Origin of the sequence: Acidiphilium sp. AL (genome assembly GCF_025499445.1) — a bacterium.
GTDB lineage: Bacteria > Pseudomonadota > Alphaproteobacteria > Acetobacterales > Acetobacteraceae > Acidiphilium > Acidiphilium iwatense.
This window is the reverse complement of sequence record NZ_JAIMBZ010000009.1, coordinates 56308-100046: the sequence shown is the minus strand read 5'-3', so window position 1 is coordinate 100046 and position 43739 is coordinate 56308. Positions and strand designations below refer to the sequence as shown.

44 protein-coding genes and 2 pseudogenes (1 of these 46 running past the window's edge) are annotated in these 43739 nt (G+C 64.7%); 15 read left to right on the top strand and 31 right to left on the bottom strand.

Annotated features, from left to right (window positions below; all coding sequences use genetic code 11):
* Positions 1-208, bottom strand: a pseudogene (locus tag AiwAL_RS08390) (hypothetical protein); the annotation flags it as partial.
* Positions 124-297 (bottom strand): annotated as a pseudogene (locus AiwAL_RS08385) (IS3 family transposase); the annotation flags it as partial. The pseudogenes AiwAL_RS08390 and AiwAL_RS08385, both read right to left, overlap by 85 nt.
* Before the next feature lie 124 nt (positions 298-421).
* Between AiwAL_RS08385 and AiwAL_RS08380 the strand changes: the two are divergent.
* Positions 422-883, top strand: a complete 462-nt coding sequence (locus AiwAL_RS08380) for an alpha/beta fold hydrolase (RefSeq protein WP_235706042.1) — start codon at positions 422-424, stop codon at positions 881-883.
* 70 nt (positions 884-953) lie between these two features.
* Here the strand turns inward: AiwAL_RS08380 and AiwAL_RS08375 are convergent, their stop codons facing one another.
* Positions 954-2015, bottom strand: a complete 1062-nt coding sequence (locus tag AiwAL_RS08375; RefSeq protein WP_235706041.1) for a phosphotransferase — start codon at positions 2013-2015, stop codon at positions 954-956.
* A gap of 149 nt (positions 2016-2164) precedes the next feature.
* Between AiwAL_RS08375 and AiwAL_RS08370 the strand changes: the two genes are divergently transcribed.
* The 3 genes from AiwAL_RS08370 to AiwAL_RS08360 are packed head-to-tail and all read left to right on the top strand — an operon-like array spanning position 2165 to position 5294.
* Positions 2165-3448 (top strand): acyl-CoA dehydrogenase family protein, encoded by a 1284-nt coding sequence (locus AiwAL_RS08370; protein WP_235706040.1) that lies wholly within the window; start codon positions 2165-2167, stop codon positions 3446-3448.
* On the top strand, positions 3448-4422 hold the full coding sequence (locus tag AiwAL_RS08365; protein WP_235706039.1) for an NADPH:quinone oxidoreductase family protein: 975 nt from the start codon (positions 3448-3450) through the stop codon (positions 4420-4422). Before AiwAL_RS08370 ends, AiwAL_RS08365 begins: the two co-directional genes overlap by 1 nt.
* Entirely contained in the window at positions 4419-5294 is an 876-nt protein-coding gene (locus AiwAL_RS08360) for an SDR family oxidoreductase (protein WP_235706038.1), read from the top strand. Before AiwAL_RS08365 ends, AiwAL_RS08360 begins: the two co-directional genes overlap by 4 nt.
* A 6-nt stretch (positions 5295-5300) precedes the next feature.
* Here the strand turns inward: AiwAL_RS08360 and thiL are convergent, their stop codons facing one another.
* From thiL to rpiB, 9 genes are read right to left on the bottom strand one after another with little or no spacing between them, the layout of a single operon-like run.
* Positions 5301-6242, bottom strand: coding sequence for a thiamine-phosphate kinase (gene thiL / locus AiwAL_RS08355; RefSeq protein ID WP_235706037.1), 942 nt, complete (start codon positions 6240-6242; stop codon positions 5301-5303).
* Positions 6239-6766 (bottom strand): transcription antitermination factor NusB, encoded by a 528-nt coding sequence (gene nusB / locus AiwAL_RS08350; protein ID WP_235706036.1) that lies wholly within the window; start codon positions 6764-6766, stop codon positions 6239-6241. The genes thiL and nusB overlap by 4 nt, the downstream gene beginning before the upstream one ends.
* Complete coding sequence (ribH, locus tag AiwAL_RS08345; RefSeq protein WP_235706035.1) at positions 6721-7203, bottom strand: 6,7-dimethyl-8-ribityllumazine synthase; 483 nt, start codon at positions 7201-7203, stop codon at positions 6721-6723. Before ribH ends, nusB begins: the two co-directional genes overlap by 46 nt.
* Positions 7200-8327 carry a 3,4-dihydroxy-2-butanone-4-phosphate synthase gene (gene ribB / locus AiwAL_RS08340; RefSeq protein ID WP_235706034.1) on the bottom strand — a complete coding sequence of 376 codons (1128 nt, stop codon included), beginning with the start codon at positions 8325-8327 and terminating at the stop codon, positions 7200-7202. Before ribB ends, ribH begins: the two co-directional genes overlap by 4 nt.
* Positions 8327-8941 (bottom strand): riboflavin synthase, encoded by a 615-nt coding sequence (locus tag AiwAL_RS08335; protein ID WP_235706033.1) that lies wholly within the window; start codon positions 8939-8941, stop codon positions 8327-8329. The genes ribB and AiwAL_RS08335 overlap by 1 nt, the downstream gene beginning before the upstream one ends.
* The gene (ribD, locus tag AiwAL_RS08330; protein ID WP_235706032.1) at positions 8941-10035 is read right to left on the bottom strand and encodes a bifunctional diaminohydroxyphosphoribosylaminopyrimidine deaminase/5-amino-6-(5-phosphoribosylamino)uracil reductase RibD; all 1095 of its coding nucleotides are present in this window, start codon (positions 10033-10035) and stop codon (positions 8941-8943) included. Before ribD ends, AiwAL_RS08335 begins: the two co-directional genes overlap by 1 nt.
* Position 10036: 1 nt before the next feature.
* Entirely contained in the window at positions 10037-10492 is a 456-nt protein-coding gene (gene nrdR, locus AiwAL_RS08325) for a transcriptional regulator NrdR (RefSeq protein ID WP_235706031.1), read from the bottom strand.
* Positions 10493-10501: 9 nt separating this feature from the next.
* Positions 10502-11800 (bottom strand): serine hydroxymethyltransferase, encoded by a 1299-nt coding sequence (gene glyA, locus AiwAL_RS08320; protein ID WP_316044774.1) that lies wholly within the window; start codon positions 11798-11800, stop codon positions 10502-10504.
* Positions 11797-12249: a ribose 5-phosphate isomerase B gene (rpiB, locus tag AiwAL_RS08315; protein WP_235705021.1), complete on the bottom strand. Its 453-nt coding sequence runs from the start codon at positions 12247-12249 to the stop codon at positions 11797-11799. The genes glyA and rpiB overlap by 4 nt, the downstream gene beginning before the upstream one ends.
* Before the next feature lie 107 nt (positions 12250-12356).
* Between rpiB and hemB the strand changes: the two genes are divergently transcribed.
* The gene (gene hemB, locus AiwAL_RS08310) at positions 12357-13352 is read left to right on the top strand and encodes a porphobilinogen synthase (RefSeq protein ID WP_235705020.1); all 996 of its coding nucleotides are present in this window, start codon (positions 12357-12359) and stop codon (positions 13350-13352) included.
* A gap of 24 nt (positions 13353-13376) precedes the next feature.
* On the opposite strand, the gene AiwAL_RS08305 is transcribed toward hemB, so the two are convergent.
* The 4 genes from AiwAL_RS08305 to AiwAL_RS08290 all read right to left on the bottom strand — a co-directional run bounded on the left by AiwAL_RS08305 (position 13377) and on the right by AiwAL_RS08290 (position 14615).
* Positions 13377-13619, bottom strand: a complete 243-nt coding sequence (locus tag AiwAL_RS08305) for a GlsB/YeaQ/YmgE family stress response membrane protein (RefSeq protein ID WP_235705019.1) — start codon at positions 13617-13619, stop codon at positions 13377-13379.
* A gap of 35 nt (positions 13620-13654) precedes the next feature.
* Entirely contained in the window at positions 13655-13840 is a 186-nt protein-coding gene (locus AiwAL_RS08300) for a CsbD family protein (RefSeq protein ID WP_235705018.1), read from the bottom strand.
* A 136-nt stretch (positions 13841-13976) separates the two neighbouring features.
* Positions 13977-14243 (bottom strand): DUF2312 domain-containing protein, encoded by a 267-nt coding sequence (locus AiwAL_RS08295; protein ID WP_235705017.1) that lies wholly within the window; start codon positions 14241-14243, stop codon positions 13977-13979.
* Between the two features lie 57 nt (positions 14244-14300).
* Positions 14301-14615: a DUF1244 domain-containing protein gene (locus tag AiwAL_RS08290; protein ID WP_235705016.1), complete on the bottom strand. Its 315-nt coding sequence runs from the start codon at positions 14613-14615 to the stop codon at positions 14301-14303.
* 104 nt (positions 14616-14719) lie between these two features.
* Between AiwAL_RS08290 and pyk the strand changes: the two genes are divergently transcribed.
* From pyk to AiwAL_RS08270, 4 genes are all read left to right on the top strand, one after another.
* On the top strand, positions 14720-16144 hold the full coding sequence (gene pyk, locus AiwAL_RS08285; protein ID WP_235705015.1) for a pyruvate kinase: 1425 nt from the start codon (positions 14720-14722) through the stop codon (positions 16142-16144).
* 65 nt (positions 16145-16209) lie between these two features.
* Entirely contained in the window at positions 16210-16521 is a 312-nt protein-coding gene (locus AiwAL_RS08280) for an EthD family reductase (protein WP_235705014.1), read from the top strand.
* 105 nt (positions 16522-16626) lie between these two features.
* The gene (locus tag AiwAL_RS08275) at positions 16627-17121 is read left to right on the top strand and encodes a hypothetical protein (RefSeq protein WP_235705013.1); all 495 of its coding nucleotides are present in this window, start codon (positions 16627-16629) and stop codon (positions 17119-17121) included.
* Between the two features lie 7 nt (positions 17122-17128).
* On the top strand, positions 17129-17920 hold the full coding sequence (locus tag AiwAL_RS08270; RefSeq protein ID WP_235705012.1) for a tyrosine-protein phosphatase: 792 nt from the start codon (positions 17129-17131) through the stop codon (positions 17918-17920).
* A 48-nt stretch (positions 17921-17968) separates the two neighbouring features.
* On the opposite strand, the gene AiwAL_RS08265 is transcribed toward AiwAL_RS08270, so the two are convergent.
* The 5 genes from AiwAL_RS08265 to AiwAL_RS08245 form a co-directional block, all read right to left on the bottom strand.
* Positions 17969-19048, bottom strand: a complete 1080-nt coding sequence (locus AiwAL_RS08265; RefSeq protein WP_235705011.1) for an OmpA family protein — start codon at positions 19046-19048, stop codon at positions 17969-17971.
* Between the two features lie 310 nt (positions 19049-19358).
* On the bottom strand, positions 19359-20441 hold the full coding sequence (locus tag AiwAL_RS08260; RefSeq protein ID WP_235705010.1) for an OmpA family protein: 1083 nt from the start codon (positions 20439-20441) through the stop codon (positions 19359-19361).
* 136 nt (positions 20442-20577) lie between these two features.
* The gene (locus tag AiwAL_RS08255; RefSeq protein ID WP_235705009.1) at positions 20578-21222 is read right to left on the bottom strand and encodes a DUF2155 domain-containing protein; all 645 of its coding nucleotides are present in this window, start codon (positions 21220-21222) and stop codon (positions 20578-20580) included.
* A gap of 1 nt (position 21223) precedes the next feature.
* Positions 21224-21781, bottom strand: a complete 558-nt coding sequence (mlaD, locus tag AiwAL_RS08250) for an outer membrane lipid asymmetry maintenance protein MlaD (protein ID WP_235705008.1) — start codon at positions 21779-21781, stop codon at positions 21224-21226.
* 48 nt (positions 21782-21829) lie between these two features.
* A complete protein-coding gene (locus AiwAL_RS08245; protein ID WP_316044773.1) occupies positions 21830-22285 on the bottom strand; it encodes an NADH:ubiquinone oxidoreductase subunit NDUFA12 in 456 nt (151 codons plus the stop codon).
* 160 nt (positions 22286-22445) lie between these two features.
* On the opposite strand from AiwAL_RS08245, the gene AiwAL_RS08240 reads away from it, so the two are divergent.
* The 3 genes from AiwAL_RS08240 to eno all read left to right on the top strand — a co-directional run bounded on the left by AiwAL_RS08240 (position 22446) and on the right by eno (position 25955).
* Positions 22446-23978: a TSCPD domain-containing protein gene (locus AiwAL_RS08240; RefSeq protein WP_235705007.1), complete on the top strand. Its 1533-nt coding sequence runs from the start codon at positions 22446-22448 to the stop codon at positions 23976-23978.
* A 161-nt stretch (positions 23979-24139) separates the two neighbouring features.
* Positions 24140-24601, top strand: a complete 462-nt coding sequence (locus AiwAL_RS08235; protein WP_235705006.1) for a RidA family protein — start codon at positions 24140-24142, stop codon at positions 24599-24601.
* Between the two features lie 70 nt (positions 24602-24671).
* Positions 24672-25955 carry a phosphopyruvate hydratase gene (gene eno / locus AiwAL_RS08230; RefSeq protein WP_235705005.1) on the top strand — a complete coding sequence of 428 codons (1284 nt, stop codon included), beginning with the start codon at positions 24672-24674 and terminating at the stop codon, positions 25953-25955.
* Positions 25956-26039: 84 nt separating this feature from the next.
* Here the strand turns inward: eno and AiwAL_RS08225 are convergent, their stop codons facing one another.
* From AiwAL_RS08225 to gcl, 6 genes are all read right to left on the bottom strand, one after another.
* Positions 26040-28397 (bottom strand): phosphoketolase, encoded by a 2358-nt coding sequence (locus AiwAL_RS08225; protein WP_235705003.1) that lies wholly within the window; start codon positions 28395-28397, stop codon positions 26040-26042.
* Between the two features lie 25 nt (positions 28398-28422).
* Entirely contained in the window at positions 28423-29505 is a 1083-nt protein-coding gene (locus AiwAL_RS08220) for an acetate/propionate family kinase (RefSeq protein ID WP_235705001.1), read from the bottom strand.
* Positions 29506-29510: 5 nt separating this feature from the next.
* Positions 29511-30512: an SDR family oxidoreductase gene (locus tag AiwAL_RS08215; RefSeq protein ID WP_235705000.1), complete on the bottom strand. Its 1002-nt coding sequence runs from the start codon at positions 30510-30512 to the stop codon at positions 29511-29513.
* Between the two features lie 185 nt (positions 30513-30697).
* Positions 30698-31588, bottom strand: a complete 891-nt coding sequence (locus AiwAL_RS08210) for a 2-hydroxy-3-oxopropionate reductase (RefSeq protein WP_235704998.1) — start codon at positions 31586-31588, stop codon at positions 30698-30700.
* Positions 31585-32403, bottom strand: coding sequence for a 2-oxo-tetronate isomerase (otnI, locus tag AiwAL_RS08205; protein WP_262312500.1), 819 nt, complete (start codon positions 32401-32403; stop codon positions 31585-31587). Before otnI ends, AiwAL_RS08210 begins: the two co-directional genes overlap by 4 nt.
* A gap of 55 nt (positions 32404-32458) precedes the next feature.
* Positions 32459-34291 carry a glyoxylate carboligase gene (gcl, locus tag AiwAL_RS08200; protein ID WP_262312499.1) on the bottom strand — a complete coding sequence of 611 codons (1833 nt, stop codon included), beginning with the start codon at positions 34289-34291 and terminating at the stop codon, positions 32459-32461.
* 151 nt (positions 34292-34442) lie between these two features.
* Between gcl and AiwAL_RS08195 the strand changes: the two genes are divergently transcribed.
* Positions 34443-35243, top strand: coding sequence for an IclR family transcriptional regulator C-terminal domain-containing protein (locus tag AiwAL_RS08195; RefSeq protein WP_235704994.1), 801 nt, complete (start codon positions 34443-34445; stop codon positions 35241-35243).
* Between the two features lie 101 nt (positions 35244-35344).
* A complete protein-coding gene (locus tag AiwAL_RS08190) occupies positions 35345-36967 on the top strand; it encodes an L-lactate permease (RefSeq protein WP_262312498.1) in 1623 nt (540 codons plus the stop codon).
* 3 nt (positions 36968-36970) lie between these two features.
* Here AiwAL_RS08190 and AiwAL_RS08185 read toward each other — a convergent pair whose 3' ends face one another.
* From AiwAL_RS08185 to AiwAL_RS08170, 4 genes are read right to left on the bottom strand one after another with little or no spacing between them, the layout of a single operon-like run.
* Positions 36971-37930, bottom strand: a complete 960-nt coding sequence (locus AiwAL_RS08185) for an ABC transporter permease (RefSeq protein WP_262312497.1) — start codon at positions 37928-37930, stop codon at positions 36971-36973.
* A gap of 8 nt (positions 37931-37938) precedes the next feature.
* A complete protein-coding gene (locus AiwAL_RS08180) occupies positions 37939-38937 on the bottom strand; it encodes an ABC transporter permease (RefSeq protein WP_262312496.1) in 999 nt (332 codons plus the stop codon).
* Positions 38927-40393, bottom strand: a complete 1467-nt coding sequence (locus AiwAL_RS08175; protein WP_262312495.1) for a sugar ABC transporter ATP-binding protein — start codon at positions 40391-40393, stop codon at positions 38927-38929. Before AiwAL_RS08175 ends, AiwAL_RS08180 begins: the two co-directional genes overlap by 11 nt.
* Positions 40390-41475 (bottom strand): sugar ABC transporter substrate-binding protein, encoded by a 1086-nt coding sequence (locus AiwAL_RS08170; protein ID WP_262312494.1) that lies wholly within the window; start codon positions 41473-41475, stop codon positions 40390-40392. Before AiwAL_RS08170 ends, AiwAL_RS08175 begins: the two co-directional genes overlap by 4 nt.
* Before the next feature lie 517 nt (positions 41476-41992).
* Between AiwAL_RS08170 and AiwAL_RS08165 the strand changes: the two genes are divergently transcribed.
* Positions 41993-43739: the 5' portion of an AsmA family protein gene (locus tag AiwAL_RS08165; RefSeq protein WP_262312493.1), read on the top strand. The gene runs 383 nt beyond the window's last position; the window shows 1747 of its 2130 coding nt (coding positions 1-1747); it begins with the start codon at positions 41993-41995; its stop codon lies beyond the right edge, outside the window.

Genomic DNA, 43739 nt, shown 5'->3' with positions numbered 1-43739 from the left:
GCGCATCGACGCTGTAGCGGTTGTGATCCGCCATGATCAGACAGGTCGTGCTCGCGCGGATCACCTTCTCGACAAACCCGTCGAACGGACCGCGCAGCGCCATCAGACTGGCCTGTTCGTCCTGGAACGCCGCCCAGACTTTACCCACTCCATCAGGCTGTGGGTCGAACAGCCGATCTTGCCGGCAATCGACGTCGCCGCCGCCCACCGCGAGGTGTGCTCGCTCTCATGATCCAAAACCATCCCCACCGCGCGGGCACGAACCTCAGGGCTGAATTTGGTCGTCGTCTTGTTCATCGTGGCTCCATCCTACTCAAGAGTTGGAGCCTCCGGAATTTCCGGGACGGTTCAAACAGATTGACACCAACAACCCCAATCAGAGAAGACTCTTAGGCCATGGGGCTCGCCCTTTGTTCGGCACGTGCGGCTGTTCGAAGAAGCCTTTGCGGGCGCACCCGATTACATTCACCGTGCAATTCTCAAAGCATACGTGCGCGGCGCATCTCACAAGCCGCTGAGCGACGACTCCTTGGAACCCTATATCGAACCGTGGGTAGGAACCATCGGGCAGGCAGCCTTCTACCGCCAGATCGCACAAATGGACCAGCGATATACCGATGAAGTCCAGGATTCGTATGGTGAGCTTCGATGTCCTTGCCTGGTCTTGTGGGGTATTAACGACCAATGGATTCCCGTCGAAAAGGGTCGTGAGTTGGCGCGGCTCATTCCGGGATGTGAGTTGATCGAGATCCCCGACTGCGGACACCTGATGCAGGAGGACGCGCCGGAGGCCATCACCTCAGCGGCCTTGCGGTTTTTCATTGGCGTTGACGGGGATGCAACTGATCGACACGGATCGCGCTCTTCCTCTCGTGGACGCTGAAACCCAGACGCTCGGCTGGAGCGAGATCATCAACAAGAAGACGAGTGACCCTTGTGGTGAGGCAGGCCGATCAATCCCCGCGCACCAGATCCCACCCGGTCTTCGCCACCTGAATGCAAACCGCGTGCATCCGGTGCGCGCGCTGGTCCGCCGCATTGCCGGCCAGCGCCCGCGCATAGACGCCTTCGACGATCGCCGCCGAGCGAAACAGCGAAAACCCCATGAAGAACCGCCAGTTCTCGATGCCGCTCCGCCCGGTCCGCGCGCAATACAAATCGAGCGCCTTTTGCTCGGTCATTAACCCAAGTTCCGCGACATCGATCCCCTGATACCCCGCCATCGCCGGGCCGGAACCCGGCGGCAGATGATAGGACATGCAGCAATAGGCCAGATCCGCCAGCGGGTGCCCCAGCGTCGATAACTCCCAGTCGAGCACGGCGAGAATCCGCGGCGCGCTCGGGTCGATCACCATATTGCCGAGCCGGAAATCGCCATGCACGATGGCGCTTTCGTCGCGTTCCGGGATGTTGCCGCGCAGCCAGGCGATGAGGTTCGTCATCGCTGGCAAGTCCTCGGTCCTCGACGCCTCGTACTGCTTCGTCCAGCGCTCGATCTGCCGTGCCACGTAATGATCCGGCCGTCCATAATCCCCCAGCCCGACCGCCGCATAATCGACCCGGTGCAGCCCCGCGATGGTCTCGATCAGATCGCGCTGGATCGCCCCCCGATCCGCGGGCGTCACTCCCGGCATCATCACGTCATGAAACACTAGCCCCTCGACATGCGCCATCATGTAGAATTCGGTGCCGATGATCGCGGGATCGGCGCAGAAATGCAGCATCGGCGCCACCGGAACATCGGTCCCCGCCAGCGCACTCTGAATCCGGTATTCCCGGTCGATCTGATGCGCGGACGGCAGCAGCTTGCCGGGCGGCTTCTTGCGCAGCACGTAGCGCCGTGCATCCGTCTCGATCAGGAAGGTCGGGTTCGACTGCCCACCCTGGAACTGGCGCAGCCGCGCCGGAAAGACAAACCCCTCGACGTGATCCGCCAGATAGTCGAACAGCACAGTTTCATCGACGCGATGCTGCGGTAGAACCTCGATCAGTTTCGGCGCCGTCGCGTCGCTCATCGGCTGCGTCCTCCCAATTAAAGCGAACCATTCGGGATCGCCCCCCTACTGTCAAGCACGGCAATCGCCTGCCCGTTCCGGGACTTGCGTAACCAGAACGGAAGCCGCACACTGCGCGAAAATCATCCGGTCAATTGAAGGAAAACGCCATGGAGTTCCGATATTCCGCGAAAACCGAGGCCCTGCGCGCGCGCGTCGCGGATTTCATGGCCGAGCACATCTACCCGAACGAGCAGGCGCTGTTCCACACTGCCCACACCCAGGCGGACCGCTGGCAGCCGCTCGAACTGCTCGGCACAATCAAACAAAAGGCCCGCGACGCCGGGTTGTGGAACCTGTTCCTGCCGGAATCCGAACACGGCGCCGGGCTCACCAATGTCGAATACGCCCCGCTCGCCGAAATCATGGGCCGCAGCCCGTTCGGGCCGGAAGCGTTCAACTGCTCCGCCCCCGATACCGGCAATATGGAGGTTCTCACCCGCTACGCAGCGCCGGAACACAAGGAGCGCTGGCTGAAACCGCTGCTGGCAGGTGAAATCCGCTCCGCCTTCGCGATGACCGAGCCCCGCGTCGCCTCGTCGGACGCCACCAACATCGAAACCGAGATCAGGCGCGACGGCGAGGATTACGTCATCAACGGCCATAAATGGTGGATTTCCGGCGCGCCCGATCCGCGCTGCCGCATCCTGATCGTGATGGGCAAATCCGACCCCGCCAATCCCGATCGGCACAAGCAGCAATCGATGATCCTGGTGCCGTTCCCGCATCCCGGCGTCACCATGAAGCGTGCTTTGCCGGTGTTCGGCGATGATGACGCCCCGCACGGCCACGCCGAGCTGATTTTCGACAATGTCCGGGTGCCAGCCGCTAACATCCTGCTCGGCGAAGGCCGCGGCTTCGAAATCGCCCAGGGCCGCCTCGGGCCGGGACGCATCCATCACTGTATGCGCTCGATCGGCGTCGCCGAACGCGCGCTGGAGCGCATGATCCGCCGCCTCGAATCGCGCACCGCCTTCGGCAAGCCGATTGCCGAACAGAGCGTGTGGCGCGAGCGAATCGCCGAATCGCGCATCATGATCGACCAGGCAAGACTGCTGACGCTGAAGGCCGCGCACATGATGGACACGGTCGGCAACAAGGAAGCCCGCGCCGAAATCGCCATGATCAAGGTCGTCGCCCCTAACATCGCCTGCAAGATCGTCGATTGGACGATCCAGGCTTTCGGCGGCGGCGGCGTCGCCGATGCCTGGCTGTCCACCTCTTATGCGCATCAGCGCACGCTGCGCCTCGCCGACGGACCGGACGAAGTGCATCGCGACCAGCTTGCCCGGCTCGAACAGCGCCGCCACCGCAACACCGATCCGGCGCGCACCGGCGGCTATCCGGGCGTTATGATCGCCGATGACCTCACCGCACCCGGATTGCCACTCTGATGCGCGCCATCGTCTGCGAGGAATGGGCCGGGCCGGAAAAACTCGCACTCCGCGAGCTGCCCGATCCCACGCCCAAGCCGGGCGAAGTCGTCATCCGCATCCGCGCCGCCGGCGTCAACTTCCCTGACGTTCTCATCATCCAGAAAAAATATCAGGTCCAGCCGAACCTGCCCTTCACGCCGGGCGCCGAAATCGCCGGCGAGATCGAAGCGGTGGGCGATGGCGTTACGGCACTGAAGCCCGGTGACAGGGTGCTGGCTCTCTGCTCGACCGGCGGCTTCGCCGAAAAAATCGCGCTCAACGCCCATCTCTGCGTGAAAATCCCTGATGGCGTGACGTTCGACATCGCCGCCGGCTTCATCCTCGCCTTCGGCACATCGCATCACGCCGTGGTCGATCGCGCCGCCCTGCAACCGGGCGAAACCGTTCTGGTTCTGGGTGCCGCCGGCGGCGTCGGGCTCGCCGCGGTTGAAATCGCCAAGGCGAAAGGCGCGAAAGTCATCGCCGCTGCCTCGACCGATGCGAAACTCGCCATCTGCCGCGAACGCGGTGCGGACGCCACGATCAACTACGTCACCGAAGATCTGCGCGCCGCGATCAAAACCCATACGGACAGCAAAGGGCCAGACATCATCTTCGATCCGGTCGGCGGCCGCTTCGCCGAACCCGCCTTCCGCTCGATCGCGTGGCGCGGGCGCTATCTGGTGATCGGCTTCGCCGACGGCGACATCCCATCCCTGCCGCTCAATCTTCCGCTTCTCAAGGGCGCCTCGCTGGTCGGCGTGTTCTGGGGCGAATTCGCCCGCCGCGAGCCGAAAAACCAGGCAGCGATGATGGGTGATCTGTTCGCCATGCTGGCGGCGGGAAAAATCAAGCCGCTCATCTCGAAAACCTATTCGCTCGCGGAGGCGTCGCGCGCCCTCGAAGACATGGCGGCGCGCAAGGTGACCGGAAAAATCGTGGTGACACCATGAAGGATTTCAAAAACCGCGTCGCCGTCATCACCGGCGCCGGCAGCGGTTTCGGTCGCGAATTCGCCCGCATCGCCGCAGCGCGCGGCATGAAACTGGCTCTTGCCGATATCGAAGCAAACGCGCTCGATGCGATTGCTGGCAAACTCGAATCCGCCGACGCGCGCGTGTTGCACCGGCGCCTCGATGTCAGCGATGCCGCCGCGATGGAGCACTTCGCCGACACCGTCTTCGCCGAATTCGGCGCCGTCCATCTGCTGTTCAACAACGCCGGTGTCGGCATCGGCGGCCTGATCTGGGAACATTCGGTCAAGGACTGGCAATGGGTGCTCAGCGTCAATCTCTGGGGCGTCATCCACGGGATTCGCTGTTTCGTACCGCGCATGATCGCGGGCAACGACGCAGGCCACATCGTCAACACCGCCTCGGTCGCCGGCCTGCTTTCGGCGCAAACCATGGGCCCCTACAACGTCTCGAAACACGGCGTGGTGACGCTATCGGAAACCCTGTTTCAGGATCTGCGCATCAGCGGATCGAAACTCGGTGTCACGGTTCTCTGTCCCGCCTTCGTCGATACCGGAATCAAGGATGCCGGGCGCAACCGTCCCGCCGACCTCAGCAACGCCGCACCACCCACCGAAAGCCAGCGCCGCGCCGAGGAACAGACGCGCAAAGCGGTCACCTCGGGCCGGATGTCCGCCGCCGATGTCGCGGCAAAAACCTTCGCCGCGATCGAGGAAAATCGGTTCTACTGCCTCACCCACCCGCGCATTCTCGGCGCTGTCGAATTGCGGCTGCAGGACATCCTGGCGCAACGCAACCCGAGCGATCCGTTCTCGTTCAAGCAGGATGTCGCCTTCACCGCGCCAACCTGAACTCCGTTAGAAATGCCGCCATCCGGTTCGCGTGAACGCCATCCGCCGGCCGGCCCGGTCGAGCACGACAACCTCGTCGGAATCACCTGAAAAATGGCCGATCTTGGTGACCGGCACCAACCCGCACGCCTTGCGCAATGCCGCTTCGGCATCCGGCGGCGTGGCCAGAATCAGCTCGTAATCGTCACCGCCGGTCAGCCGGGCTTCCAGCCAGGACTCACCCGCCGCGCGCGCCGCCGCGGAGGCCGGAACCAGACCAGCCTCGATCACCGCGCCCACGCCGGAATTGCGGCAGATATGGCCGAGATCCTGCACCAGCCCGTCGGAAACATCGATCGCCGCATGAACCAGACCGGCAAGTGGCAAGCCGATTCTCGGCTCGGGCAAAAGCCGCCGCTCGCGAAAATGCCCCGAAGAATCGTCAAGTTTGCCGCGCGCCGCCTCAAGCCCGAGCGCCGCATCGCCGATCGTGCCGGTCACGAACACCGCATCTCCCGCGCGCGCGCCCGACCGGCGCCACGCCGCGCCCGGTGCCACGCACCCGATCATCGTCACCGAAGCCATCAACGGCCCAGGTGTCGATGTGCTGTCGCCGCCGAACAGTTCGATGCGATATCGCTTCTGATCCCGCGCCAACCCCTCGGCGAATTCGGCAAGCCACGCCTCCGGCGTGTCCACGCGCAACGCCGTGGTCAGCAAATATCCGTCAGGCTCGCCCCCCATCGCCGCGAGATCCGACAGGTTGCGCCGGAGCAGCTTGCGCGCCACGCATCCGGGCGGGTCGTCCGGCAGGAAATGCACGCCCTCGACCATCTGATCGACGGTGAGAACCAGCGTCTTTCCGTACGGCGGTGTCCATAACGCGGCGTCATCGGACAGTCCTAGCGCCGCCTCATCCGCCAGCGGCGCAAAATACCGGGCAATCCGTTCGAATTCCGTTCCGCTCACACCGCGACCGGATCGGCGAACTCGCCGGGCCGCAGACTTCGTGCAATCCGGTCGAGCACCGCATTGCCGAGTTGCACCGCATCCTCCTGCAGGAACCCGTGCGCCACGTCGAGATATTCGTTGATCACCACCCGCGCGGGCGGCCCGTCGCTCATCCACAATTCCGCCCCGGCCGCGCGCAGCAGCGCCCGCAACACCGGGTCGAGCCGCATCATCGGCCACGTCTCCGGCAGCACGCTCGCGATCATCGGGTCGATCGCATCCTGCTGTTCGGTCGCGGTCCGAACGATCCGCGCGAATAGCGGCGCATAGGCATCCGGCACCCGGCCATCCTCAAATCCCAGCTTTCCTGCCATCGCACCGATACGATGGCGGATGAACTGGTCGATCACCGTCTCGGCGCTCTCGCCGTTCTGCTCGCTCTGATACAGCGCCTGAACCGCGGCGACGCGCGCAAGGGTGCGGGGGCGTTGCGCCTTCACGTCGCCCCCAGCCGTCGCGCCAGCGCGATCTGCTTCAGGCACGCCGCCGCCGCCTCGGCGCCCTTGTTAGGACCGGTTTCGGCCGAGCGCGCCTCGGCCTGCATGATCGTATCCACCGTCAACAGCGCGGTGCCCAGGCAAATCCCGTATTGCAGCGCCACCTGCATCAGCCCGTGCATCGCGGTATCGCAGATATAATCATAGTGATCGGTCTCGCCGCGCACCACGCAACCAAGTGCTACAAACCCGTCGAAATGCTCCCGCCCGCGCAGCGCGATGCGCAGCGCCTGCGGAAGTTCGTAGGCACCGGCGACGTCGATCGCCTGAACGCTTGCCCCGACCTTGCGCAGCATCGCCTCCGCCGCGTGCGTCATGCCATCGACGATCCCGCGATAATACGGCGCGCGGATCAGCAGAATTCGCGGCGCAGCCCCCGGAATCTCCGGTGCTTCGGGCAGGGTGGCGTCGGCCGTGCTCATGGCGCGGCACCCGCCTCGATCGGCAACTGGTCGACGATGTTGAGCCCGTAGCCCTCAAGTCCGATAACGGCGCGTTTGTGATTGGACAGCAGGATCATGTCGCGCACGCCAAGCTCGGTCAGAATCTGCGCGCCGATGCCGTAATCGCGCAACACCGTCCCGGTGCGCGCCCCGCCGATAATCTGGCGCAACCGCGACGAGACCGCATCGGGTCGCGTCTCGCGGATCAGCACGACGGCGCCGCGCCCTGCTTCGGCAATCTGCGCCATTGCACGGCGAAGATCGCGAATATGCTCGCCGCCCAGAATATCGTCGATCGTGCTGATCGCGTGCATCCGCACCAGCACCGGCTCGTCGGCCGCGACATCGCCCTTGATCAGCGCCAGATGCTCGACATGATCGATCGTGTTCTCGAAACTGATCATGCGCCATTGGTGGCCGTCGCCATCGGAAAGCGTGCCTTCCTCGGTGCGGCGGATCAGCTTCTCGGTCCGCCGCCGATAGGCGATCAGATCGGCGATCGTCCCGAGCTTCAGGTTGTGGTATTGCGCGAAAGCGACCAGGTCCGGCAGCCGCGCCATGGTGCCGTCCTCGTTCATGATCTCGCAGATCACTCCTGCCGGAGTCAGCCCGGCCAGCCGCGCGATATCGACCGCTGCTTCCGTGTGGCCGGTGCGCACCAGCGTGCCGCCGTCGCGCGCCACCAGCGGGAAAATATGGCCGGGGCTGACAATATCGGCGGCACCGCTCTCGGGATTGATCGCGACCGAGATGGTCCGCGCCCGGTCCGCCGCCGAAATCCCGGTCGTCACCCCCTCGCGCGCCTCGATCGAAACGGTGAACGCGGTTTCGTGCCGCGACCTGTTGGATCGCGCCATCAGCTTAAGCCCGAGCGTCTCGCAGCGCGATTTGGTCAGCGCAAGGCAGATCAATCCACGCGCGTGCTTGGCCATGAAATTCACCGCATCCGGGGTCGCGAACTGCGCCGGAATCACGAGATCGCCCTCGTTCTCGCGATCCTCGTCGTCGACCAGGATGAACATGCGCCCGGCGCGCGCCTCGTCGATGATTTCCGACGCCGAAGACAAATAGGTCTGCAGCGATGCCGTCTTGAACTGATCCATCACGATGCCTCCGCAAGGCGCGCGACATAGCGCGCCAGCATGTCGATTTCCAGATTGACCCGGTCGTCCGGCCTGAGCATCCCGAAATTGGTTACGAGTTCGGTATGCGGAATGATATTCACGCCGAACTCGGCACCCTCCACCTCGTTCACCGTCAGCGACACGCCGTTGATCGCGATGCTGCCCTTGGGTGCGATGAACCGCGCGAGCGGCGCGGGTGCGCGAAACCGCCAGCGGGTCGAGCCATGCTCAGGCACGTTGGCGACGACGTCGCCAACACCATCGACATGGCCGGATACCACGTGCCCGCCCAGTTCGTCGCCCATGCGCAGCGCGCGCTCCAGATTGATCGCCGCACCATATTCCCAGTCGCCGAGCGTGGTTTTCGACAAAGTCTCGCCCGACACATCCACGGCGAACCAATCGGCACCCGTTTCGACCACGGTGAGGCAGCAGCCGGAGCAATTGATCGAAGCCCCCAGCGCCACCGAGCCGATCTCCGCCCACGCCGCGTTGCGCTCCGGCACGCCGATCACGAAGCGCGCATCCCGCCCGCTGTTCGGCGGCGTCTTTTCCCGCAACCGGCCAATCCCGGTGACAATGCCGGTAAACATCAAATTTGTCTCCGATAAGACGCACGAACATCGCCGCCGCACGCGCTTCTGCCCGCCAGGGTGAAACGCCTGGCGTCATCCAATCGCTCCAGCCCGAACCCGGCAACCGAGGCGACGCCGTCGCCGCCGACCACCAAGGGCGCGGTAAACCATTCGATATGATCGACCAGATCGGCACGCAACAGCGCCGCCGCAAGAGTACCGCCGCCTTCGACCAGCAGCCTTGTGATTCCGGCCGCTCCAAGCGCACGCAGTCCGGCATCCAAATCCACGCCCGCATCGGAAGCGGCGATTTCGAACAGCCGTACCCCCAGCGCCCCGAACGCGTCACGTCGTGCAGCGTCCACACCGTCCCGATGCAGAATCCACACCGCATCATCCCCCACATCGCGCGCCAGCCGCCCATCCAGGGGCGTGCGCAAATGCGAATCGACAATCACCCGCACCATCGGCGCTGCGCGAAACCCGGCGATCCGGCAGGTCAGTTCCGGGTCGTCGGCGAGTGCCGTGCCGACCCCGACCATCACCGCGTCGTGCGATCCGCGCAGCGCATGGGCGGCACGGCGCGATGCCTCGCCGGTGATCCACTGGCTTTCGCCGGTGCGCGTGGCGATCCGCCCGTCCAGCGTGGTCGCGAGCTTGAGCGTGACCATCGGCCTGCCGCGTCGCACGACCGAAAAGAACCCTTCGTTCACCGTCTCGGCCTCGGCGGCGCAGACGCCCTCGGTCACCTCGATCCCGGCGCCGTGCAGCATCGCGATGCCCTGCCCGTTCACCCGCTCGTCCGGGTCGCCGGACGCGATCACCACGCGGGCAATCCCCGCCTCGATCAGCGCCGATGCGCAAGGCGGCGTCTGGCCGTGATGCGCGCAGGGTTCAAGCGAAACATAAGCCGCGGCACCACGCGCCGCCTCGCCCGCCATCGCCAGCGCCTCGGTCTCGGCGTGCGGCCGTCCGCCCGTCGCGGTGCGCCCGCGCCCGACCACCCGCCCCGCGCGCACGATCACGCAGCCCACGCTCGGATTCGGCGCCGTCTCGCCCAGGCCGCGCCGTGCCAGCGACAAGGCCGCGCGCATGTGATCCTCGTCGGTCATGTCACTTCGGCGGCTCCATCTCGCCGAGAAACGCCTTGAAATCCTTGGTCTCGCGAAAATCGCGATACACCGAGGCGAAGCGCACATAGGCCACGGCGTCCACCTCTTTCAGCGTATCCATTACCAGCTCGCCGATGTCCTTGGAGGCGATCTCCGCCTCGCCCGAAGCTTCCAGCTTGCGCACGATGCCGTTGACGATGCGCTCGATCCGCTCGTCATCCACCGGCCGCTTGCGCAGCGCGATGCGCACCGAACGCGCCAGCTTGTCGCGGTCGAACGCCACCCGCCGCTGGTCCGATTTCACCACGATCAATTCGCGCAACTGCACCCGTTCGATCGTGGTGAAGCGCTGGCTGCATTGCGGACAGAAGCGGCGGCGGCGGATCGCGCTGCCATCCTCGGTCGGCCGGCTATCCTTGACCTGGGTATCGGCCTCGCCGCAGAACGGGCAGCGCATTTTTGCGTCTTACCGGTAGATTGGGAATTTCTTGCAGAGTTCGAGCACCTTGGCGCCGACCGCGGCCTCGGCGGCGGCGTTGGCACCGTCGTTGGACCCGGCAAGCCCGTCCAGCACCTCGACGATCAGCCGCCCGACCAGGCGGAACTCCTCAGGCCCGAACCCCCGCGTGGTCGCCGCCGGCGTGCCTAGCCGGATGCCGGAGGTGACCGCCGGTTTGGCGGGATCGAACGGGATCGCGTTCTTGTTCGCCGTGATGTGCGCCCGCTCCAGCGACGCTTCCGCCGCCTTCCCGGTCACGTTCTTCGGCCGCAGATCGACCAGCATCAGATGGCTGTCGGTCCCGCCGGTCACGATATCCACCCCACCCTCCACCAGGGTCGCCGCCAGCACCTTCGCATTCTCCGCCAGCGCCTGCTGATAGGCGCGGAATTCCGGCCGCAGCGCCTCGCCGAACGCCACCGCCTTCGCCGCGATCACATGCATCAGCGGACCGCCCTGCAACCCCGGAAACACCGCCGAATTGATCTTCCTGCCCAGCTCCAGGTCATTCGACAGGATCATCCCGCCCCGCGGGCCGCGCAGCGTCTTGTGCGTCGTCGTCGTCACCACATGCGCGTGCCCCAGCGGCGACGGGAATATCCCCGCCGCGACCAGCCCGGCGAAATGCGCCATATCCACCATGAAATAGGCACCTACCTCGTCGGCGATTTTGCGGATACGCGGAAAATCGATGACCCTTGGATAGGCCGATCCGCCGGCGATGATCAGCCGCGGTTTGTGCTCGCGCGCCAGCCGCTCCAGCTCGTCGTAGTCCAGCACGCCGTCCTCGCGCCGCACGCCGTATTGCACCGGCTTGAACCATTTGCCCGACAGGTTCGGCGCCGCGCCATGGGTCAAATGCCCGCCCGCCGCCAGCGACATCCCCAGGATCGTATCCCCCGCGTTCAGCAAAGCCAGAAACACCGCCTGGTTCGCCTGCGCCCCCGAATGCGGCTGCACATTGGCGAACTCACACCCGAACAGCCGCTTCGCCCGGTCGATCGCCAGTTGCTCGGCGACATCCACCGCAGCACACCCGCCATAATACCGCTTGCCCGGATAGCCTTCCGCGTATTTGTTGGTCAGCACCGAGCCCTGCGCCTCCAGCACCGCACGCGAAACAATATTCTCCGACGCGATCAGCTCGATCCCGTCCTGCTGGCGCGCCAGCTCCCGCCCGATCGCCACCGCAATCTCAGGATCGGTCTCGCCAACCGACGCCCCAAAAAACCGCGCCATGCTCCCAATCACTCTCTGCTCGTTCATCGTGTCGGCTCCGGGTTGAGTTTGGCGAGGCGCGAATCGTGCCGTCCGCCGTCGTAGTCGGTCGAAAGAAACGCGGTCAGCGCGTCGAGCGCGACCACATCACCGGTCAGCCGTGCGCCGAGGGCGAGGACATTGGCATTGTTATGCGAGCGCGACAGCCGCGCCTCGGTCGCATCATGCGCCTGCGCGCAGCGTATGCCGGCGTGACGGTTGGCGGCGATCGCCATGCCGATCCCCGAGCCGCACACCAGCAAGCCGAGCCGCGCCTCGCCGCCTTCGATGCGCGCGCTCACCGCATGGGCGATATCGGGATAATCCACGCTCTCGGCGGAATTGGTGCCGCAATCGATCACCCGCCAGCCCGCCTTGCGCGCGGCTTCGGCCAGATGATTCTTCAACGCGAAGCCAGCATGGTCCGCGCCGACGGCGATCGTCTTGTCGTTGGACATGCGAACCGCATAGCACGCACCGCCCGCCGGGTGAAACAACCCCCAAGCGACGGCGCATTGCGCCGGACAAGCTTGCGTCCCGCCCGGCTTCGCGCGATGAGCCGCCTATGATCACCGGCAGTTTCCCCACCACCCGCCTGCGCCGCAACCGCCGCGATGCCTGGACCCGCCGCATGGTCGCCGAGACCGCGCTCTCGGCCGACCACCTGATCTGGCCGGTCTTCATCCGCGACGGCTCGGGCGATCCCACTTCAGTCAACTCGATGCCTGGGGTCGTCCGGGTCGGGCTCGACCGGCTCGCCGCCCATGTCGAGGACGCGGTGAAACTTGGCATCCCGGCCATCGCCCTGTTTCCGGCGACGCCCGCCGAACTGAAAAACCCCGAGGGCAGCGAGGCGCTGAACCCGGAAAACCTGATCTGCCAATCCGCCCGCCTGCTGAAACGCGAATTTCCCGAGCTCGGCCTGATCGGCGACGTCGCGCTCGATCCCTATACCGATCACGGCCATGACGGCGTGCTGCGCGACGGCTACGTCGCCAACGACGAATCGGTCGCCGTCCTGGAGCGTCAGGCAATCATCCAGGCGGAAGCAGGCATCGACATCATCGCGCCGTCGGACATGATGGACGGGCGGATCGGCGGCATCCGTGCGGCGCTGGACGCCGAGGGGCTGATCCACACAAAAATCATGAGCTACGCCGCCAAATACGCGTCCTGTTTCTACGGCCCGTTCCGCGAGGCGCTGGGCTCGCAGGGCGCGCTCAAGGGCGACAAGAAAACCTACCAGATGAATCCGGCCAATTCCGACGAAGCACTGCGCGAAGTCGCGATGGATATCGAAGAAGGTGCGGACATGGTCATGGTCAAGCCCGGAATGCCCTATCTCGACATCGTCCGCCGGGTCCACGACGCCTTCCGCGTGCCGGTCTTCGCCTATCAGGTGTCGGGTGAATACGCGATGCTGGCCACCGCGATGGAACTCGGCCTGCTCGATCGCGAACGGGGAATTCTGGAAACGCTCATCGGTTTCCGCCGCGCCGGAGCGTCCGGCGTGCTGACCTATTTCGCGGTGGAAGCGGCGCGGTTGCTCAAATCGGGCTGAACCGCGCCGCTTCCGTTTACAGGGTCAGAAAACCGCGTGATAGACCACGAGGACGATGATCGCCCCGATCACGGCGACGATCAGGCTGTAGATATTCAGCCCGGTCACACCGGCGCCGCCGAACAGATGAAACACGAAGCCGCCGACCACGGCGCCGATAATGCCGAGCACCATGTCGAGGATGAAACCCTCGCCCTGCTTGTTGACGACCTTGCTCGCGATGAAACCGGCGATCAGCCCGAGGATGAGCCACGCAATGATGGACATTCGGTTGTTCCCTTGAAAATGGAGATCGGCTCGATTTAACGCTTCAGCGCGCCGCGGATTTTGTCCTTGGCCTCGCCCGCCTTGCTTTGCACCTTGCCGGCAATCTTCTCGGCCTTGCCCTCGGCCTCCAGCCGTTTATTGCCGGTCGCCTTGCCGGCGGCTTGCTTCAGGCTGCCTTTCACTTGCTTGCCGGCACCCGCAACCCGATCTTTATCGACCATGACTGAGACTCCCTTTGCCATTGTGACGGCTCCGGCGGATTGCCGGGCCTCAGCTTTTCACATGGGTGAGGGCAAAACCGGCTTCGAGACCCCGCGCCAAAAATCAACGCAAGATTACGGAAATGACACCGCGCCGTCAGGCCATTCCGAGAGCGCGACGATATACGTCGAGCAGCGTCTCCTGCTCCTCGATCTCCGCCGGCTCCTGCTTGCGCATGCGGATGAGCTGGCGCAGCACCTTCACGTCGAAGCCGGCGGATTTCGCTTCCGAATAAATGTCCTTGATGTCGGAGGCGAGCGCCTTGCGTTCCTCCTCCAGCCGCTCGATCCGCTCGACGATGCTTTTCAGCCGGTCCGCCGCGATATTGCCGGTCGTCGCATTGTCAGCCGTATCGAGCACCATCGGTTCTTCTCCAGCCAGATCGGGGAGCCGGCGGAATAGAGCGCGCACCGAATCCGGTCAATGCCCGGCCTTGTTCGCCTGGTTAAATGCCGCCTTCTGCTCCGGCGACGCATCCTTCTGATATTTGGCCTGCCATTCCTTGTAGGGCATCCCGTAAACGATCTCCCGCGCCTCGGGATCGGTCAGCGCGATACCCTGCGTCTCCGCCGCCTCGCGATACCAGCGCGACAGGCAGTTGCGGCAGAATCCCGCGAGGTTCATCATGTCGATATTCTGCACGTCGGTCCGCTCGCGCAGATGCGCCACCAGCCGGCGGAACGCGGCCGCTTCCAGCGCGGTCCTGGTCGTCTCGTCCAATTCGGCTACGTTCATCGCGTTCATCTCCTTACCTGTGCGTCAAGTGGTCATCGACGCACTTGTTTGCCATACGGGGATGCAACATGACGCCCCAAGCGGCGCGACAAAAGGGAAAATTCATGGCTTCTCGCCTCCGGCGCCATCGGCGCACCAAGATCATCGCGACCATCGGCCCGGCAAGCTCGACGCCGGAGATGCTCGCGCAACTCTTCGAATCCGGCGCCGACGTATTCCGCCTCAATTTCAGTCACGGCACCCATGAGGACCATGCCGCCCGGATCGACATGATCCGCGCGCTGGAGCATAAATTCGACCGCCCGATCGGCATCCTCGCCGACGTGCAGGGGCCGAAGCTGCGGGTCGGCGCTTTCCGCGGCGGCCGCGTGCAATTGCAGACCGGCGCGGAATTCCAGCTCGACCTCAACCCCGCGCCTGGCGATACCCGACGGGTCAATCTGCCGCATCCCGAGATCATCGCCGCGGCGAGCATCGGCGCCACCTTACTGCTCGACGACGGCAAGCTGCGCCTGCGCGTCCTGCGCAAGCGCGAGGACCACCTGCTGACCGAGGTAGTCAATGGCGGCCCGCTATCCGACCGCAAGGGCGTGAACGTGCCGGACGTGGTGCTGCCGATCCCCGCGCTGACCGCGAAAGACCGCGCCGATCTCGATTTCGCGCTCGAGCGCGGCATCGACTATATCGGCCTCTCTTTCGTCCAGCGCGCCGAGGACGTGGCGGAAGCCAAGGCGATCGCCGCCGGGCGCGCCCTGGTGATGACCAAGATGGAAAAACCCCAGGCGCTCGACAATCTCGACGCGATCCTCGCCGCGTCCGACGCGGTGATGGTCGCGCGCGGCGATCTCGGCGTCGAGCTGCCGCCCGAGGAAGTGCCGATCGCACAGAAGCGGATCATCCGCGCCGCCCAGTTGCGCGGCGTGCCAGTCGTCGTTGCGACCCAGATGCTGGAATCCATGATTTCCGCCCCCGCGCCCACCCGCGCCGAGGCGTCGGATGTCGCGACCGCCGTGTTCGATGGCGCGGATGCGGTGATGCTGTCCGCCGAGAGCGCCGCCGGCCAATACCCGCGCGAGGCGGTCAACATGATGGACCGCATCGTCGCCAGGGTGGAGCGCGACGAGGACTGGCGGCGCGGGATCGACGCAAAGCGCCCCGATCCCGAGCATTCCTCCGCCGACGCGATCGCCGGCGCCGCCTGGCAGGTCGCCCGCACCATCGGCGCCCGCGCCATCGTCGCCTTCACCAGCTCTGGCGCCAGCGCGCTGCGGGTCGCGCGCGAGCGGCCGGACTGCCCGGTGATCGGCCTGACGCCATCGGTGGAAACCGCGCGCCGCCTCGCCGCCGTCTGGGGGATTCACGCGCTGGTCACCGACGAAATCCACTCGATGACCGAAGCCGTCGCCCTTTCGGCCCGGATCGCGCGCCAGGAAGGTTTCGTCCAGCACGGCGAGGAGATCGTCGTGGTCGCTGGCGTGCCGTTCGGCCAGAGCGGCACCACCAACGCGCTCCGGGTCGCCAAGGCGTGAACCGCACCTTGCCTTAACCCCCCGCTCAAGCCAGTATCGGTCCAAATTGGAGGAGGAGCAAAAAAATGATCGGCGTCGCCGTTCTCTACCCGAAGACCGAAACCTCGCATTTCGACACCGACTACTATCATGCCAAGCATATGAAGCTGGTGCGCGATCTGTGGGAGCCGATGGGCCTGCGCGGCGCGCGCGTGATGCACGGGCAGACCGGACCGGACGGCAAAGCGCCGCCCTATGCGGTTATCACCGTCCTCGAATTCGACAGCCTGGGGGCATTCGGCAAGGCCGCTTCGGCCCATGGCGGAGCGATCATGGGCGATATCCCGAATTTTACCGATGTCCAGCCGGTCATGCAGTTCAACGAGATCATGGCCTGACCGGAACGTTACGCTCGATTTGCTTTACTTTTCGATGGTTCCGCGACTATGTGACCACGGCTGGGCATCGCCCGGCCGGATCGCTTCACGAGATGGGGACGTTTGATGCGCCGGATTGCCCTCGGTTTGATCGCCGCGACGTTTTTGAGCGGCAATGCCTTCGCCTGCATGCAGCCGAGCACCCAGAAGGCGCTCGATGTGGTCGGGCTGAAAAGCACGCTAATGGTCGGCGCCCTCGCCTGCAACCAGCGGCAGGATTACGACACGTTCATGACACGGTTTCAGCCGCATATCCTGGCCGAGCAGCACCGGGTCGACGCCTATTTCCGCCGGCGCCACGGCCGGGCCTTCCACAAATACGAAGACAGCTACATCACCAGCCTCGCCAATGTGCAATCCTCGGCGGGCATTCACGAGGGCAGCAATTTCTGCGGCCGGAGCGAAACCCTGTTCGGCAAGGTTCTGGCGCTGAAGACCCAGACCGAGCTTGACGATTTCGCGCGCCAGGCGCCGGCGGTCCAGCCGATCGTCATGGTCGAATGCGGCATCGTCGAGAGCAGCGCGTTCCGCCGGATGGAGCGCCTGGCGCCCCGGCCGTGACGGTGAAGTGACCGCGCTGAAAGAGCTCCCGTCCCGCCTGCTGTCGGGCGCTGCCAATTTCCGGGCGATTCCCGCCCTGCCGACCGAGAATGGCCGCCATCTGCGCGCCGGTATGATCTATCGTTCCGGCGAATTGTCCAACTTGACCAGAGACGATCTCGCCTGTCTCGAAACACTCGGCATCAAGCTGATCTGCGATCTGCGCAGCAGTGCCGAGCGGCGCCGTTTCGCGACCGCCTGGCCGGCGCTCGCCCCTGCGCGCACCATCGAAATGCCGCCCGACTCCGACCGCGAGGCCGGGATGAATCCGCTGATCGAACGCCTCGCCCGCGAACCCGGTGCCGAGGGCGCGCGGCTTGCGATGCTCGACCTCTACGCGGTGCTGCCGCGCCTGCTGCTGCCGATTCTGACCGAGACGTTCGAGGCGATCGTCGCCGGCTGGGCACTGCCGCTGCTGCTGCATTGCCATGTCGGCAAGGACCGCACCGGCGTCGCGGCCGGAATTCTGCTCCGCGCCGCCGGTGTCGTACAGGATGGGGTCGCCGCGGATTATCTGGAAACCGCAAGGCATCTCGACGGCGCGGCGGAACGCCGCGCGCTCGGCCGCACTCTGGGGCGCCTGCTCGGCCGGGCGATCGACCCCGGCACGCTGGATATGCTCGGAGGAACCGATCCGGCCTACCTCGCCGCCGCGTTCGATGCGATCGACCGAAACTGGGGCGGGTTCGATGCCTATCTGGCGACAGCCGGTCTCACCCCGAGCCGCCGCGCCCGGCTCCAGTCGCTGCTCGTCGCATAAAAAAACCCCGGCCTGAGCCGGGGTTTTCGCAGTCGACAGTGCGCCAGATCAGTGCAGGATGATCTCGACGCGGCGGTTCTGCGGCTCGCGCACGCCCGGACCCGTGGGCACCAGAAGATGCGTCTCGCCATAGCCCTTGATCATGATGTCCTGCTTCGGCACCCCGTCGGAGACCAGTTGCGCCGCGACATTGTCGGCCCGGCGATAGGACAGCTTCATGTTGTAGGCCGGCGTGCCCGAAGTGTCGGTATAGCCGTTCACGTTCAGCCTGGTCACATGCGTGGTCTGCGAGGCGTGCGCCGCCTCGGCGACGATCTGCGTCGCGCGCGGCGTCAGGTTGGCCTTGTCCCAGTTGAAGAACACCAGATAGGTCCGCGCCGGAGCCGGAGCCGGAGCCGCGACCGGAACCGGCGCGGGCGGCGGCGGAGGTGCCGGCGGAAACAGCTCGTAGCGCAACCCGACAAGAATCATATTGTTGGATTCGTGGCCGACCTTGAAGGTCGACGGAACGCCATCGACGATGCCGTGATAGCGGTTGCTGCCGGTGGTGGCGAGGTAGCGGTATTGCAGCGTCGCCGACAGGCCCGGCGCGGCGGGAATCGGGAAGGACAGACCGACGATGCCCTGATAGGCGAGGCTGCCCTTGGTGCCGTGAATATTCACACCGGGCCCGACCGTGACATCGCGCCAGTCGAGGAACTGATAGCCGATACCCGCGCCGACGAACGGATAGACATAGGGCACGCCGATATCGAAATCGTACAGCCCGTTGACCATGAAGCCGTATTTCTTCTCGTTGCCGCCGGCGACAAACTGGGCGCCGCTTTCATCAACCTTATGGGCCTGGTTGTTGAAGTAGTCGCCTTCCAGCTCCACCCGGAAGCCGTTGCCGAAGCCGTAGCCGAATGCGGCCTCACCGGCGAAACCGTTATGGAACAGCATCTTGGCACCGAGATTGGTGGTGACGCCGTCGGCGGTGACGCTCTTGATCTTCCGGCTGTTCATGATGTTGTAGCCGAGCCCGGCGCTCACATAGGGGCCGGTGACCGGCTGCGCCTTCGCCGCGACGGGCAGAAGCGCCGGCGCGGCGATAAAGCTGGCCGCCAAAAGGGTGGTGCGAAACTTCATTCGTTGTCTCCTCGTGCGCCCGGATACCTGTTCAAACATTCGAACCGGCCGTGAGCTGGTCGATGAGCGCTATTTAGCATCGCCCTTGCGCCATTAGGAGATACAACATGGCTTTCGGCGCCGCTTCTGGCCGGTTTTCCACATGCTGTTGCACTGAAGCCACAAAGTCAAGTTTTATTTTGATATCGTCATTATTGTGTTCTTGGCAATATTCAGTGCGGAACAAAAAACCCCGGCCTGAGCCGGGGATAGACCATGCGGTTTGGCACGCAGCCGCCACACCAGCCCTGCGCGCCAAACCGTTTGTTTTTTAGTGCAGGATGATCTCGACGCGGCGGTTCTGCGGCTCGCGCACGCCCGGACCCGTGGGCACCAGAAGATGCGTCTCGCCATAGCCCTTGATCATGATGTCCTGCTTCGGCACCCCGTCGGAGACCAGTTGCGCCGCGACATTGTCGGCCCGGCGATAGGACAGCTTCATGTTGTAGGCCGGCGTGCCCGAAGTGTCGGTATAGCCGTTCACGTTCAGCCTGGTCACATGCGTGGTCTGCGAGGCGTGCGCCGCCTCGGCGACGATCTGCGTCGCGCGCGGCGTCAGGTTGGCCTTGTCCCAGTTGAAGAACACCAGATAGGTCCGCGCCGGAGCCGGAGCCGGAGCCGCGACCGGAACCGGCGCGGGCGGCGGCGGAGGTGCCGGCGGAAACAGCTCGTAGCGCACGCCGAGCAGGATCTCGTGGTTGCCGGAATGGCCCATATTCACCACGGTGCCGTAATCATTGTATTTCCGCGCATGGGTCAGCTCGATGTACTGATACTGGGCGGTCAGCGCCAAACCCGGAACCGAGGTGATATTATAGGCAACGCCGGCGCCGACATCGAAGGCGAAGCTGCCATAGGTGCCGCCGACCTGGGAATCGGGCGCCGGCAGGCCGACATGCTGGAATTTCTGCCACATATAGCCGATACCGCCGCCGATGAACGGCATGAAATTGGTGCCGGTCTGGAAGTCGTAATAGCCGTTCAGCAACAGGCCGTAGGTATTGACGCCGCCATGGACATGGGCGTCGCCGAACAGATGGTCATTGGCCTTGACAGCGGTGTTGCGAAAGAAATTACCGTCCAGTTCGACCCGGAAGCCGTTGCCGAGCCCATAGCCCACGCCGACCTGCCCGGCATAGCTCGGGCGGAAGATCATGGTGCCGGTCTCACCCATGGCCTTCGGCGCGACCGTGTATCTCTGACTTTGCATCAGGCTGGTGCCTAATCCGAGATCGACATAGGGTCCCGTCACCGCGCCGGGCACCTGCCCCAGCATCTGCGCGTGAGCCGAAGACACGGCAAACACCACCGCGGCGGCGGATGTCGCGGCGAGCAGAATCGAACGGTATGTCATGAAGCCTCCATTTGACAAACGAATCCCGCAGATAATGTGGGCCGGGGATCGATTGGGTGCAATAACCTGTCGCGCAGCCGGGCTCGGTTTGTCAATTAAGATATCGTCATCCTAACCAATGCGTTACGCTGCGGCTTCATCCGCCGGAACAGCCGATAACCCTGAACGTCACCGTCGCGTCGCCCACCACCACGGCACCCGGCTCGGAGCGGATCAGCCAGCCTCGGAACAGCGGCGAATCCGGCGCGGCATCGCTCGTCGCGGTATTCTGCGCGTCGTTGGAAGCGGGCCCGGCGATCCGCCTCACCGTAAGGTAAACCGCAGCATCCGGCGGTGCATCCTTCGGCCGCACCACGCAGGCTCCGACCTTGATCCGCAGTTTTCCGCGCGCGAAGCTGGAACCGACCGGCACGCTCAGCCGGGTCACCGCGCCATCCTCCTTGTCGAGCATGTCCAGGATCGCCCCGTCGCGGGGCATCCATACCGGCTTCGCCTGCACCGCCTGGGTCTGGCCGTTCCCCCCGGCCGCACCCGGCGCGGTCCCGGATGTCCCGCGCTGGATCATCGATTTGGGCAACGGGTTGCGCACCAGTCCCGGCGGCTGGGCCAGGGTTAGCGCCGGAACCTGCGGCGACGGCAGGTCGGGAGCCGGCAGCGCCTGCGGCACGGATGCGACCGGCGGCGCTTCCGGCACCGCGAGGACCTGGGGGCTACCTGCCCGCGCGAGACCGATCGCACCGATCGTCCCGATCGCGACAGCGATCGCAATGCGCCCGATCATCTCATTGCGCGCCGTTCGACCCGCCGCCGCCCGACAGGCCGGTCTTCGGCAGCCCGGTCTTCGCCGCCCCGGAATCCGGCGCCGGCGTGCCGCCGCCCTTCGCCGTATTGGAGGCGAAATTCGCCGCGCTGAACACGAATTTACCGAGCAGCGATTCGATATTGATCGCCGACTGGGTCACGATGATCGCACCGCCCGGTTTCAGCATGGTGTTCGACCCGCCCGGCGAGATCGACAGGTAATCGCCGCCGAGCAGCGATTCGCTCTCGATCGCGGCGCTGCTGTCCTTCGGCACCTGTACCTTGGGATTGATCGAGAAATCGACGATCGCCGCATAGCTCTGCGGGTTGAGTTCGGTCTTGGTCACCCGTCCCACCGTCACCCCGGCGATCTTCACCGGCGACCCGACTTTCAGCGGGCCGATATGGCCGAACTGGGCATGCAGAATATAGCCGTTCCGCGCCGCCGTCCTGGTGCTGGAGAAGGTGAAGGCGAGAAACCCCAAGGCGGCCACGATTACGGCCAGTCCTGCGATGATTTCGGAAACACGACGCTGCATCGGATACTTTCTTATTGAAGAATGGGCGGGTGCGGCGCGCGGCCGGCTTCAGGCGTCCGGCGTCCAGGGCTCGTAATCGCCGGAGGCGCGCGCCCGAACGCCGCCCTCATAATCATGGCCGGGCGGGCGATAGGCCCCGGCGCTGCCGGTCTGGTTCGGCACGTAAGGGCGCTGCCACGGGCGGCGCGGTTGCTCCGGCAGCGGCTGGTCGGTGGTGAAGTGCAGCCAGGCGTGCCACTCCGGCGGCACCAGCGAGGCTTCGCGCGCCCGGTTAGCGTAGACCACCCAGCGCCGCCCACGGCCGTCGGGACGGGTCGGCTTGATTTCCTGGTAGTAGCGGTTGCCCGTCGCATCCTGCCCGACGAAGCTGCCGCGACGCATGGTATTCAGCACGAGACCGGGATTGGCGAACAAGGCGCGCCAGCCGCCCAATGAAGCCAGGCTTACGGCGGCAGAACCAGAGTCCGCACCGGCGGCCGGTGCAGTGTCGCTGTTTCCATTCATGCGACGCTCTATAGAGGATCGGGCCGGATCGGTCCATCCGTTCCGCGCCCCGCGCCAATCGACGAGTATCCACAGGATTTTGTGGTCGCTTGCCGGAATATCCACAAGATAGCGTCGATTCCCTCTGGAATGCCCGGCGCGATCGCGTTAGTCTGCCGGCATGTTGAAAGATCGCGCCGGACCGCACCGCCCTGTCCCGTCACCCTGGCGCGGGGTGCGATTGCACCGGGTCGAAGCCGCCGCCGACCCCGATCGGCCAACCGAGCCGGCGATTCTGCCGGCATCCTGGCCGGCGCAATCCGCCGCCGGGCTGATCGCCCTGCGCGCCTCGTCCGCGATGATCGGCGTCGCCGAGGCCGCTTGTGCCTGGATCGACCCGATCGCCGCCGCCGCGCGCGAGGCCGGCATCGCCGAGGATATCGCGACCGCGCTCCATATCCTGCTGCGCGACCGGCGCGCCGCCCCCTCGCCCGGACTATGGCGCGGCAAGCCGGAGACCCTGCCCGGTTTCGTGTTCAACCTTCCCGAATTTCTCGATATGGAAGGCCAGTTCGACCTCGCCGGCTTCGGCACCGCCGTCGAATCGGCAGTGCTGACGCTCAGCCTCGCCAATCCGGCGGCGCAGCGCCTCGCCCTCGGTATGGCCGATCTGTCGCTCCTGCTCGCCCGGCTCGATCTCGATTATGGCAGCGACGATGCCCGCAATCTCGCCGCCGCCCTGGCCGCGCTGCTCGCCGCCCATGCCGATATCGCCTCGGCGCGGCTGCTCGCGCGCGGCATCGCCCCCGGCCAGCCGATCGCCGCGATGACACTGCCGAAATCCTGCCCGATCCAGGGCCTGATCGCGCGCGCCGCCGAGATGCAGCGCGAGGCCACCGCGCTGGGGCTGCGCCAGCACCGCACCCTCACCGGCATCCTGCCGCCTGGCCCGGTTGAAGCCTTGCTCGGCATTGAGACCGTGGGAATCGCCGCCCCGCTCTCGGCGCTCGATTCGGATGGCAGGCTCGCCCGATGGGCGCGCGCCAGGCTTGCCGCCTCGGGCCGCCCGGCGGAGGACGCGCTCGCCGCCATCATCGCCGGCGAAGACCCGTTCGGCGTGGCCGATCGGGCGTCTCTCGCCGCGATCCACGATGCCGTCGCCCCGTTCTGCGCCCTGATGCCCGAAACGCAACAGGCCCTGCCCCCGCGCCACGCAATGGCCGGCGCCGCGCGCGACCCACTGCCCGCAAGACGCGGCGGCTATACCCAGAAAGCCGCCGTGGGCGGCCACAAACTGTTTCTCCGCACCGGCGAATACCCCGATGGCCGACTTGGCGAGATTTTTCTATCGCTGCCGAAGGAAAGCACCGCGTTCCGGGGCCTTGCCGATGCCTTCGCCACCGCGATCAGCCTCGGGCTGCAGCACGGCATGGCACTCGACGAATTCGTCGATGCCTTCGCCTTCACCCGATTCGGTCCAGCCGGCGCGGTCGAGGGCGACCCCGAAATTGCCCAGGCAACCTCGCTGCTCGATTACGTGTTCCGCCATCTGGCCGCCAATTATCTGGATCGCCGCGATTTGCCGGACGCGCCGGAGGCTGAGGAGGCCGCTTCGGATGCCCTCGGGCACGTGCCGCTGCTGCCGCTCGATCTGCCCGCATCGGATACAGCGCGCCCGAAGCGCCAGCGCCCGGTTCTCAAACTGGTGGGATAGTGTGGCGATGCTGAAATTCTTACGGGGTTGTGGCGGCGATTTTAGGAATTTCAGAATCAGAAGCCACACTAGAATCAGAGGTTTTCTAGTGTTCTATCGTTTCGGAAATTCGTAGAACACTTTTGGCAATGTAAACAAATTTCCGAAACGGAACACTAGATATGAGCGTTTACGAAAAACTGACCGAACTCGGCATCACCCTGCCCAAGCCTGCCAAGGCGGCAGCAAATTACGTGCCGATCGTCATCGCCAACGGCTTCGTCATCGTCAGCGGCCAATTGCCGCTGGAACACGGGCAGGTCGCCGTCACCGGTAAGCTCGGCCAGGAGGTCGAAATCGATGCCGGGCTTCGCGCGGCGCGGCTCTGCTTCATCAACGTCCTCGCCCAGCTCGACGCTTCCCTGCCCGGCGGGCTCGGCGCGGTCGCCCGCGTGGTTCGGCTCGGCGGCTTCATCGCCGCAACCCCATTTTTCACCGACCATGCCAAGGTCATGAACGGCGCTTCGGATCTCGCGGTCGCGGTGTTCGGCGAGTTCGGCCGCCACGCCCGCTCGACCATCGGCGTCGCCTCCCTGCCGCTCGATGCTGCCGTCGAGGTCGAAGGGATGTTTCAACTCGGCTGACCGCACCCTGATTGCGCAGACCCGGCACCTCGCGTATTCCCCGCCCGGCACAGCAGGAAGGGGACACGCCATGAGCGCCATCGCCGACATCATCGCCCGCGAAATTCTTGACAGCCGCGGCAATCCCACGGTCGAGGTCGATGTGGTTCTCGAGTCCGGCGCGATGGGCCGCGCCGCCGTCCCTTCCGGCGCCTCGACCGGAGCACATGAAGCGGTCGAGCTGCGCGACGGCGACAAAACCCGCCACGGCGGCAAGGGTGTGCGCAACGCCGTCGCCGCCGTCGAGCGCGAGATATTCGAGGCGATCGGCGGCATGGACGCCGGCGAGCAGATCATGATCGACGAGCTGATGATCGACCTCGACGGCACGCCGAACAAATCCCGCCTCGGCGCCAACGCCATCCTCGGCGTCTCGCTCGCCGTCGCCAAGGCCGCCGCCGATGATGTCGGCATGCCGCTCTACCGCTATGTCGGCGGTGCCTATGCGCGCACCTTGCCGGTGCCGATGATGAACATCGTCAATGGCGGCAAGCACGCCGACAACCCGATCGACATCCAGGAATTCATGATCCAGCCGGTCGGTGCCGCAACCATCGCGGACGCCGTGCGCATGGGTGCTGACGTATTCCACGCGCTGAAAAAAATCCTGCATGATGCTGGCCACAACACCAATGTCGGCGACGAGGGCGGATTCGCGCCGGGCCTGAAATCGGCCGAGGAGGCTTTGGGCTTCATCAGCAAGGCGGTCGAGCGCGCCGGCTACCAGCCGGGCGAGGACATCGCCTTCGCGCTCGATTGCGCCGCGAACGAGTTCTTCAGGGACGGCAAATATCACCTGGACGGCGAGGGCAAGGTGCTCGATGCCGCCGGCATGACCGCCTACATCGCCGGCCTCGCCAACCAATTCCCGATCATCTCGATCGAAGACCCGCTGGGTGAGGATGACTGGGACGGCTGGGCGTATTTCACCGCGGAACTAGGTTCCAGAATGCAAATCGTCGGCGACGATCTGTTCGTCACCAACCCCACCCGCCTGCGGCGCGGCATCGAAGCCCGCTCCGCCAACGCAATATTGGTAAAACTAAACCAGATCGGCACGCTGACCGAAACGCTGGAAACCATCGAGCTTGCCCATCGCGCCGGCATGGCGACGATCATCAGCCACCGCTCCGGCGAAACCGAGGACGCCACCATCGCGGACATCGCGGTCGCGGTGAATGCCGGGCAGATCAAGACCGGCAGCCTCGCGCGCAGCGACCGCACCGCGAAATACAACCAGCTCATGCGCATCGAAGCCGAACTAGGGCCGGCCGCGCGCTTCGCCGGGCGCAATATTTTGCACCGGCGAGTATGACCAAAAGTTAGTCACAATAACTGCCCTTTGTTTCACGTGAAACAAAGGGCCGCTTTGTAACCTATTTCAGTTATCGGCTGCCGGTCAGCGCCAGTCGCGGATTTCGGGCAGATCGTCTCCGGTGGTGGTGACACAGCGCCGATGCGCGATCAGCCGGCCGCGCAGTTCCTGCTTAACATGCGCGGCCGTGCTGGACAGGCCGGGCACCCGATCGATCACCGCCATCGCGAGGTGGAATCGATCGAGTTCGTTCAGCACCGTCATGTCGAACGGCGTCGTCGTGGTGCCTTCCTCGCGATAGCCGTGGACATGGAACTGGTGGTGATTGGCGCGGCGATAGGTCAGCTGGTGGATCAGCATCGGATAGCCGTGATAGGCGAAAATCACCGGCCGGTCCGTGGTGAAAATCGAATCGAAATCGTGATCGTCCATGCCGTGCGGATGCGCGGAGGGCGGTTGCAGCGCCATCAGGTCGACCACGTTGACCATGCGGATTTTCAGCTCGGGCAAATGATGGTGCAGCAGGTCGATCGCGGCGAGGGTTTCCAGCGTCGGCACGTCGCCGGCGGCGGCCATCACCACATCCGGCTCCACTCCGTGATCGTTCGAGGCGAAGCCCCAGATGCCGAGACCCGCGGTGCAATGGACGATCGCCTGCTCCATGGTGAGATATTGCGGCTCGGGCTGTTTGCCCGCGACGATCACGTTGACGTAATTCTTGCTCCGCAGGCAATGATCGGCGACCGATAACAGCGTGTTGGCGTCGGGCGGCAGATAGACCCGTACCACATCGGCCTTCTTGTTGGCGACATGGTCGATGAATCCAGGGTCCTGATGGGAAAATCCGTTATGGTCCTGGCGCCAGACATGTGAGGTCAGCAGATAATTGAGCGAGGCGATCGGCTTGCGCCAGTCGATTTTCTGCGTGGTCTTCAGCCATTTCGCGTGCTGGTTGACCATCGAATCGACGATGTGGATGAACGCCTCATAGCAGGAAAACAAGCCATGCCGCCCGGTCAGCAGATAGCCTTCCAGCCAGCCTTGGCACAGATGCTCGCTGAGCACCTCCATCACCCGTCCATCCTGGCCGACGCTGACATCGTCCTTGGTGCGTTCGGCCATGCTGACCCGGTCGGTCGCCTCGAACACCGCCGACAGGCGATTGCTGTCGGTCTCGTCCGGTCCCATGAGCCGGAAGGTTTCGCGATTGCGCGCGATCACGTCGCGCAGCCAGGCGCCGAGCACGTGGGTCGACGCCGCCATCGTCGCACCCGGCACCGCGACATCGACGGCATAGTCGCGAAAATCCGGCAAATCGAGGTCGCGGCGCAGCAGCCCGCCATTGGCGTGCGGGTTGGCACCCATGCGCCGCGCGCCCTCCGGCGCCAGCGCCGCGAGTTCCGGGATCAGCGCACCGGTATCGTCGAACAGATCCTCCGGTTTGTAGCCGCGCATCCAGGCTTCGAGCATGGCGCGGTGCGCGTCGTTGTCGCGCACCGCCGAGAGCGGCACCTGATGCGCGCGAAACGTGCCTTCCACCTTCAGCCCATCGACCGCCTTGGGTCCGGTCCAGCCTTTCGGCGTGCGCAGAACGATCATCGGCCAGCGCGGCAGCTCGATGGCGTTTTGGTTAGCGCGCGCCTGATTCTGGATCGCGGCGATAGCGTCGTGCGCGGCATCGAGCGCTTCGGCCATCGCATGGTGCATCGTCATCGGATCGTCGCCGGCGACGATGCGCGGATCGTAGCCATAGCCGCGCAGCAAAGCGAACAGATCGGCCTCGGCGATGCGCGCGAGAATAGTGGGGCCGGCGATTTTCCAGCCGTTCAGGTGCAAAATCGGCAGGACCGCGCCGTCGCGCCTGGGGTTGAGGAATTTGTTGGAGTGCCAGCTCGCGGCGAGCGCGCCGGTTTCCGCCTCGCCATCGCCGATCACGCAGCAGGCGAGCAGATCGGGATTGTCGAACACCGCGCCATAGGCATGCAGCAGCGCATAGCCGAGTTCGCCGCCTTCGTTGATCGAACCCGGCGTTTCGGGTGCGACATGGCTCGGGATTCCACCGGGAAACGAGAACTGGGTGAACAGGCGCTTCAATCCGGCTTCGTCGCGGCCGATATTCGGATAAATCTCGCTGTAGGTGCCTTCGAGATACACGTTAGCCACCGCCGCCGGGCCGCCATGACCCGGCCCACAAATGAAAATCGCATTCACGTCGCGCGCCCGGATCAGCCGGTTCATATGCGCATAGACGAAATTCAGCCCTGGCGTGGTGCCCCAATGGCCGAGCAGGCGCGGCTTGATGTGCTCGGGCCGCAAGGTTTCGCGCAGCAGCGGATTGTCCATCAGATAGATCTGGCCGACGGAGAGATAATTCGCAGCACGCCAATACGCATCGATCAGTTTCGCGTCTCGCGCCGAAAGAGCCGATTTCCGCTTCGCCATCGCCGCCTCCTCCAGGGTGTGTACCCTAACCAAGTTGCTCCATCACGTGCCGCGCGATCATCGCTGCCTCGTCGGTCGGGATCACGCGGATTTCCGTGGCCATGCCGGCACCGGCAAGGCGTTCGGCGATGGCATCGCGGATCGCCGCGTCGTTCTCGCCGATGCCGCCGGTGAATACGAGGCACTCCATGCCGCCGAGCGAGACCGCCATGCGCGCGATTTCCTGTGCGGCGCGCAGCACGAACAGCGCGATCGCGAGCCGTGCCTCCGCCTTATCGCTCTTGTGCAGTTCGCGCATGTCGCCGGAGAGGCCGGACACACCTTTCAGCCCGCTCTCGTCATAGAGCTGATTCGTAAGCGCTTCGGCATCGAAGCCGCGTTCGGTCATCAGATAGAGCAGCGCGCCGGGATCGACCGAACCGGACCTTGTGCCCATTATCATCCCGTCGAGCGCGGTCGCGCCCATGGTGGTGTCGATACTGACACCATCGCGCAGCGCACAGGCGCTCGCGCCGTTGCCGAGATGCGCGATAACGACGCGATGCCGCGTGATGCCGAGTTCGGCGAGCCGGTGCGCGATGAATTCGTAGGACAGGCCGTGAAACCCGTAGCGCCGGAGCCCGAGTTTCGCCGGCAGCGGCAAAGTGCGGTGCAGTGGCGGAATGGTACGGTGAAACGCGGTATCGAAACAGCCGAATTGCGGCAGATCGGGCCGGTGCCGGGCGACCATCCGCGCCGGCTCGAGATTATGCGCCTGGTGGAGCGGGGCGAGCGGCGCCAAGGCGGCGAGCCGTTCAAGAACAACGTCGTCGAGCGGCACCGGGGCGGTGAAATCGTCGCCGCCGTGGACGATGCGGTGGCCGACCGCGACCAGCGGGCCGGCGGTTTCGTTCGCTTCGATCCAGCGGAGCAGCCGGCCGGTCAGCGCGTGGAACCCCTCGGTATCGGACCAGTCTTCCTGGGTATCACCAGCGCGGAATCGCGGCTGCGCGCCGATTCCCTCGATCGCGCCCTGAAGAGCGTGCCGGGGCGGATTGCCGGCGAGGAACACCGCGAATTTCACGCTCGACGATCCGGCGTTGAGGGTCAGGATCGCGCGGCCGGTCATTTCGGTCAGAAATCGTATTTCTTCGCGAGCGCGTGCAACCCCGCCAGCGCGCCGATGCCGACCACCGCCGCCACCGACCATGCGGCGGCCTTGTGCCGGTCGGTGAACATTTCGAAACTGCCCTTGCGCGAGCGATCGCTGAACCGGCCGCGCGCGCCGTAGCGCCCCGGCACCGGCTCGAACAGATTGGCCGGCGCATCGGCAGGCAGGATCTGATCGGTCATCTGGCCGGAATAGCCGGCGGTGGCGAGGTAGCGATCGGCGAGGCCGGGGGCGATCCGGTTTGCCATGATCGCGACCACGGTGGGCATGCCGACCCAGATTTCGCGCCTATGGTGGAAGGCCGCGAACACGATCGCCCTGGCCGGAACCTCCGGCGCGTAAATCGGCGGCACCGGCTGCGCGCGTCGGCCCATTTTGTTCAGCGCCCAGTCGAATTGCGGGGTGTTGACGGCGGGCAGATGCACCATGGACAGCTTGATATTGCTCCGGTCATGGATCAATTCGCTGCGCAGACTGTCGGTAAACCCTTTTATTGCCGCTTTCGCCCCGCAATAGGCCGATTGCAGCGGAACCGACCGATAGGCCAGGGCGGAGCCGACATTGATGATGGTGCCCTGATCGACCCGCTTCAGGCGGCGCAGCGCTGTCATCGTGCCATGAACGGTGCCGAGATAGGTCGCCTCGGTCGCCCGCTTGAATTCGGCGGGGTCGATTTCGGCGACCGGTGCGAAAATCGTCGCCATGGCGTTGTTGACCCAGATGTCGATCGGGCCAAGCGCCTGCTCGATGGCATCGGCGGCGCGCTCCACCGCTTCGGCATCGGCCATGTCGGCCGGGGCGGCACAGGCGCGCACGCCCAAGGTGCGCAACTCGGCGGCGGCGGTTTCCAGCCGGTCCCGATCCCGCCCGATCAACCCGACATCGCAGCCCTGCCGCGCGAATTCCTGCGCCACGGCGCGCCCCACGCCGGCACCCGCGCCGGTTACGACCGCCAGTCTGGTCATCGCCGTCTCTCCCGTTTCACGTCCCCGGCGATATTGGCACGCGGCAATGCCGATAGGAGAGGAAGCCACATGACATTGGGTTCATGTTTGAAAAAGACACGCCGATCGCATGACCGGCGTGCCCCGAATATTCATTACTAAATCAGATTAACTAACGCATGATCGTGTTGCCGTTGTTCGCGGTGTCAGCGTCCCTCGCCGATTTCGTGGCAGGCGAGCCGTTCCAGCACGCGGACCATGCCCGAATGATCCCACGCCGAACCGCCCGCCGCCGCGGCGGCGTTGAACAATTCCTGGCAGGTCGCGGTGTTGGGCAGGCTGATGCCGAGCGACCGCGCGCCGGCGAGCGCCAGGTTGAGATCTTTCTGATGCAACTCGATGCGGAAACCGGGTTCGAAATTGCGATTGACCATGCGCTCGCCGTGGACTTCCAGAATCCGCGAGTTCGCGAAGCCGCCCATCAGTGCCGTGCGCACCCGCGCCGGATCGGCCCCGGCCTTGGAGGCGAACAGCAATGCCTCGCCCACCGCCTCGATGGTCAGCGCCACGATGATCTGATTGGCGACCTTGGTGGTCTGGCCGTCGCCATTGCCGCCGACAAGGGTGATGTTCTTGCCCATCAGGTCGAAGATCGGCTTCACCACCGCGAAGGCGCGATCCGGCCCGCCGACCATGATGGTCAGGCTGGCCGCCTTGGCGCCGACCTCGCCGCCGGAGACCGGCGCATCGAGATAGTCGCAGCCGAGCGCATTGATCCGCTGGGCGAAGCCCTTGGTCGCGATTGGCGAAATCGAGCTCATATCCACCACGATCTTGCCCTGGGCAAGACCTTCGGCTACGCCGTCCTTGTCGAACAGCACGGCTTCGACATGCGGCGTGTCCGGCACCATGGTGATGATGATGTCGGCCTGCGATGCCACCTCGCGGCCGCTCGCGCACGGCGTCGCTCCCTGATCGATCAGATCCTGGGGCAGTTTTCCCACATCGCGGATGAACAGCGTGTGGCCGCCAGCGATCAGGTGGGCCGCCATCGGCTTGCCCATGATGCCGAGGCCGATGAAGCCGATTTTGCTCATGCGATCGATTCCTTGTTGTGCGTTGTCGATGCGGGTTTTTTGTCGAGATAGGGCGCGAGCCAGCCAAGTCCGGCCTCGGTCGCGGCGCGCGGCTTGTATTCGCAGCCGATCCAGCCTTCATAGCCGAGCTCGTCGATCCGCCGGAACAGATAGGCATAGTTGATCTCGCCGGTGCCGGGTTCATGGCGACCCGGATTGTCGGCGAGCTGGAGATGGCCGATGCGGTCGAATTCGGCTTCGATGGTGCGGGCGAGATCGCCTTCCATCACCTGCGCATGATAAATGTCGAATTGCAGCTTGAGATTATCCGAAGCGACCTCGTCGATGATGTCGAGCGCCTGGCGCGTGCGATTGACGAAAAATCCGGGAATGTCGCGGGTATTCACTGGCTCCAGCAGCAGCTCGATTCCGGCATTCTTCAGGCGGGGTGCGGCAAAACGCAGATTCTCCACCAGCGTCTCGCGCGCCTGCGGTGCATTTTCAGGCCGAACGATGCCGGCGAGGCAGTTCACCCTTGGGCAGCCAAGCGCCGTCGCGTAGTCGATCGCGCGCGTAACCCCGTCGCGGAATTCCGCGACCCGGCCTGGATCGGATGCGATGCCGCGCTCGCCGCCCGCCCAGTTTCCCGCCGGCAGATTGTGCAGCACGACCGACAGGTCGTTGGCGGCGATCGTGTCTTTCAGAACTGCCTTGTCGTATTCGTAGGGAAACAGGAATTCGACCGCCTTGAATCCCGAAGCGGCGGCGGCGCCGAAACGGTCGAGAAACGGCACTTCGTTGAACAGCATCGTCAGATTGGCGGCGAATCTCGGCATACGAGCCTCCTTGAAACCGATGGACCTGATGGACCTGATGGACGTTCGGGGCGGGTCAGCGTGACGCTGGTTCGAGCTTCTTTTCACCGGCTTCGATGCGCCCCATATCCTGGCTCTTCTTAATCGAAAGACTTGGATCGAGACAGAGGATTTCCTCGAATTCGTTGATGTTGTCGACTTCGGTGCCCATCGAGACATTGGTGACGCGCTCGAGGATGAATTCGAGCACCACGGGCACCTGATGCTCGTCCATCAACTGCTGCGCCCGTGCGAAGGCGTCCTTGAACTCGTTCGGGCTTTTCACCCGGATCGCCTTGCAGCCCAGTCCTTCGGCCACCATGACGTGATCGACGCCATAGCCGCGCACCGCGTCTTCGTCCGGTTCGACGTTGATGTTGTCGAACGCCAGGCTGACCTCGAAATCCATCTGGAAGCCGCGCTGCGCCTGGCGGATCAGGCCGAGATAGGAGTTGTTCACCACGACATGCAGATAGGGCAGCTTGTGCTGCGCGCCGACCGCCAGTTCCTCCAGCATGAACTGGAAATCGTAATCGCCCGACAGCGCCACGATTTTTTTGTCGGGATCGGCGGCGCGCACACCGAGGGCGGCGGGCAGGGTCCAGCCCAGCGGGCCGGCCTGGCCGCAATTGATCCAGTTGCGCGGGCTGTAGACTTTCAGGAATTGCGCGCCGGCGATCTGCGACAGGCCGATGGTGGTGACGTAGCAGGTGTCGCGCCCGAGCGCCTCGTTCATTTCCTGGTAGACGCGCTGCGGCTTGAGCGGCACCGTATCGAAATGCGACTTGCGCAGCATGTTGCGCTTGCGATGGTCGCAGGCGGCGGCCCAGTCGGACCGATCCTTGAGCTTGCCTGACGCTTTCATCTCGCGCGCCGCCGCGATGAAGGCGGTAAGCGCCGCCTTCGCATCCGAGACGATGCCGAAATTTGGCCCGAACACGCGGCCGATCTGGGTCGGCTCGATATCGACATGGATGAATGTGCGGCCCTTGGTATAGACCTCGATCGAGCCGGTATGGCGATTGGCCCAGCGGTTGCCGATGCCGAACACGAAGTCGGAGTCCAGGAACGTCGCGTTGCCGTAGCGATGGCTGGTCTGCAGCCCGACCATGCCGGCCATCAGGGGATGATCGTCGGGGATGACGCCCCAGCCCATCAGGGTCGGGATCACCGGCACGCCGGTAAGTTCGGCGAATTCGACCAGAAGATCGCAGGCATCGGCATTGATGATGCCGCCGCCGGCGACGATCAGCGGCCGCTCGGACGCGTTCAGCATCGCCAGCGCCTTTTCCGCCTGCGGACGCGACGCGGCCGGCTTGTGAACCGGCAAGGGCTGATAGGTCTCGTCGTCGAACTCGATTTCGGCCATCTGCACGTCGATCGGCAGATCGATCAGCACCGGACCCGGTCGGCCCGAGCGCATCACGTGGAACGCCTGCTGGAACACCATCGGCACCAATGCGGGCTCGCGCACGCAAACCGACCATTTGGTGACGCCCTTGGCGATCGTTTCGATATCGACGGCCTGGAAATCCTCCTTGTACAGCTTGGCGCGCGGCGCCTGGCCAGTGATGCACAGAATCGGGATGGAATCGGCCTGGGCCGCGTAAAGCCCGGTGATCATGTCGGTGCCGGCCGGGCCGGAGGTGCCGATGCACACGCCGATATTGCCCGGTTTCGCGCGGGAATAGCCGTCCGCCATATGGGACGCGCCTTCGACGTGCCGCGCAAGGATGTGGCGGATGCCGCCGCGCGCTTTCAGCGCCGCATAGAGCGGATTGATCGCCGCCCCCGGCACGCCGAACGCCACGGTGATTCCCTCGCGTTCCAGCACGCGAACCGCCGCTTCGATCGCTCTCATTCTGGCCATGATTCTGCCTCGTTCCCCGATGTCCTTGGATGGCTTGTAGCGGGTCGGCGAATTTTGTGGTAATAATCCCGTATCGTGGAAAGACATGATCGGGTTTTGGTTCCGACTGTGAGTTTTCCTTTCCGATGATGCCGCGACAGAGGAGACTGGCATGGCGCGACAGGTGACCGAACGCGAGCGCAAGGGCGGCGATCAGGTGCAATCGCTGATCCGCGCGCTGACCCTGCTCAACCGACTGGCCGAGGCGACCGAGGAGGGCAGCACCCTGACCGATCTGGCACAGCAGGTCGGCCTGCCGGCTTCGACGGCGCATCGCCTGCTCGCGACGCTGGAGCAGGAGCGCTATGTGCGGTTCGACCAGGAAACCAGGCTCTGGTCGGTCGGCGTGCAGGCCTTCGTTTCCGGCTGCGCGTTCATGAAAACCCGCAATCTCGTCAGTCTCGCCCGGCCATACATGCGCAGCCTGATGGAAGACAGCGGCGAGACCGTCAATCTCGCGACCGAGGATGAAGGCCAGGCGGTGTATCTCGCCCAGGTCGAATGCCGGCAGATGATGCGGACCTTCGCGCGGCCCGGCTCGCGGGTGCCGCTGCACTGTTCGGCGGTCGGCAAGGCGCTGCTTTCGGCGGTTTCCGAGAAACAGCTTGCGAAAATCCTGCATCGCCACGGCATGCCCCGGCTGACCGTGAAGACGATCACCGCCCCTACCCCGTTGCGCGCCGATCTCGATCGGGTGCGCGCCGCCGGCTATGCGGTGGACGACGAGGAACACGCGGTCGGGCTGCGCTGCATCGCCTCACCCATATTCGACGAAACCGGCGATGTCATCGCGGCGGTGTCGGCCTCCGGGCCGATGGCGCGCATCGGCGACGAGCGGGTCGCGGGGCTCGGCGGCTCGGTTCTCGAAACCGCGCGGCGGATCACCGCGCAGATGGGCGGAAAGCCGCATTGAGCCGATCGTGAATATCCAGACGCTGCGCTAATTTAGTAGACAGGCTGGAGATGGTTAGTTACTATATCGTTATGCGATAGGAATTGCCGTAGAGGGTAACCATGTTCCAGCAAGTGCTGAACCCGACGGGAAATCTGTTCCTCACCTGGATTCTCGCCCTCGTACCGGTGGTGGTTCTGCTGGTGCTGCTCGCGGTGTTCCGCGTCTCCGCCTGGATTTCGGTGCTGATCGGCGCGATCGTCACCTTCCTGCTCGCGGTGATCGTGTGGGGGATGCCGGTCGGCAGCGGCATCCGCGCCTATATCTATGGTTCGTTCACCGGCATCTGGGCGGTGGACTGGATCACCTTCTGGGGCGTCATGCTGTTCAATTCGCTCACCCTGACCGGCGTGTTCGACCAGTTCCGCCGCTGGCTGACCGCGCAGGGCACCGCCGATGTGCGGGTGCAGGCGATCCTGTTCGCCTGGGCGTTCGGCGCGCTGCTCGAAGGGCTGGTCGGCTTCGGCTACCCCTGGGCGTTCGTCGCTCCCATCCTGATCGGGCTCGGCATCCCCGATCTCGACGCGATCCGCGTCGCCGCGATCGCCAATAACGCGCCGGTGTCCTACGGCGCGCTCGGCGTGCCGATCATCGCGCTCGCCGCGGTGACCGGCTTGCCGCTGCTCGCGCTGTCGGCGTCGATCGCCCATATCGTCGCGGTTCTGGCGCTGCTGCCGCCCTGGGTGCTGATCTATCTGGTCACCGGGAAAACCGGCTTCAGCGACGGCTGGCCGCTCGCCGTGGTGGGTTCGCTCGCCTATATCGCCGGGCAATACCCGGTCGCGGTCTATCTCGGCCCGTATCTGCCGGACGTGACCGGCGCGATCGTCAGCTTCGGCGCATTGTTGCTGCTGCTGAAATTCTGGAAGCCGGCGCGAGTGCTCGGCTATGGCGGCGTGCCGGTCGATGCCGCCACGGCCGCTCTCGGCCGCGAGCCGCACGGACTCTCCGGCGCGCAGATCTTCCGCGCCTGGCTGCCGTTCATCGTGCTGATCATCGTGGTGGTGCTGTGGACCGGGCCGTGGTCGCCGCTGCCCGGCATCGTCGGGTTCAAGCTCGCGGTCGCCGCCGGCTCGTCGATCCATAAAGGTGCCAAGGTGATCGCCGCCTTCATTTTCTCGCCATTCATCGGCGGCACCGCGATCGCGGTCGCCTGGCTGATCGTCAGCCTGCTGCTCGGCATGACGGGGGCGCAATATGCCGAGGCGTTCCGCCGCACCTGGCATCAGATGTGGGGTGCGCTCCTGGTCGGCGTCTTCATCTTCGGCCTCGCCTTCATTTTCAACTTCTCCGGCATGGCCGCCTCGCTCGCCACCGGCTTCTCGAAGATCGGCACCGCCTTCATCATCGTCGCCCCCATCCTGGGCTGGATCGGCGTCGCGCTGTCGGGCAGCAACACCTCGACCAACGCGATGTTCGGCTTCTTCCAGGTCACGGTCGGGCGGCTGCTCGGCTTCCCGGTATTGCTATTGCCTTCGCTGAATTCGGTGGGTGCGGAAGTGGGCAAGCCGGTCGCGCCGCAGACCGCGAGCGTCGGCGTTTCGACCAGCAAGTTCGTGCGTAACGAGGGCGCGGTGATCCGCCACAACATGGGCTGGACCTTCATCCTGCTCGCCTATCTCGTGGTGATCGGCATCGGATTCTACTTCCTGGCGCCCGGCACGATGCTGCTCGGCGGGCACTGAGTTTCAGGTTTCGGTTTCCCGGCCATAGGCGAGCAGCAGGGCGAGAATCACCACGCCATAGGCGATGCTGCGCACATAGTCGGGCATGTTCAGCGCGAGGAGCACCGAGACCAGGACGGTCAGGCTGACCGCGCCCGCCGCGACGCCGAGATAATGGCCGCGCCCGCCGAGGATGTTGACGCCGCCGATCACCACCGCCGCGATCGAGGTGAACAGGTAGGGATCGCCCATGCCGAGCGAGGCCTGGCCGCCGAAGCCAACCAGCATGATGCCGGCAAGAGCTGCGAAAAACCCGCTCGCCGCATAGAGCATGATGGTCAGGCCGCGCGCGTCGACCCCGGCGAGCACCGCCGCGCGCGGATTGTTGCCGAGCGCATAGGTCGCGCGGCCGAACCGGGTGATGCTGAGCACGGCGGAGACCAGCACGATCACCACGACCCAGAGCCACAGCGCATCCGGCACGCCGAGCAGGGCGCCGTGGGCAAGGCTTTGTACCACCGGCGGCGCATAGGCCGAACACGCCGCACAGGTGAAACCGCCGGTGAAGCCGAGCACCAGCCCTTCGATGATGCCGTTCATCGCCAGGGTCATCACCACCGCCGGAATGCCGAACCACGCCACGCCTGCGCCGTTTACCGCCCCGACCGCGATGCCGAGTCCGAGGGTCGCGGCGACGGCCAGCGGCGCGCGGGCGTCCAGCCCCATCGAGGTGGTGGCGAGCACGATCGCACCGGCATTCAGCACCCAGGGCACCGAGAGGTCGATGCCGCCGATCAGGATGACGAAGCATTGCCCCGCCGCCACCAGCCCGACAAAGGAGGCGATGACCAGGATGGTTTCGACGCTGGCGAGGCCGAGGAAGCCCGGATGCACCGCCTCGCCGATCAGGAACAGAACGATCGCCGCGGCGATGGCGTAGACGACGCGCCAGGATTCCGGCGCGAGACGGGGCAGGTATTTCATCGCGGCCTTCATCGGCGCCGCCTGATCGCGCCGCCGATCACCCCGCCCGCGACCACCGCGATCAGCAGGAATACGCCCTCGTAGAACGACTGGAACAGCGGATCGACATGGCCGAAGAACAGGATGTTGACGATCAGCGTGGTGATCAGCGCGCCAGCGATCGCGCCGATCGCCGAGCCGCGCCCGCCGAACAGCGAGACCCCGCCGAGCACCACGGCGACGATCGAGGTCAGCGTGTAGGAATCGCCCGTGGTGGCGTCGCCCGCCGTGGCGCTGGCGGCGAGAAACAGCCCGGCGGCGGCGGCCAGAAGGCCGTCCAGCATATAGGCGATGATCTTGGTGCGCAGAACATTCACGCCGAGCGTGCGCGACGCCGCTTCGTCATTGCCGATCGCATAGAGATCGACGCCGGGGCGCGAGCGGCGGAACGCGGCCCAGCCAAGCCCGAGCAGCACGATGAAAATCAGCGCATAGGGCGCGTTCGGGTTGACCAGCAGATCGGTGAAGGAGGGCGGTATCGCGCCGCCGGGCTGCGGCAGCACGCGGATGGCGAGCCCCTGAAAAATCGACAGCGTGCCGAGCGTGACCACGATTGGCTGTAGCCGGCCGAGCCCCACCAGCAACCCGTTGAGCAGACCGCAAGCCGCGCCGACGAACAGAATAACCACCGACCAGAGCAGCGCACTGCCCAGGGTTTTGCCCATGGTGACGGCAGCCATTGCGTTGGCGAGATCGACCACGCCACCCACCGAGAGGTCGATCCCCTTGGTCAGCACCACGAAGCTCTGCCCCACCGCCGCGAACACCAGGGGCATCGCGCTGTTGACCGTCGAGGTCAGTTCGAAATTGCCGGGCAGCCGATGCTGTTCCAGCGCATAGATCAGCACGAAACCGAGAATGGCGAGCAGCAGGATCGACCCCGCCAGGATCAGCCCGATATTCTGGGCGATCGTGTGGCCGAGCCGGCTGCCGCGCGGCAGGGTCAGGCTCGATGTTTCAGGCGGCATCGGCGGCCTCGCGCATCGCCGCCGAGACGATCGCCTCCGCCGAAAGTTGTTCGGCGGGCAGATCGGCGACGATCGCGCCGCGCCGCATCACCAGCACCCGGCGGCAGAGATGGGCGAGTTCCTCGGCGTCCGACGAATAGAACAGGATCGCGTAGCCCTCTCGCGCAAGCCGCACCACCAGCTCGTAAATTTCGTGCTTGGTCGCGACATCGACGCCACGCGTAACATCGTAGAGCAGCAGAATCCGCGCCTTGGTGAGAAGCCAGCGCCCGAGAAGAACCTTCTGCTGGTTGCCGCCCGAGAGCGCGCCGACCGGCTGGGCGGCGCTCGGCGTACGGATGGCGAGCCGGGCGATGGTGTCGCTCGCGATTCGCCGTTCCGCGCCGAGATCGATCGCGCCGAGCCGGGAAAGTCGTCTCAGGATCGGCAGGGTCAGGTTGTCGCGAACCTTGAGCGGCAGGAACAGCCCCTCGCTTTTGCGGTCTTCCGGCACCAGGGCAATGCCGGCACGGATCGCATCGCGCGGGGTTCTGATCCGGCGAGGTTTGCCGGCGACGCGCAATGCGCCCTCGATGAAGCCGGGGGCACCGAACAGGCCAAAGAACAACGCGCGATGGCCGTGCCCGGCGAGGCCGCCGACGCCGAGAATCTCGCCGGGATGGAGTGCCAAATCGAGTTGCGCGGTGCCGACGGCGCGCGCGCCGGCGAGTTCGAGCGCCGGAGCACCATCCGGCGCGGGCGGGCGGGCGGGAAACAGGGCTTCGAGCCGCCGCCCGGTCATCAGCGTGATCGCTTCGGTTTCGTCGATCGAGTCGAAGCTGCCGACATCCGAGCCGTTGCGGAAAATCGTGATCCGGTCGGCGATCGCGGCGATTTCCGCCCAGCGGTGCGAGGTGAACACGATGGCGGTGCCTGCGGCGCGCAGCGCGCGGATGCGGGCGAACAGCCAAGCGACCTCGCGCTCGACCAGCGCCGAGGTGGGCTCGTCGAGCAGCAGGATTCCGGGCGATGCGAGAATCACCCGCGCGATTTCAACGATCTGCCGTTCGGCGAGCGAAATATCGGCGGCGAGAGCGCGCGGATCGATATGGGTGATGCCGAGTTCGGCAAGGCTGCGCTCGGCGAGGCCGGGCATCGCGGCGCGGTCGATCAGGCCGAGGTGGGAGCGCGGTTCGCGCCCGAGCAGCAGATTATCCGCGACCCGCATATAGGGCAGCAGCGTGAGTTCCTGGAACACGGTGCCGATGCGCAGCGCTGGATCGGCCAGAACCTCGCCTTCATCCGGCGCGATCCGGCCGCCGAGGATTTTGATCAGGGTCGATTTGCCCGCGCCGTTTTCGCCGACCAGCGCGTGAACGCTACCCGAATCGGCCGCAAAGGAGGCTTTGGTCAGAGCCCTGACGCCGCCGAAGGATTTGCTGACCGAACACGCCGCGATCGCGGCCGGCACGGTCACGCTTTCGGCAGATGCACGGTCAGCCGGCCCGGACAGGGCGTGCCCTTGGTCGCGGCGTCGACGCAGATTTTCACCACCGCGTGCGGCCCGCTATCGGTGAAATCGGTGAAGAAACTGTCCGGCATGTGCGGGAATACCGTCTCGCCGACCTTGACCGTCGCGTCGGTGACGAACGGGAACGGGATGGTGATGTCGCGGCGCGGATAGGTTTTGTGTAGAATGCGGCGCGCCAGTTCGAGCGCGACCAGAACCAGATAGGGCGGTTGGCCGATCGACAGCCCATCGACCTTCTGGCCCATATAGCCGAGCATGAACTTGCGGAAGCCGTTTTCCGCCTCGCCGGCGGTGGGCGGCAGCGGGGTGCGCTTGGCCGCGATGAAGGCTTTCAGCACGCCATCGGTGCCGCCCTGACACCAGATGCCGTCGATTTTCGGCAGGCTGGGCAGGATCGCGGCGGTGTTTTTCTCCGCCGTCGCCGAATCCCAGTTGCCGGCGTAGCGGTTGACCACCTTGATGCCCGGGTGCTTGCGCCAGACCATGTCGGCGCCCTCGTTGCGGTCCTCGTTCACCGTGGTGCCGGCGACGCCGGTGACCATGATGACATTGCCCTTGCCATCGAGCTTCCTGGCGAGCCACGCCGCCAGGGTTTCGCCGAATTTGACCTGGTCGGTGTTCACCTTGATCGCGGCCGGGGTGGTCACGACGTTGTCGAACGAAATCACCAGAATGCCGCGCGCATGGGCCTGCTGGATGATGCCGTTCAGCCCGGTGGGCGAGGCGGAATCGACCAGGATCGCGTCCATCCGTTCGGCGATCATCCCGGAAATCTGCTGGCTTTCCTGGCTGACATTGTTGCCCGAATTGAACCAGGAGCCTTCGACCTGGCTTTTATAGGGCTCCATCTGGAGCGCGGCCTTGAACAGGTTCTCCATTTCGATGCGCCATTCGTTGCCGATATAGGAATTCGACAGCGCGATCTTGAGTTTGCGGCCGGCGGCGAATCCGGTGCGCGGCAGGCTGGCCACCCCAAGCCCGGCGGTCAAACCCGCGATGACCTTACGGCGCGTTGCGTCCTGATCCATGGCGTTCCTCCGTTGGTTTTTCTGTCGAGCGCATTCCGTGCCGAAGCGCCGTGAGACGCCACCGACAGCGTTGATTCTTATAGGTTGAATACAGAGTGGATCGGACTTTGACAAATGAAAATCGCAGCATCACGGTCGCGGTGTGGACGAAATTCGCTCTATGTCGCGCGCAGGATCGCCGGACTTACGAAAAAGGACGCCCGCGCACGCTCGAAATCAACGTGAAATACGGCATCGAGTTAAACTTTGGTATTCATCGTGGTGGATATTTTTTGAGCATTGCGGAACGGTTTCCGTCACGCCACTTAGACATAAGATGCCAATCATGTGCCGCCGTGTGATGTGGCAATGGAGAGCATTTTGCTTATCGAAAGCTTCGCCAAAAGCAAGTCAGGCGAATTCGGCGGCGAGACCCACCTGATCGTGACATCGCTGGTCGTGGGCGCTGCCAGTTTCATACCCGATAATCTGCTATCCGGGTGGTGCGCGCCACGCCGCCTACCCGCGGTTCAGTGATATGACCATGCGCGCAAAATGCTGGGTGGCCGGAATCGGCATCCCGGTTCTGCTGATCGTGCTGCTGGCGATTTTCTGGAGCTGGAACTGGTTTATCCCGATGGTCGATTCCCGCGCGTCCGCGGCGCTCGGCCGCAAAGTGACCATGTCGCATTTGCGTGTCCGGTTGGGGCGGGTCGTCACGGTGCGGGCCGGGAATGTCCAGATCGACAACCCAAAGGGATTTCCGGCAACCCAGCCGTTCGCCAAAATCCGTCAGCTCACCATTCGGTTCAACATCATTGATTATCTATTTCACAACCGAACCGTCGTGCCGCTGATCGATTTGAACCATCCCGTGATCAACGCCGTCGCAACGCCTGCACAGGTCGACAACTACACATTCAAGGCGACAAAGCCCTCAAAGCCCGGCAAGCCGAAGCCGCCGCCGGAAATCGGCACACTGACCATTGAAAGCGGGCTTGCTCATGTCGTCGATCCCAAACTGAAAGCCAATCTGCGTCTGGTCATCGACACGCGGGCGGCCACCGGCATCGTCGCCAAACATCGCCAGGCGCACGAGATCGCGGTGCAAGCCAAGGGAACTTACAACAACCAGCCGGTTACCGGCACGATGATCGCGGGAACCCTGCTCACCCTGCGCAACACGGCACAACGCTACCCGCTCGACCTTTCCCTGGCGAACGGTGCGACGCATGTTTCGCTGATCGGCACGGTGCAGGACCCGTTGAGCTTCAAAGGGGCCAACGTGCTGTTGACGCTGGCTGGCGACAACATGGCGGATTTGTATCCGCTGACCGGCATTCCCATACCCGCCACGCCGAAATACCGGGTGACCGGGCGTCTCGCCTATGCCCATCAGAGCATCGAATTCACCAATTTCCACGGTCTGGTCGGCAACAGCGATCTGAGCGGCACGATTGCCGAAAAGCCGGGCGCCATCCTCACCAACGGCACGTCGAAACCCACGGTGCGGATGAATCTGATGTCCAGGCGGGTCGATCTGGTCGATCTGGGCGGATTCATCGGCACCAAGGCTGGCGGCGAGCATGAAGCGGGGGCGACCGCAGCGCAGCGGGCAAAAATCGCCGCATCGGAGGCGCGCAGCCCCAACCTCCTGCCGGACAAGCCGTTCAACCTTCCCAAGTTGAATGCCGCGAACATCTATTTGCACTACAAGGCGGACAGTATCGAAGGCAAGTCGATGCCGCTCGATGACCTTGCCGTGACCATGGATATCGTGAACGGCACAATCCACCTGCATCCCATCAGTTTCGGCGTCGGTACCGGCCGGATCATCGGTACGATCGCCCTGACGCCGGTTTCGAACAAGCTGATTCACGCCGTCGCGAATGTCAGCTTTGCCAATGTGAATGTGTCCAAGCTGATGGCGGCGACGCATATGTTCCGCGGCGCCGGATTGTTGCAAGGCAAGGCCACGTTGAACGCCACCGGAAATTCGATCGCTAGTTGGGCTGGTAACGGCAATGGCGGACTAGTTTTGTACATGACCGGCGGCAATCTCAGCGCCCTGCTGGTGTCACTCTCCGGCCTGGAATTTGGCAACGCACTCATCGCGGCCCTTGGCCTGCCGGAACAGACTGATATTCGTTGCTTCGTCGGTGATTTCGCGCTGGATCGCGGCATCTTCGATACCCGAACGCTGTTGCTCGACACCGGCACCGCGGTCGTGCGCGGCGAGGGTACCGTCAACCTCAAAAACGAGAGGATCGATTACCGTATCCAGT

Coding starts and splice junctions, on each gene's coding strand:
- AiwAL_RS08375 (WP_235706041.1), bottom strand. CDS start 2,015: ATGAGCGACGCGACGGCGCCGAAACTGATCGAGGTTCTACCGCAGCAT.
- AiwAL_RS08370 (WP_235706040.1), top strand. CDS start 2,165: ATGGAGTTCCGATATTCCGCGAAAACCGAGGCCCTGCGCGCGCGCGTC.
- AiwAL_RS08365 (WP_235706039.1), top strand. CDS start 3,448: ATGCGCGCCATCGTCTGCGAGGAATGGGCCGGGCCGGAAAAACTCGCA.
- AiwAL_RS08360 (WP_235706038.1), top strand. CDS start 4,419: ATGAAGGATTTCAAAAACCGCGTCGCCGTCATCACCGGCGCCGGCAGC.
- ribH (WP_235706035.1), bottom strand. CDS start 7,203: ATGAGCACGGCCGACGCCACCCTGCCCGAAGCACCGGAGATTCCGGGG.
- ribB (WP_235706034.1), bottom strand. CDS start 8,327: ATGGATCAGTTCAAGACGGCATCGCTGCAGACCTATTTGTCTTCGGCG.
- AiwAL_RS08335 (WP_235706033.1), bottom strand. CDS start 8,941: ATGTTTACCGGCATTGTCACCGGGATTGGCCGGTTGCGGGAAAAGACG.
- ribD (WP_235706032.1), bottom strand. CDS start 10,035: ATGACCGACGAGGATCACATGCGCGCGGCCTTGTCGCTGGCACGGCGC.
- nrdR (WP_235706031.1), bottom strand. CDS start 10,492: ATGCGCTGCCCGTTCTGCGGCGAGGCCGATACCCAGGTCAAGGATAGC.
- glyA (WP_316044774.1), bottom strand. CDS start 11,800: ATGAACGAGCAGAGAGTGATTGGGAGCATGGCGCGGTTTTTTGGGGCG.
- rpiB (WP_235705021.1), bottom strand. CDS start 12,249: ATGTCCAACGACAAGACGATCGCCGTCGGCGCGGACCATGCTGGCTTC.
- hemB (WP_235705020.1), top strand. CDS start 12,357: ATGATCACCGGCAGTTTCCCCACCACCCGCCTGCGCCGCAACCGCCGC.
- AiwAL_RS08305 (WP_235705019.1), bottom strand. CDS start 13,619: ATGTCCATCATTGCGTGGCTCATCCTCGGGCTGATCGCCGGTTTCATC.
- AiwAL_RS08300 (WP_235705018.1), bottom strand. CDS start 13,840: ATGGTCGATAAAGATCGGGTTGCGGGTGCCGGCAAGCAAGTGAAAGGC.
- AiwAL_RS08295 (WP_235705017.1), bottom strand. CDS start 14,243: ATGGTGCTCGATACGGCTGACAATGCGACGACCGGCAATATCGCGGCG.
- AiwAL_RS08290 (WP_235705016.1), bottom strand. CDS start 14,615: ATGAACGTAGCCGAATTGGACGAGACGACCAGGACCGCGCTGGAAGCG.
- pyk (WP_235705015.1), top strand. CDS start 14,720: ATGGCTTCTCGCCTCCGGCGCCATCGGCGCACCAAGATCATCGCGACC.
- AiwAL_RS08280 (WP_235705014.1), top strand. CDS start 16,210: ATGATCGGCGTCGCCGTTCTCTACCCGAAGACCGAAACCTCGCATTTC.
- AiwAL_RS08275 (WP_235705013.1), top strand. CDS start 16,627: ATGCGCCGGATTGCCCTCGGTTTGATCGCCGCGACGTTTTTGAGCGGC.
- AiwAL_RS08265 (WP_235705011.1), bottom strand. CDS start 19,048: ATGAAGTTTCGCACCACCCTTTTGGCGGCCAGCTTTATCGCCGCGCCG.
- AiwAL_RS08260 (WP_235705010.1), bottom strand. CDS start 20,441: ATGACATACCGTTCGATTCTGCTCGCCGCGACATCCGCCGCCGCGGTG.
- AiwAL_RS08255 (WP_235705009.1), bottom strand. CDS start 21,222: ATGATCGGGCGCATTGCGATCGCTGTCGCGATCGGGACGATCGGTGCG.
- mlaD (WP_235705008.1), bottom strand. CDS start 21,781: ATGCAGCGTCGTGTTTCCGAAATCATCGCAGGACTGGCCGTAATCGTG.
- AiwAL_RS08245 (WP_316044773.1), bottom strand. CDS start 22,285: ATGAATGGAAACAGCGACACTGCACCGGCCGCCGGTGCGGACTCTGGT.
- AiwAL_RS08240 (WP_235705007.1), top strand. CDS start 22,446: ATGTTGAAAGATCGCGCCGGACCGCACCGCCCTGTCCCGTCACCCTGG.
- AiwAL_RS08235 (WP_235705006.1), top strand. CDS start 24,140: ATGAGCGTTTACGAAAAACTGACCGAACTCGGCATCACCCTGCCCAAG.
- eno (WP_235705005.1), top strand. CDS start 24,672: ATGAGCGCCATCGCCGACATCATCGCCCGCGAAATTCTTGACAGCCGC.
- AiwAL_RS08225 (WP_235705003.1), bottom strand. CDS start 28,397: ATGGCGAAGCGGAAATCGGCTCTTTCGGCGCGAGACGCGAAACTGATC.
- AiwAL_RS08220 (WP_235705001.1), bottom strand. CDS start 29,505: ATGACCGGCCGCGCGATCCTGACCCTCAACGCCGGATCGTCGAGCGTG.
- AiwAL_RS08215 (WP_235705000.1), bottom strand. CDS start 30,512: ATGACCAGACTGGCGGTCGTAACCGGCGCGGGTGCCGGCGTGGGGCGC.
- AiwAL_RS08210 (WP_235704998.1), bottom strand. CDS start 31,588: ATGAGCAAAATCGGCTTCATCGGCCTCGGCATCATGGGCAAGCCGATG.
- otnI (WP_262312500.1), bottom strand. CDS start 32,403: ATGCCGAGATTCGCCGCCAATCTGACGATGCTGTTCAACGAAGTGCCG.
- gcl (WP_262312499.1), bottom strand. CDS start 34,291: ATGGCCAGAATGAGAGCGATCGAAGCGGCGGTTCGCGTGCTGGAACGC.
- AiwAL_RS08195 (WP_235704994.1), top strand. CDS start 34,443: ATGGCGCGACAGGTGACCGAACGCGAGCGCAAGGGCGGCGATCAGGTG.
- AiwAL_RS08190 (WP_262312498.1), top strand. CDS start 35,345: ATGTTCCAGCAAGTGCTGAACCCGACGGGAAATCTGTTCCTCACCTGG.
- AiwAL_RS08185 (WP_262312497.1), bottom strand. CDS start 37,930: ATGAAATACCTGCCCCGTCTCGCGCCGGAATCCTGGCGCGTCGTCTAC.
- AiwAL_RS08180 (WP_262312496.1), bottom strand. CDS start 38,937: ATGCCGCCTGAAACATCGAGCCTGACCCTGCCGCGCGGCAGCCGGCTC.
- AiwAL_RS08170 (WP_262312494.1), bottom strand. CDS start 41,475: ATGGATCAGGACGCAACGCGCCGTAAGGTCATCGCGGGTTTGACCGCC.